General features: G+C 62.2%; 52 protein-coding genes (2 of these 52 cut by a window edge). 32 read left to right on the plus strand and 20 right to left on the minus strand.

The features are described 5' to 3' along the window. Positions 1-31: the 3' end of an SDR family oxidoreductase gene (locus B5526_RS24015; RefSeq protein ID WP_079542309.1), read on the plus strand. Its footprint begins 869 nt before the window's first position; only the last 31 of its 900 coding nucleotides appear in the window; its start codon lies off the left edge, out of view; its stop codon occupies positions 29-31. Between the two features lie 37 nt (positions 32-68). Here B5526_RS24015 and B5526_RS24020 read toward each other — a convergent pair whose 3' ends face one another. Both B5526_RS24020 and B5526_RS24025 read right to left on the minus strand, forming a co-directional pair. Beyond that, a complete protein-coding gene (locus B5526_RS24020) occupies positions 69-1,154 on the minus strand; it encodes a phospholipase (RefSeq protein WP_079542310.1) in 1,086 nt (361 codons plus the stop codon). A 214-nt stretch (positions 1,155-1,368) separates the two neighbouring features. Further along, positions 1,369-2,340: a S1C family serine protease gene (locus B5526_RS24025; protein ID WP_079542311.1), complete on the minus strand. Its 972-nt coding sequence runs from the start codon at positions 2,338-2,340 to the stop codon at positions 1,369-1,371. A gap of 241 nt (positions 2,341-2,581) precedes the next feature. Between B5526_RS24025 and B5526_RS24030 the strand changes: the two genes are divergently transcribed. Together B5526_RS24030 and B5526_RS24035 are read left to right on the plus strand one after the other, a co-directional pair. Beyond that, the gene (locus tag B5526_RS24030; protein WP_283807552.1) at positions 2,582-3,076 is read left to right on the plus strand and encodes an NUDIX domain-containing protein; all 495 of its coding nucleotides are present in this window, start codon (positions 2,582-2,584) and stop codon (positions 3,074-3,076) included. After that, positions 3,073-3,495 (plus strand): DUF1810 domain-containing protein, encoded by a 423-nt coding sequence (locus B5526_RS24035; protein ID WP_079542314.1) that lies wholly within the window; start codon positions 3,073-3,075, stop codon positions 3,493-3,495. The genes B5526_RS24030 and B5526_RS24035 overlap by 4 nt, the downstream gene beginning before the upstream one ends. Positions 3,496-3,521: 26 nt before the next feature. Here B5526_RS24035 and B5526_RS24040 read toward each other — a convergent pair whose 3' ends face one another. The 3 genes from B5526_RS24040 to B5526_RS24050 all read right to left on the minus strand — a co-directional run bounded on the left by B5526_RS24040 (position 3,522) and on the right by B5526_RS24050 (position 6,521). Next, a complete protein-coding gene (locus B5526_RS24040) occupies positions 3,522-5,033 on the minus strand; it encodes an AMP-binding protein (RefSeq protein ID WP_079542315.1) in 1,512 nt (503 codons plus the stop codon). A gap of 247 nt (positions 5,034-5,280) precedes the next feature. Continuing rightward, positions 5,281-5,781: a hypothetical protein gene (locus tag B5526_RS24045; RefSeq protein ID WP_079542316.1), complete on the minus strand. Its 501-nt coding sequence runs from the start codon at positions 5,779-5,781 to the stop codon at positions 5,281-5,283. A 182-nt stretch (positions 5,782-5,963) separates the two neighbouring features. Then, the gene (locus B5526_RS24050; protein WP_079542317.1) at positions 5,964-6,521 is read right to left on the minus strand and encodes an HNH endonuclease; all 558 of its coding nucleotides are present in this window, start codon (positions 6,519-6,521) and stop codon (positions 5,964-5,966) included. Between the two features lie 308 nt (positions 6,522-6,829). Between B5526_RS24050 and B5526_RS24055 the strand changes: the two genes are divergently transcribed. Further along, the gene (locus B5526_RS24055; RefSeq protein WP_079542319.1) at positions 6,830-8,590 is read left to right on the plus strand and encodes a chloride channel protein; all 1,761 of its coding nucleotides are present in this window, start codon (positions 6,830-6,832) and stop codon (positions 8,588-8,590) included. 868 nt (positions 8,591-9,458) lie between these two features. Continuing rightward, complete coding sequence (locus tag B5526_RS24060; RefSeq protein ID WP_079542321.1) at positions 9,459-10,436, plus strand: Bug family tripartite tricarboxylate transporter substrate binding protein; 978 nt, start codon at positions 9,459-9,461, stop codon at positions 10,434-10,436. Positions 10,437-10,441: 5 nt separating this feature from the next. Here B5526_RS24060 and B5526_RS24065 read toward each other — a convergent pair whose 3' ends face one another. From B5526_RS24065 to B5526_RS24075, 3 genes are all read right to left on the minus strand, one after another. Further along, positions 10,442-11,401: a peptidyl-alpha-hydroxyglycine alpha-amidating lyase family protein gene (locus B5526_RS24065; RefSeq protein ID WP_079542323.1), complete on the minus strand. Its 960-nt coding sequence runs from the start codon at positions 11,399-11,401 to the stop codon at positions 10,442-10,444. A 120-nt stretch (positions 11,402-11,521) separates the two neighbouring features. Continuing rightward, positions 11,522-13,318, minus strand: coding sequence for a flavin-containing monooxygenase (locus B5526_RS24070; protein WP_079542325.1), 1,797 nt, complete (start codon positions 13,316-13,318; stop codon positions 11,522-11,524). A gap of 159 nt (positions 13,319-13,477) precedes the next feature. Continuing rightward, positions 13,478-13,999, minus strand: coding sequence for an Lrp/AsnC family transcriptional regulator (locus tag B5526_RS24075; protein WP_079542327.1), 522 nt, complete (start codon positions 13,997-13,999; stop codon positions 13,478-13,480). A 136-nt stretch (positions 14,000-14,135) separates the two neighbouring features. Here B5526_RS24075 and B5526_RS24080 point away from each other — a divergent pair, with 136 nt between their 5' ends. After that, positions 14,136-14,531: a nuclear transport factor 2 family protein gene (locus B5526_RS24080; RefSeq protein WP_079542329.1), complete on the plus strand. Its 396-nt coding sequence runs from the start codon at positions 14,136-14,138 to the stop codon at positions 14,529-14,531. Positions 14,532-14,563: 32 nt separating this feature from the next. Here the strand turns inward: B5526_RS24080 and B5526_RS24085 are convergent, their stop codons facing one another. Next, positions 14,564-15,655 carry a DUF2855 family protein gene (locus B5526_RS24085; protein ID WP_079542332.1) on the minus strand — a complete coding sequence of 364 codons (1,092 nt, stop codon included), beginning with the start codon at positions 15,653-15,655 and terminating at the stop codon, positions 14,564-14,566. A 93-nt stretch (positions 15,656-15,748) separates the two neighbouring features. Beyond that, on the minus strand, positions 15,749-16,399 hold the full coding sequence (locus B5526_RS24090; protein ID WP_079542334.1) for a DNA-3-methyladenine glycosylase family protein: 651 nt from the start codon (positions 16,397-16,399) through the stop codon (positions 15,749-15,751). Between the two features lie 122 nt (positions 16,400-16,521). On the opposite strand from B5526_RS24090, the gene gluQRS reads away from it, so the two are divergent. Beyond that, positions 16,522-17,397: a tRNA glutamyl-Q(34) synthetase GluQRS gene (gene gluQRS / locus B5526_RS24095; RefSeq protein ID WP_079545271.1), complete on the plus strand. Its 876-nt coding sequence runs from the start codon at positions 16,522-16,524 to the stop codon at positions 17,395-17,397. 92 nt (positions 17,398-17,489) lie between these two features. Beyond that, a complete protein-coding gene (locus tag B5526_RS24100) occupies positions 17,490-18,788 on the plus strand; it encodes an ATP-binding protein (RefSeq protein WP_079542336.1) in 1,299 nt (432 codons plus the stop codon). Here the strand turns inward: B5526_RS24100 and B5526_RS24105 are convergent. Further along, a complete protein-coding gene (locus tag B5526_RS24105; protein ID WP_433994662.1) occupies positions 18,715-19,575 on the minus strand; it encodes a YihY/virulence factor BrkB family protein in 861 nt (286 codons plus the stop codon). The genes B5526_RS24100 and B5526_RS24105 overlap by 74 nt on opposite strands. Before the next feature lie 179 nt (positions 19,576-19,754). Between B5526_RS24105 and B5526_RS24110 the strand changes: the two genes are divergently transcribed. From B5526_RS24110 to B5526_RS24135, 6 genes are all read left to right on the plus strand, one after another. After that, positions 19,755-19,949 (plus strand): twin transmembrane helix small protein, encoded by a 195-nt coding sequence (locus B5526_RS24110; protein ID WP_079542340.1) that lies wholly within the window; start codon positions 19,755-19,757, stop codon positions 19,947-19,949. 13 nt (positions 19,950-19,962) lie between these two features. Then, positions 19,963-20,535, plus strand: coding sequence for a cob(I)yrinic acid a,c-diamide adenosyltransferase (locus B5526_RS24115; RefSeq protein ID WP_079542342.1), 573 nt, complete (start codon positions 19,963-19,965; stop codon positions 20,533-20,535). 114 nt (positions 20,536-20,649) lie between these two features. Further along, a complete protein-coding gene (locus B5526_RS24120; protein WP_079542344.1) occupies positions 20,650-21,399 on the plus strand; it encodes an electron transfer flavoprotein subunit beta/FixA family protein in 750 nt (249 codons plus the stop codon). Further along, positions 21,399-22,343, plus strand: coding sequence for an electron transfer flavoprotein subunit alpha/FixB family protein (locus tag B5526_RS24125; RefSeq protein WP_079542346.1), 945 nt, complete (start codon positions 21,399-21,401; stop codon positions 22,341-22,343). The genes B5526_RS24120 and B5526_RS24125 overlap by 1 nt, the downstream gene beginning before the upstream one ends. A gap of 170 nt (positions 22,344-22,513) precedes the next feature. Beyond that, positions 22,514-23,395, plus strand: a complete 882-nt coding sequence (locus tag B5526_RS24130; RefSeq protein ID WP_079542348.1) for a 3-hydroxybutyryl-CoA dehydrogenase — start codon at positions 22,514-22,516, stop codon at positions 23,393-23,395. Positions 23,396-23,552: 157 nt separating this feature from the next. Continuing rightward, complete coding sequence (locus B5526_RS24135) at positions 23,553-23,756, plus strand: hypothetical protein (protein WP_079542350.1); 204 nt, start codon at positions 23,553-23,555, stop codon at positions 23,754-23,756. A gap of 54 nt (positions 23,757-23,810) precedes the next feature. On the opposite strand, the gene tlpA is transcribed toward B5526_RS24135, so the two are convergent. After that, positions 23,811-24,500: a thiol:disulfide interchange protein TlpA gene (gene tlpA / locus B5526_RS24140; RefSeq protein WP_079542352.1), complete on the minus strand. Its 690-nt coding sequence runs from the start codon at positions 24,498-24,500 to the stop codon at positions 23,811-23,813. A gap of 110 nt (positions 24,501-24,610) precedes the next feature. Between tlpA and argH the strand changes: the two genes are divergently transcribed. The 3 genes from argH to lysA all read left to right on the plus strand — a co-directional run bounded on the left by argH (position 24,611) and on the right by lysA (position 27,649). Continuing rightward, entirely contained in the window at positions 24,611-26,008 is a 1,398-nt protein-coding gene (argH, locus tag B5526_RS24145; protein WP_079542354.1) for an argininosuccinate lyase, read from the plus strand. Between the two features lie 92 nt (positions 26,009-26,100). After that, positions 26,101-26,376, plus strand: coding sequence for an LPS translocon maturation chaperone LptM (lptM, locus tag B5526_RS24150; protein ID WP_244562047.1), 276 nt, complete (start codon positions 26,101-26,103; stop codon positions 26,374-26,376). A 7-nt stretch (positions 26,377-26,383) separates the two neighbouring features. Further along, a complete protein-coding gene (gene lysA / locus B5526_RS24155; protein ID WP_079542356.1) occupies positions 26,384-27,649 on the plus strand; it encodes a diaminopimelate decarboxylase in 1,266 nt (421 codons plus the stop codon). A gap of 152 nt (positions 27,650-27,801) precedes the next feature. Here lysA and B5526_RS24160 read toward each other — a convergent pair whose 3' ends face one another. Beyond that, complete coding sequence (locus B5526_RS24160) at positions 27,802-28,914, minus strand: autotransporter domain-containing protein (RefSeq protein WP_079542358.1); 1,113 nt, start codon at positions 28,912-28,914, stop codon at positions 27,802-27,804. 288 nt (positions 28,915-29,202) lie between these two features. On the opposite strand from B5526_RS24160, the gene B5526_RS24165 reads away from it, so the two are divergent. Beyond that, complete coding sequence (locus B5526_RS24165) at positions 29,203-30,312, plus strand: helix-turn-helix transcriptional regulator (RefSeq protein ID WP_079542360.1); 1,110 nt, start codon at positions 29,203-29,205, stop codon at positions 30,310-30,312. 201 nt (positions 30,313-30,513) lie between these two features. Here B5526_RS24165 and B5526_RS24175 read toward each other — a convergent pair whose 3' ends face one another. Next, positions 30,514-32,016 (minus strand): tetratricopeptide repeat protein, encoded by a 1,503-nt coding sequence (locus tag B5526_RS24175; RefSeq protein WP_079542364.1) that lies wholly within the window; start codon positions 32,014-32,016, stop codon positions 30,514-30,516. Between the two features lie 238 nt (positions 32,017-32,254). On the opposite strand from B5526_RS24175, the gene B5526_RS37865 reads away from it, so the two are divergent. From B5526_RS37865 to B5526_RS24200, 4 genes are all read left to right on the plus strand, one after another. Next, positions 32,255-34,390 (plus strand): tail fiber domain-containing protein, encoded by a 2,136-nt coding sequence (locus tag B5526_RS37865; protein WP_154071423.1) that lies wholly within the window; start codon positions 32,255-32,257, stop codon positions 34,388-34,390. A 157-nt stretch (positions 34,391-34,547) separates the two neighbouring features. Beyond that, positions 34,548-37,160: a hypothetical protein gene (locus tag B5526_RS37870; RefSeq protein ID WP_154071424.1), complete on the plus strand. Its 2,613-nt coding sequence runs from the start codon at positions 34,548-34,550 to the stop codon at positions 37,158-37,160. A 72-nt stretch (positions 37,161-37,232) separates the two neighbouring features. Further along, a complete protein-coding gene (locus tag B5526_RS24195; protein WP_079542372.1) occupies positions 37,233-38,123 on the plus strand; it encodes an invasion associated locus B family protein in 891 nt (296 codons plus the stop codon). A gap of 397 nt (positions 38,124-38,520) precedes the next feature. After that, positions 38,521-39,822, plus strand: a complete 1,302-nt coding sequence (locus tag B5526_RS24200; protein WP_154071425.1) for a hypothetical protein — start codon at positions 38,521-38,523, stop codon at positions 39,820-39,822. 203 nt (positions 39,823-40,025) lie between these two features. Here B5526_RS24200 and B5526_RS24205 read toward each other — a convergent pair whose 3' ends face one another. Next, positions 40,026-41,159, minus strand: a complete 1,134-nt coding sequence (locus B5526_RS24205; protein ID WP_079542376.1) for an autotransporter domain-containing protein — start codon at positions 41,157-41,159, stop codon at positions 40,026-40,028. Between the two features lie 1,124 nt (positions 41,160-42,283). Between B5526_RS24205 and B5526_RS24215 the strand changes: the two genes are divergently transcribed. Genes B5526_RS24215 through B5526_RS24230 form a run of 4 tightly spaced genes read left to right on the plus strand, consistent with a single transcriptional unit; the run spans position 42,284 to position 46,671 of the window. Continuing rightward, positions 42,284-42,877 (plus strand): invasion associated locus B family protein, encoded by a 594-nt coding sequence (locus B5526_RS24215; RefSeq protein WP_172842095.1) that lies wholly within the window; start codon positions 42,284-42,286, stop codon positions 42,875-42,877. 38 nt (positions 42,878-42,915) lie between these two features. Beyond that, on the plus strand, positions 42,916-44,871 hold the full coding sequence (locus B5526_RS24220) for a hypothetical protein (protein ID WP_154071426.1): 1,956 nt from the start codon (positions 42,916-42,918) through the stop codon (positions 44,869-44,871). A 3-nt stretch (positions 44,872-44,874) separates the two neighbouring features. Next, entirely contained in the window at positions 44,875-45,453 is a 579-nt protein-coding gene (locus B5526_RS24225; RefSeq protein WP_079542384.1) for a hypothetical protein, read from the plus strand. Positions 45,454-45,513: 60 nt separating this feature from the next. Further along, positions 45,514-46,671: a hypothetical protein gene (locus B5526_RS24230; protein ID WP_079542385.1), complete on the plus strand. Its 1,158-nt coding sequence runs from the start codon at positions 45,514-45,516 to the stop codon at positions 46,669-46,671. A 67-nt stretch (positions 46,672-46,738) separates the two neighbouring features. On the opposite strand, the gene B5526_RS24235 is transcribed toward B5526_RS24230, so the two are convergent. Both B5526_RS24235 and B5526_RS24240 read right to left on the minus strand, forming a co-directional pair. Further along, complete coding sequence (locus B5526_RS24235) at positions 46,739-47,638, minus strand: NAD(P)-dependent oxidoreductase (RefSeq protein WP_079542386.1); 900 nt, start codon at positions 47,636-47,638, stop codon at positions 46,739-46,741. A 5-nt stretch (positions 47,639-47,643) separates the two neighbouring features. Then, entirely contained in the window at positions 47,644-48,024 is a 381-nt protein-coding gene (locus tag B5526_RS24240) for a carboxymuconolactone decarboxylase family protein (RefSeq protein WP_079542387.1), read from the minus strand. A gap of 182 nt (positions 48,025-48,206) precedes the next feature. Here B5526_RS24240 and B5526_RS24245 point away from each other — a divergent pair, with 182 nt between their 5' ends. After that, positions 48,207-50,816 (plus strand): TIGR02302 family protein, encoded by a 2,610-nt coding sequence (locus B5526_RS24245; protein WP_079542388.1) that lies wholly within the window; start codon positions 48,207-48,209, stop codon positions 50,814-50,816. 148 nt (positions 50,817-50,964) lie between these two features. On the opposite strand, the gene B5526_RS24250 is transcribed toward B5526_RS24245, so the two are convergent. After that, positions 50,965-51,342, minus strand: coding sequence for a response regulator (locus B5526_RS24250; protein WP_079542389.1), 378 nt, complete (start codon positions 51,340-51,342; stop codon positions 50,965-50,967). A 42-nt stretch (positions 51,343-51,384) separates the two neighbouring features. After that, the gene (locus B5526_RS24255; RefSeq protein ID WP_079542390.1) at positions 51,385-52,260 is read right to left on the minus strand and encodes an MJ0042-type zinc finger domain-containing protein; all 876 of its coding nucleotides are present in this window, start codon (positions 52,258-52,260) and stop codon (positions 51,385-51,387) included. A gap of 171 nt (positions 52,261-52,431) precedes the next feature. On the opposite strand from B5526_RS24255, the gene ftsE reads away from it, so the two are divergent. The 4 genes from ftsE (at position 52,432) to B5526_RS24275 (ending at position 55,638) form a co-directional block, all read left to right on the plus strand. Next, positions 52,432-53,091, plus strand: coding sequence for a cell division ATP-binding protein FtsE (gene ftsE, locus B5526_RS24260; protein WP_079545276.1), 660 nt, complete (start codon positions 52,432-52,434; stop codon positions 53,089-53,091). Beyond that, positions 53,084-54,055: a cell division protein FtsX gene (locus B5526_RS24265; protein WP_079542391.1), complete on the plus strand. Its 972-nt coding sequence runs from the start codon at positions 53,084-53,086 to the stop codon at positions 54,053-54,055. The genes ftsE and B5526_RS24265 overlap by 8 nt, the downstream gene beginning before the upstream one ends. Before the next feature lie 89 nt (positions 54,056-54,144). Continuing rightward, entirely contained in the window at positions 54,145-54,864 is a 720-nt protein-coding gene (locus tag B5526_RS24270) for a YdcF family protein (RefSeq protein WP_079542392.1), read from the plus strand. A gap of 12 nt (positions 54,865-54,876) precedes the next feature. Then, a complete protein-coding gene (locus B5526_RS24275; RefSeq protein WP_079542393.1) occupies positions 54,877-55,638 on the plus strand; it encodes a lysophospholipid acyltransferase family protein in 762 nt (253 codons plus the stop codon). Positions 55,639-55,823: 185 nt separating this feature from the next. On the opposite strand, the gene B5526_RS24280 is transcribed toward B5526_RS24275, so the two are convergent. Further along, on the minus strand, positions 55,824-56,399 hold the full coding sequence (locus B5526_RS24280) for a gamma-glutamylcyclotransferase (protein ID WP_079545278.1): 576 nt from the start codon (positions 56,397-56,399) through the stop codon (positions 55,824-55,826). A gap of 153 nt (positions 56,400-56,552) precedes the next feature. Here B5526_RS24280 and B5526_RS24285 point away from each other — a divergent pair, with 153 nt between their 5' ends. Beyond that, on the plus strand, positions 56,553-57,671 hold the 5' portion of the coding sequence (locus B5526_RS24285) for a DUF2125 domain-containing protein (RefSeq protein ID WP_079542394.1). The gene runs 78 nt beyond the window's last position; the window shows 1,119 of its 1,197 coding nt (coding positions 1-1,119); the start codon lies at positions 56,553-56,555; its stop codon lies off the right edge, out of view.

Raw genomic sequence — 57,671 nt, forward strand, 5'->3', positions numbered from 1 at the left:
GGATCTGCTCTCGCCGAGAGTGAATGGGTGAGGAAATTACCGACACGGCGCTGGTCGGGCCGTGTCGCTCATCGTTCGCCGCTTAACCAGTTCAGAATCTCGGCATTCATCTCGCGTGGATAGCAATGGCTGAGATCGTCGACCTCGCGGTAGGTGACATCGGCGCCTGCCGCCGACAACAATTGGCTGGTCTGCCGCGCCACCTGCACCGGGAACATCCAGTCGAGCCGGCCATGCACGAGATGGACCGGCAAGCCCTTGAGCCGCTCCGCGTCCGCCATCTCCGCCATCAGCGGATGGAAGGTGGCGGATACCGGCGCGAGATGCGTGAAGGGCGAAGTGCTCTCGAGCCCCGAGACATAGCAGAACGTGCCGCCGTCGCTCATGCCGGTTAAAAGCATTTTTGCCGGGTCGATGTTGAAGCGTCCTCGCACCTGGTCGAGAATGCGGGTGAGGTTGGGGCTGTCGGTGTCTTCTCCCATTAATGCCCAAGTACTCTTGGAAGCGCCGCCGGTCGCCGTCGGTGCGACCAGGATGGCGCCATAGCTTCGGGCATCGCGCAGCCAGCTCCACAGAAAACCGCGGCCGTTGCCGCTGCCGCCATGCAGCGCCATCACCAGCGGCCAGGCGCGGTCGGGCGTGTAATATTCCGGCACATAGAGCGAGAAGCCGCCGCGGCTGCCGGGTTCGTTGTGGTCGTGAAGGATACCGGTGTTTTCGCGCGCCGGCTCTGCGAGCCGCGCCAATAGGGCCGCGTCCTCGCGCAACGGCGGATCGACAAAGAATTGACCGACCGGCGGCAATCGTGCGGCCAGCGGATACAGCGCTTCCTGCGCGCGCGGCGCGTGACGCAGCGCGCGAAACACGGCAACCAGATCGCCACTGCCGCCCTGGACCGCGCGCAACCCTTCGAATGCCGCCAACGCCGCCTCGCTCGCGCGCTCCAGCGCCGCGCGCACATCGGCGAATTCCTCCGGCCATTCGGTCAGCCGCGCGCGAACCGCTCGCAACGCCTGGTCCGGCGTGCCGGCCTCTTCCATCACCTGGCCGAAATCCGGCGGATTGAGATGGCGGGCGATAAAGGACAGCGCCTCGAGCGATTGCAAGAGTGGCGGCAGCACGGCCACGATGTCGTCCACCACGGCCTCGCTCATCGCTCAAGTCCTTCTTCGGTTTTAGTGTGGGATGAATTTAGGCTGAGGCGGCGGCGATCGACCACTTCTCCCTCTCCCCGCTCTTTGCGGGGAGAGGGTTGGGGTGAGGGGCCGCCGCCGCAAATTCAGAACAAAGATGAGCGCGGTTAGTCCCCCTCACCCGAATTGCTCCGCAATTCGACCTCTCCCCGCGAGCGGGGAGAGGTGATTCTCTCTAGTGCAGCCGCGGGCCCTTGAGCAGCCTCATGCGGTCGATCGAGGTCAGCACCACATCGAAGGTGACGCCGTCATGGTAGACCGTGAGCGGCACGTCGACGCCGGCGGGACCGAGCGCCCAGAGTTTCCGGTAGAAGCCGGTCTGGCTCGTGATCTTTTCGCCGTTGACGGCAAGGATGACGTCGCCCGCCTTGAGTTCGGCGCGCGCCGCGGGGCCCTTGCTGGAGATGCCGATCACCACGACCTTGCCGTCGATCTCGGTCGAGTACATCCCGAGCCAGGGCCGCCCCGGCTTGTTGACGCGACCGAATTTTTTGAGATCGTCGAGCACCGGTTTCAAAAGATCGATCGGCACCACCATGTTGACATGTTCGGCCTTGCCCTCGCGCTCGCGTTCGAGCTGCAGCGAACCGATGCCGATCAACTCGCCGCTGTTCGAGATCAACCCGGTGCCGCCCCAATTGGGATGCGCCGGATAGGTGAAGATCGCCTCGTCCAGCAGATATTCCCAATAGCCGGCGAATTCCTGCTTGGCGGCGATTTGGCAGGCGACCGATCGCGTGCGTCCGCCGGCGCCTCCCACCACGACGCGGTCGTCGATCCGCGCGGCGGCCGAAGAGCCGAGCGGCACCGGCTCGAGGTCGACATGGCCGAGCGCCTGCACCAGGCCGAAACCGCTGACCGAATCGAAGCCGAGCGCATGGCCTTGCACCACGCGGCCGTCACCGAGATGCAGCCAGACTGATTCCGCTTCCGTGATCAGATAGCCGATGGTCAACACCAGCCCGTCCTCGATCAACACGCCATTGCCGGCGCGCTCGGTGCCCAGCGTGTCCGCGCTGAAGGCGTCGGAGGGGATAATCGAATGCAATCCGACCACGGAACCAAGCACGCGATCGAGATCGAAATTGTAGTCGGTGGCGCGAGGCTGATAGGCCGGCGGCACTTTCCATTCAGTCAGAGAGGGCATGAAGGGTCTCCTGGCCAATCGGCCCTGCGCGGGTGTCCTGCGCGAATCTTGGCGGACAGGGGCAGCGCAAATCCAATGCTGATATTATGTCGCAAATCACCGTCTTGAAAGTGCTTCGTGGTGTGATTTGCCTGGTGATCAGGCGCGTTGTGCCGGCGAAACGACCGAGGTTCGTGCCGAGGACGCGAAGGGAACGATTGGTACCCGGTTCTGTTCCTTCCCAAGAGCCAGGGAGAGCCCCTTGAAACCAGCTCAACGATCGTCTTCGAGCGCCGGAATCCTGATGTACCGGCGCGCCCCAGCAAAGCTCGAAGTCTTGCTGGTGCATCCCGGCGGACCTTACTGGCGCCGCAAGGACGACGGCTCGTGGTCGATCCCGAAAGGCGAAATGAATGCCGGCGAGGAAGCCGCGATCGCTGCCATCCGGGAGTTTTCGGAGGAGACCGGCCTTGCGGTCGCCGCACCGCTGGAACCGCTCGGCGAGATTCGTCAGCGCGGCGGCAAGCGCGTGATTGCTTTCGCGGTCGAAGGGGACCTCGACGTTTCCGCCATCACGAGCAATAGTTTTGAGATCGAATGGCCGCCCAGAAGTGGGAAGATGCAGAAATTTCCAGAGATCGACCGCGCCGAATGGTTTTGTCTTCCTGTCGCTCACGCGAAGATCATTGAGGGCCAGCGGCTGCTGCTCGACCGGCTGGCCGAACTTGTGGGCCAGAGCGAGAGGAAGCCTGCATGACGGAAATGTTCGATCTTCAGCGCTTTGTCGACGCGCAGTCGCCGGTCTATCCGCGTGTGCTCGCCGAATTGCGTCAAGGCCAGAAACAAAGTCACTGGATGTGGTTCATCTTTCCCCAGCTTGCCGGTCTTGGCCACAGCCCGATGGCCCGGCGATTCGCCATCGCCTCCCGCGACGAAGCCGCCGCGTATCTTGCGCATGGCGTTTTGGGACCGCGGCTTCGCGAGTGCACGGCACTGATCAACGCCATCGAGGGTCGTACCATCAGGGAAATCCTCGGCAGTCCCGACGACCTCAAATTCCGCTCGTCGATGACCTTGTTCGGCGCGGTGTCTCCCGATCCGGAATTCCCAAAGGCCATTGTCAAATATTACGGCGGTACGCCCGACCGAACGACGCTGGACTTGCATGGGCGCTAGGCCGAAGTCGGTGTCCCGCAGCCGGATTACGCAACTCCCTTCGCCCGCTGTGGCATGATCCGGAACGCGCGGTCCTCTTTCAGCCACGCCGCGCGCTCGTCGCGCACCAGCGTGCGGCGGACTTTTCCGGCATCGTCGCGCAGGCCGGTTTTGACGATCTCAAAACTTTCCGGATGCTTGTAGCGGCTCAGCCTGTCGGCGAGGAAACCGCCCATGCCGTCGGCGACCGCTTGGGCATCGGCGTCCTCGTCAAGTTCGAGGATGGCGTGGACGCGTTGCCCGAATTCCGGATCGGGTAGCCCAACGACGACGCAGGAACGCACCTTTGGATGCGCCATTACCGCGGCCTCGACTTCGGCCGGATAGATATTCGCGCCACCTCGAAGAATCATGTCGGCGAGCCGGTCGCCGAGATAGAGATAGCCGTCAGCATCGAGCCGGCCGATATCGCCGAGCGATTCCCAGCCGTCGGCACGACGTTTTGGCTCGGCCCCGAGATAGTGATAGGTAGAGCCGGGGCCGTCGTTGGGCAGGAAATAGATTTCGCCGCTCTCACCCGGCGCGACATCGTTGCCGTCCTCGCCGATGATCCTTAAAGCCGAGGTTTCGCCGATCTTGCCGACCGAGCCCCGATGCGCGAGCCATTCGACGCCGGAAATGATGGTCGCGCCCTGGCGCTCGGTGCCGCCATACAGTTCGTAGATTTTCTCCGGCCCCAGCCATTCGATCCATTTCTCCTTCAGCCATGGCGGCATTGGAGCAGCCATGTGAAACACGATTTGCAGGCTCGACAGATCGTAGCCGTTGCGCACCTCCTCCGGCAGCGCCCAGATCCGGTGCATCATGGTCGGCACGAAATTGACCCATTGCACGCGCGCGGCTTCGATCAGGCGCAGCGCCTCCTCGGCGTCGAATTTTGTCATCCCGGTGACGCGTCCGCCCGAGCACAGCGCGGTATGCGTCACGATGAACGGCGCGTTGTGATAGAGCGGACCGGGATTGAGCAGCGACGCGTCATGCGGAATGCCGAGCATCGATGCCGCCGCGGTGTCGACGACCGCCGGGCCATGATCGAGGATCACCTTGGGCCGCCCGGTCGAGCCGCCGCTAGTCATCGCCTTCCAGTAGCGCGCCACCGGGTTGTTGACCGGTTCGTCGGAAAAACCTTCCGGCACGAAATTGGCGGGCAGCGAATTCGGCGCATTCCAGTCGGCCTCGCCGCCGACCACCAAAGCCGGCTTTAGAATCTCCAGCACCGCAGCCGCTTCGCCGCGCGGCAGCCGCCACGACAGCGAGGTCGGCGTCGCCCCGCATTTCCACACCGCAAAGGTCGTCTCGAAGAAGGCATTGCTGTTGGGCAGCCCGATCGCGACGAAATCCCCTGGCTTTACGCCCTTCGCCGCAAAGGCCCGCGCGCGCCGGTTGGCGCCGCGCTCGAGCTGCTCCCAGGTCAGCAGGTCTGCGCCATGACTGACCGCGATCGCTTTGGGCTTGCGCTCGGCATACCAGCGCGGCACGTCGGCGATTGGAATCAGCATACAGGCCTCCCGTCACTCGGCTTTGTTTGAGCCGTTTTTTTTGCTGCGAATGACGAGGCACGCCTCGACCCCCGCACATCAACCAATGCTGTTGTGACTCAAGGCGAGCGTGGCGTCCATACTGCCGCAGTTTTCCTGGGACCCGTAAGACCATCACGTTAACCGCAAAAGTCGGGAGGCCGCGACGGGGATTTGCGTCAGCCGCCCGAGCGGAGCCGGCCGTACGCGAGCTGATCGTGTATGGCTGCTAGATGAAGATGGTCCATGTCGCCACTCTTGCTTCGCTCAGCCGGCCGTCTGCATCGAATTCCAGGTACGTGATCCAGGTTGTGTATGCAACGAATGCAGGGGCCCCTGCTAGACACTCGAGCAGGTCTTTTGTCCGATTGTTGTTCGGGATGTTCGTCAAACCGCGAGCTTCCAGGAAGCGTTGACGCAGCCGTGTATCCGCGACGGGTTCGACGACAGTCTGGCAGACAAATCCCTCCTTCCCGAGGGCGGCGACAGCCGCCTCTCTGTTTGTTCCCAGCGGCACGATTTCCAATAGGGCTTGGCGCGCCGGCGGCGAATCGTTCGTGCCGCTCGGTTGGCGCGCCCGCATCTCGCTCAGCAGGGGATGCTCCCGATAAAAACTCTCAACCTGGGAATTCTTGGACCAAGTCCAGAACCATAGGGCTGCGAACAGTGCGCTCGGAACAGGCGCGACCACTAGGCAGGCAATCAGCGCGACCCTGACGAATTTCCGCACGGAGCTGCCCAAATTCCCCGCCGACTGCGACGGACGATGCTTACGAAAGATTATTCAACAGTTCCTAACAATCTTTGCCAATATTGTATTCAAACGGGCCGATAACGCCGCCAAAATCCGCAACGCCCTTGTGTGTCCTTTGATATCTAAAATGATCCCACGACGCTCCCGCGGGCCGCATCTTACGGATCGAGTTCCGTATCCCAGTAAAGATAATCCAGCCAGCTATCGTGCAGATAGTTCGGCGGAAATAGTCGCCCGTTGCGGTGCAGTTGATGCACCGTCGGCGCGAACGGGTGCTGTCTTGGAAACATCCGCGCCTGCTGCGGCGTCAGATTGCCCTTGCGCAAATTGCACGGCGAGCAGGCCGCGACGACGTTTTCCCAGGTGGTCTGGCCGCCTTTGCTGCGCGGAATGATGTGATCGAAGGTGAGGTCGTCGTGGGCCCAACAATATTGGCAAACGAAACGGTCGCGCAGGAAGACGTTGAACCGGGTGAACGCGGGATGCGTGGTCGGCTTTACAAACGATTTTAGCGAGACCACGCTCGGCAACTGGATCTCGAAGGAGGGGCTGCGGACCGCGCGGTCGTAATGTTCCACGATGTTGACGCGGTCGAGGAACACTGCCTTGATCGCGTCCTGCCACGACCAGAGAGACAGCGGATAGTAACTCAGCGGCCGGAAATCCGCGTTCAACACCAATACCGGCCAACCGCCTTGCGAGACATGTGCGTTCAAGTAACGCCTCCGGAGCATTTTCCGGCAAAGTGGGAACCGGTTTGCCGCAAGAAAATGCTCCCATTTATAACTTGCGCGTACTCTTTTCGCAAAACCGGTACCCACTTTTGCGGAGTACGCGCAAACCCCCATCTAAGCTGCGAAGCAGCGTGAGTTGACATACTACAGGCAGCGTGACGGGATTGTGAAGAGCGTTCCGGGTCTTATCCGCCAGCCCCGCCCGCCGGCATTGGGATTGCACCATCGGCCCCAAGCCCGCTAAACCGGGCCATCGGCACATTTCCGCCGCGATTGGTTGCAAGCAAATTATGGTTACCACGTCCCGATATCTCGAAGCGCCGCGCCGGCTGCGGGCCTTCGTCCGCGCGCACGAATCAAGCCTGGTGGTGCTGGCCGCGCTGGTCGGCGCCAGCGGAGGCCTGGTGGTGGCCGCGATGAGCAACGCGGTCGAGGCGTTGCACGTGGTGCTGTTCAACCTCGAATGGGGCGACCGGCTTTCCAGCCAGTACCGGATCGACCCGCTGCGGGCGCTGCTGGTTCCGAGCCTCGGGGGATTATTGCTCGGGATCGCGTTCCTGCTGCTGGCCCGGGTGCGGCCGGCGCGCGAGATCGACCCGATCGAGGCCAATGCGCTGCATGGCGGGCGGATGTCGTTTCGCGGCAGCGTCATCGTGGCGTTGCAGACCATCTGGTCCAGCGGCGTCGGCGCTTCCGTCGGGCTTGAAGCCGGCTACACCCAGCTCGCCTCCGGCCTTGCCGCCTCGCTCGGCCGCGCCTTTCATCTGCGCCGCGCCGATCAGCGCATCATGGTCGGCTGCGGCGCTGCCGCTGCGATCGCCGGCGCCTTCGGGGCGCCGCTGGCGGGGGCGTTCTATGCCTTCGAGCTCGTGATCGGCGGCTATACGCCGGCGAGCCTGACGCCGGTTGGCGTAGCCGCGGTTGCCGGCTATTTCGTCGCGTCAGGCTTCACGGTGCTGTCATTCGGCGTCAACGTCGGTCCGGTCGGCGACGTGCTCGGGCGCGATCTCGCCATCGCCTCGCTGCTCGGGATTTTGTCGGCGCTGGTTGGCATCGCCATCATGCGCGGCGTGACGCTGTGCGACGAGCTGTTGGCGAAGACCCGACTCTGGCCGCCGCTGCGCCCGGCGCTCGGCGGTCTCGTCGTCGGTCTGCTCGCGCTGGTGACGCCGCAGGTGATGTCGTCGGGACATGGCGCGCTGCATTTTGCCGGATTTGTCTCGATCCCGCTGACGGTCATCGCGACCATGTTCGTCCTGAAAGCGATCGCCTCGATCGTATCGCTGGGCAGCGGCTTTCGCGGCGGGTTGTTTTTCGCGACGCTGTTTCTGGGCGCGCTCGGCGGGCATCTGTTCGCCGCCGGTTTTGACATCATATGGCCGGGTCTCAACCTTAATCCGAATGTCTATGCGATCATCGGCATGAGCGCGTTGTCGGCATCCGTGATCGGCGGGCCGCTGACGATGTCGTTCATTGCGCTGGAATCCACCGGCAATCTCTGGCTCACTACCGCCGTGCTGGTCGCGGTCATCATCTCGACCCAGATCACCCGCGAACTGTTCGGCTATTCGTTCGCGACCTGGCGCTTGCACCTGCGCGGGGAAACCATCCGCAGCGCCGCGGATATCGGCTGGATCCGCGACCTGACGGTGCGGAGCCTGATGCGGCCGGACGTCACCACTGTCAATGCCGACATGGGAATCGCGCAATTCCGCGAAAAATTTCCGCTGGGCTCGAAGACCCAGGTGGTCGCGGTCGACGGCGCCGGCCGCTATGCCGGGCTGGCGCTGGTGGCCGACGCGCATGCGATGGATCTCGAGGCGACCAAGGGTCTTGCCGGCATCCTGCATCATTGCGACGTCGTGCTGCATCCGGTCATGAACATCCAGGAAGCCATCGCCGTGTTCGACGCCGCCGAAGCCGAAACGCTCGCGGTGGTCGAAACCGACGGTGAACGCCGGCCGATCGGAATTTTGACCGAAGCCCACGCCATGCGGCGCTACGCGGAAGAATCCGAACAGCGAAGACGCGAGGCGGTCGGCGATATTTAATTGATGCGCTCTAATCCTTCCACGTCATTGCGAGGAGCGAAGCGACGAAGCAATCCAGCTTTGACGCCGCGACACAGGAAGCTGGATTGCTTCGTCGCAAGTGCTCCTCGCAATGACGGGGCGAGAGCGAACGTCGCGGCACTGATTTTGCCCGACGGGCAAATCACTAAATTGCTGTCTAGCCCCGTTTGCAAAAATATTCCGCTTCGCGTCTGACCCAAATCACTCGTATATCCATCACCGTCTCACCCACAGGGGCGTATCGCGATCGTCACGGACGCGGAATGGGATGCGGTGGACGCTGATAGTGCCATTGACGAACGGCACGAAGGCGGACGGCGAAGTCGTGTGGTCCTGACACCCCGACGCTGGTGTCAAGTTGGCGGAAGCAATTCCACCGATGACGGTGGCAAAAGAGCCCGGTCACCGGGGAGAGCACGAAATAAGCCGTAAAACCATTGCGTGCGGGAATGCCGGGTTGTTTCCGGTGGACTCGTGGTGACTAACGCGCGTGTTTACTACACTACACGCGCGGCTGCGGGTGCATCGGCGCCCGGCATTCCCCACGCCCTCAGGGGCGGAAAGTTCTTGCACAACTCGGGCGCATCGCGCCGCGGGGCCGCGGACGTATGTTGAAAATGCCCCAACACCGTCGTCCCGGCGAACGCCGGGACCCATACGCCGCGGCGGTTGTTTTGAGAGACGCAGTTCGACGGCTTTCGCGCAACAACACGGGCCTGTGGTTGATGGGTCCCGGCTCAAGGCCGGGACGACAGCGTATTTGTGGTTGCGTCTTCGCTTCGCTCGCAATGACCGCTTAAAAATGCGCTAGCATAGGTCGGCAAAAAATAATCCCGGGAGGAGCCCCATGCGCAATTGGCCGGCCATCATGGCCGCGGTCCTGTTCGGCCTCGGATATGCCGGCAACGCGGCCGCGGAAAATTATCCGGCGCGTCCGATCACCATGATCGTGCCGTTCCCCGCGGGAGGGGCGACCGACACGCTGGCGCGTTTCCTCGCCGAGAAGATGCGGGGCATTCTGGGACAGCCGATTATCATCGAGAACGTTGCGGGCGCGGCGGGGAGCATCGGCGTCGGCCGCGCGGTGCGCTCGCCCGCGGACGGCTACACGCTGAGCATCGGCACCTCGACAACGCACATGCTGACCGGCGGTCTTTACACTCTTTCCTTCGACCTGTTGAAGGATCTGGCGCCGATCATCCTGATCGGCAGCGAGCCGCTTCTGATCGTCGGCAAGAAGGACCTGCCGGCGGACGATTTGAAGGGATTGATCGCGTACCTCAAGGCCAATCCCGACAAGGCCTCCGTCGGTATCGCCGGCGTCGGCGCCGCCGGCCATCTCGCCGGAATCTCGTTCCAGAAGGCGACCGGCACCAAATTCCAGTTCGTGCCGTATCGCGGCAACGCGCCGGCCATGCAGGACCTGCTGGCCGGTCAGATCGATTTCATGATCGAGCCGTCGTCGAATTTCAAATCGCTGGTCGCGGCCGGAAGCGTCAAGCCGTTTGCCGTCACCGGAAAGGCGCGATTGCCATCCTCGCCCAACATTCCAACCGCGGACGAGGCGGGCCTGCCCGGCTTCTTTGCCTCACTGTGGTACGGACTTTGGGTCCCCAAAAATACGCCGAAGGATATCGTCGCCACCCTCAACGCCACCATGGTGCGGGTGCTCGCCGATCCCTCGGTGAAAGAGCGTTTTGCCGACCTCGGCATCCAGACTTCCCCGCTCGATCAGCAATCGCCGGAAGCGCTGGGCGCGCTGCAGAAAGCGGAAGCCGAACACTGGTGGCCGATCATCAAAGCGGCCAACCTGAAAGCGGAATGACGACGCTAAACCCGCTCCAGCTTCTGCAGGCAGCGCACCACCTTGGGCATCGGCGTGTCCGGAAAGCTGGTGCTCCAGTTGGTGACGCCGACTTCGCCGACATAGATGTCGCCCTTCGAGTCCAGCGCGAGGCCGTGCGGCGCGAGGAATTTGCCCGTCTCGAGGCCCGGGCCGTCCTCGCCGCCGAGCCGCGCGATCCGCTTGCCTTTCGAATCGACGATGGTCAGGCGCGGGCCCAAATTCGGCACCTTGCGGTTGACCGGCATGCCGGGGCCGAGTTCGCCGATGACAAAATTCGGATGCTTGCCGCCGCAGCAATAGAGCGCGCAGGGACGGTGCAGATTATTCCACTGCGTCTCGTATTTGCCGTTGCCGTCGAACACCTGGACGCGGTGGTTCTCGCGGTCCGCGACATAGACAAAACCGTCGGAGTCGGTTGCGATGTTGTGGACGATGTTGAACTGGCCGGGATCGCTGCCGGGCTCGCCCCAGCTTTTCAGCAACTTCCCATCCGGCGTGTATTTGTGCACGCAGGCATTGCCATAGCCGTCCGAGACATAGATCTCGCCCTTCGGCGACAGCGCGGTGTGGGTGCAGCGATGGAACGGCTCGCCGCTCATGAACGGCGACGGCTTGTTCGGGATGCCGATGGTCAGCAGCACCTTGCCGTCGGGCGTGCACTTGCGCACGGTGTGGTCTCCGTCATCGGTGCAATAGAGATTGTCGTCGGCGTCGATGTGCAGCCCATGGGCGCGGCCAAACAGCCCTTCGCCCCAGCTCCTGATAAAATTGCCTTCGCGGTCGAGCACCACCATCGGATGGACGCCGCGGTTGAAAACGTAGACGCGGTCCTTGCTGTCGACGGCAACGGAGGCGACGTCGGTGAGATTCCACTCTGGAGGCAGCTTCGCCCAGTTCTCCACCACGCGGTAGCGATGCTCGCCCGAGCCGAGAATGGTAGGCATCTGTGCGTCCCCCTAGAATTGTTAAGCTGTCATTCCGGGATGGTCCGAAGGACCAGACCCGGAATCTCGAGATTCCGGGTTCGCATCTTCGATGCGCCCCGGAATGACGAGCTTTGTAATTCACGCAACGGCCGCATCCCGCGTTGCCGCCCGCCCGCCCCGCGGCAACAACCCTTCCTCGATCGCCTTGATCTGCAGCGCCAGATATTTCGAATTGATCCGGCATTGCGCGAGGCTGCCGGCGATGAACCAGAGGCCGGGCTGGCCGGTGCGCGCATACATGTTGCGCAATTCTTGGCTATCACCAAAACCCCAGATCGGGCCGACGCGGCCTGCCACCTCATCGCCGAACAGGTTGCGCACCAGATATTCCTGGGGCTTGTAGCCGGTCGCGAGCACGATCAGGTCGGCGGCAAGCCGCTCGCCGCTCTTCATCCGCGCGCCGTCGGCCGTGAAGGATTCGATATCCGAAAATTGTTGCAGCCCGATTTCCCTGCGCGCCACCAGATCGGAGCAACCGACATTGAAATAATAACCGCCGCCGCGGGTGAGATATTTGAACTGCCAACCGGTGCCGCCTTCGCCGTAATCGAGCTTGAAGCCGACCCGCTCCAATCCATCGAGCAATTCGCGATCGAGCTTCTTCGATTGCTCGGTGATCATGACATGGCTTTTCTTGGCGAGCGGCAGCGGCATCGAGGTCGCGATCAGGTCGTTGTCCTCGAGCGTGCCTTCGTTATACGCGGCATAAGCGAGCTGCGCCGATGGTTCGATATTGGTGATCAGCGTCGAACTGCGCTGAACCAGCGTGACTTTCGCGCCGCTCGAATAAAGGTCCTGCGCGATATCGTGACCGCTATTGCCGGTGCCGATCACCAGCGCCCGTTTGCCTTGCCAGCCCTCGCCGTCGCCATATTGGCTGGAATGCAGGATGGTGCCGGTAAAATTCTTCAGGCCTGGAATATCCGGCAGATTCGGAATGCCGCTGACGCCGGTCGCCATCACGACATGGCGCGGATGCATGATGCGCTTGGTACCGTCGGTCCGGCGCAACGTCACCGACCAGCGTTCATCCGCCTCATCGTAAGCGCCGCTTTCAAACTCGGTGCCGGTCCAGTAATTCAACTCCATGGCATCGACATAGGCCTCGAACCAGCTGGCGAGCTTGTCTTTCGGAATATAGACCGGCCAGTTCGGCGGGAACGGCATGTAGGGCAGGTGGTTGACCTGCACTTGGTTGTGCAGCGTCAGCGCATGGTAGCGGTTGCGCCAATTGTCGCCGACGCGTGCCTCGCGGTCCACGATCAGGGTGTCGATCTGCAATTGCTTCAGCCGTGCCGCGACGGAAAGGCCCGCCTGGCCGCCGCCGACCACCAGCACGGTGGGATCGCGGTCGGCATAGGCGGCCGCCTCTCTGCGAAGGTCGAGCCAGTTGGGCCCGCGAAAATCGCGCGAATAGGCCTGCCCGCGCGGCCGCGATCTGCCGAGCGCTTCCTCAAAACCTTTCAATTCGTCGAGCGCGGTGAGCAGCGTCCATGCCTTCAGCCGGTTGCCGTCGGCGGCATCGGGGATCAGCCGCAGAATTCCGCTGCCGCGGCCTTGCGCGGTTTCGAATCTGAAAATCGCTTCAATGTTGCTGGTTCCGGCGCGGGTCACCCGACGCGGCGCGGCACGGGCGGGATCGATCTGGAACGCGCGCGGGGCGGTGCTCGCAGCGCGGGTCTTCATCTCGCTCAGGATCGCGTCCGCGCCATTGATGGTCTGCAGATTCCAGCTCAGCGCCAGCACGTCGCGCCAATAGCTGTCCGGGTGAAACAGCGTTTTGAGCAGGACCTCGTCCGATGTCGCCAGCGCGCTCTCGAACTGGCTGAGCCAATTCTCCGCGGCAACCGAGATATCGTCCGTTCTATCCAGCATGCGCGTTCCCACTGCAGCCGTCTGCGCGGCGGTTTCCCTGCTGACAAAACCTATACCGTCCACCATCGCGCAGAAAGGGCGCCGAGGAGAACTCCGCTATGCCGTCAGCGACAGGATATGGACCTGATCCGGGGGAACGTGGCCGGCGAGCAAGTTATTTCACGTCTTCTTCGCTGTTTTCGGAAGGCGTTTGGATTGTCGTGTTTCGAAGTGTTCGAGCGGCAATGGCGCGCCTGCCTTGAGCGTCTGGATCGCGATGTTGCTGCGTACTTCGCGCACAATTGGCAAATCGAGGAGCTTGCCGACCAGAAAGCGCTGGTAGCCAGCGAGATCAGGCACGACGATTTCGAGGAAGTAATCGGCCTCGCCGGAGACGAGGTGGCAGGCAATAACCTCGGGCATCGCCACGACGGCTTTCTCGAACGCCAGCGCGCGCTCGTTGGTGTGTCCGTCGAGCTTGACGCCCAAAAAGACCGAGAAACCGAGGCCGATGCGATCGCGCCGCAAGGCTGCCCGATAACCTTCAATGTAGCCGTCCCGCTCCAGACGCTTGACGCGACGCAGGCACGGCGATGGCGACAAGCCGACCTTGTCGGCCAGTTCGACGTTGCTCAAACGGCCATCGGCCTGCAGCTCCGCAACAATGCGGCAGTCAATCGGATCGAGGTCAAGGTTTGGCATAAGGTAACGCTTTCGACAGTGAAATTAGCGGATCATTGCTATTGTTTCGCCAATATTGGCATCTTTTGCAAGGACATGCTTCGATATCTCGTGCCACGGTTCATTGCACCAATCCCCAAAGCCAAGGGAGCCTGCGATGAATGACCGTGCCACCTGCCATTCCCTGCTTGACGCTGTTGAGCGCTATTTCGACCTGATGTTTGACAGCGAGGTATCCCGCTTCGATCAAGTCTTCGCGCCGAGCGCCCAACTGCACGGGTTGCGAGATGGGAATCTGCGCCTGTTGTCCGCCCTTGAATACAAGAATGCGCTGGCCTCCGGGCCGTCGCCAAAATCCAAGAATGCCCCGCGCCAGCAGGAAATATTGCTCGTGGATTTTGCCTCGCCAACTCAGGCGGTGGTGAAGGTTCGCGTCAGGATCGATGCACTTCTATATCTCGACTACCTTGCCTACCATCGCATCAATGGCGCGTGGCTGATCACAGCGAAGTCGTTTCATGTCGAGCATAGGTACGAGGTATCAAAGAGCTGATGCATCCTGCCCGACGTGAAGCGACGCGCGGCCTATGCCGTCAGCGACAGGATATGCCCCTGGTCCGGGGGAACGCGGCCGGCGAGCGTATCCTGATAGACCTGCTTCACAGCCTCAGGCCCGCGGCCTTCGATCACCCTGAGCCACCCATCCAGCATCGGCGCAAAGCCCGACCACGCCGCGCTGAACCTGACGTCAATGCCGCCGGGCCCCCATTCCTTGGCGCGCTTGCGAATCTGGTCGGGCGCAAAAAACCAGATCGGTTTCGCGCCCGGCAATACCGGTTCATCCGGCGACGTGCTGCGATGGGTAAGCCCGATGAGCCCGGAATATTTCATCTGATCGCCAAAATGCCGGTGAAGTTTTGCGCGCAACTCGCTGTTGCCCGCCATGTCGACAAACGCGACAGGCTGGTCGGTCGGCAGCGAGGTGACACGGTCATAGGTCACGACGTCGTCGTAGCAGCCGAGCGATCTGACAAACTCGGTATTGCCCGCCGAAGTCAGCCCGATCACGCTGATATCCTTGCGCAGCGTGTGCAAGAGATGCGCGAGCCCGAACGCGGTCTTGCTGGAGGCGCTGGAGAGCATCACGCTCTTCGCGCCGAAAAATTCGTTCTCCACCAGAAAATCGTCGACCAGAAACGACAGCATGAACAAGGGACGCAGCAGCGCCTGATGATCGCCCCTCCGTCCCTCGAACGCCGGATCGCCACTGACGCGAGCATAGGCGTTGTAAACCGGCGCCACGCCCTGGCGATGCGCCGCCGCGTCGCGCAGGCCGCGCTTCGAAACGTCGGCCGCTTCGATCACGAGATGCGTCGCCATTGGAAAATAACCGAACAGACGCTCTCCGATCGCGACGCCCGGGTGCTTCGAGGCGATCACCTCGCCAAATCCCCATACCGGAATGTTGCCGAAATCTTTCGGCGCCGGAAACAGCTGCCAGTATTTCAATTCGTCGCCGAGCACGGCGTAAGTGATGTTGTTGGCGGTGAGCGCGAAGCGATCGATTTTGATCAGCAGCGCCTCGGCGGGCAACTCATCAGCGCCAGGCAGTTGCGTCTCGATGATCTTGCACTGCTGCAGATCGTTGCGCGCAACGACGAAGTCGGTGGAGGTCATGGTTTCGATCCCGGGATTTTTTCTCGCCCGATCTTTGCGTTCGACGATGACCGTTTTGCAACAGCTATCTTGTTTAAAACATCGTTCGGTTTTTCAGCTCTCGCCGATTACGCCCTCGCGCTTCTTCAGCGCCCGGTAATAGGCCCACCACAGATGCGCGGCGGCGCCGCGCAATGGACGCCATGGCTCCGCCAGCGGTGCCATCTGTTTTGCCGTCGGCCGCGTCTTCAGGCCGAGGCCGATCTTCACCGCCTCCTGCACCGCGAGATCGCCGGCGGGCCATGCGTCGCCATGGCCAAGACAGAACAAGAGATAGACGTCGGCCGTCCATGGGCCGATGCCGTGCAGCGCGGTGAGCGTGTTGTGCGCGGCGTCGGCGTCCTCGTTGGCGAGCACCTCGAGATTCAGGCGCTCGGCGGCAAGTTCGCGCGCGAGGTTTTTCAGGGTCTTGATCTTGGCCGCCGACAGGCCGAGCCGTCCCAGCCGGTCGGCGCGGGCTTTCCGCAAGCTATCGTGGTGAAACGGATCGAACGCGGCCGTGAGGCGCGCCCAGATCGCCGCCGCGCTGGCGGTCGACAGTTGCTGGCCGCAGACGATCGCCGCGAGGCCCGCAAAGCCGGGCTCGCGTTGGCGCAGCGCCGGCATGCCCGCGATCTCGAAGATCGGTTTCAGCCGCGGGTCCTGCTTGAGCAGTACATGAATGGCGTCTTCGAGGTCGGCCTGGGTTTCGAGGTGGATGAGCATTTTCTGGTCTGCACAAAGCGTCATGCGCGGGCTTGACCCGCGCATCCATCTGCTATCGTAACAGAGTCTTTGAGGGATGGATGGCCGGGTCAAGCCCGGCAATGATGAGTCTCGAGAACCCGATGCCGCCGCCCGTCTTCCGCTTTGCGCCGAGCCCGAACGGCTATCTGCATCTCGGCCACGCTTATTCGGCGCTCTTGAATTTTGATTCGGCGCGCGAGAGCGGTGGACGATTTTTGCTGCGCATCGAGGATATCGATGTGGCCCGCTGCCGGCCGGAGTTCGAGGCCGCGATCTATCAAGACCTCGCCTGGCTCGGCATCGCCTGGGAACAACCGGTGCGGCGGCAGTCCGAACATCTGTCCGAATATCGCGATGCGCTGGAAAGGCTCTCGGCGGAGGGCCTGATCTATCCGAGCTTCGAGAGCCGCGCCGAGATCGCAAAACTGGTGGCGCAGCGGGAGGCGGGCGCCCCCTGGCCGCGCGACCCCGACGGCGCGCCGCTCTATCCCGGGTCGGCGAAGCTGCTATCGGCGAGCGAGCGCGCGCGGCTCATCGAGCAAGGTGCGCCTTACGCGCTGCGGCTCGACATGGCGGCGGCCTGCGCCCGCGCCGGCGATCTGACTTGGACCGAGCACGGCGCGGGACCCGATGGCGAGACTGGCGTCGTGGCCGTCCGGCCGGAGGTATGGGGCGACGTCATCCTGGCGCGCAAGGAGACGCCGACCAGCTATCATCTCTCGGTGGTCGTCGACGACGCCCTGCAGGGCGTGACCGAGGTGGTGCGGGGGCGGGACCTGTTCTGGTCGACCAGCGTGCACCGGCTGCTCCAGGCGTTGCTCGGCTTGCCGGAACCGGTCTACCGCCACCACCGCCTCATCCTCGATGGCGCCGGACAAAAGCTCTCGAAGTCGACCGCGGCCACGGGCCTGCGCGAACTCCGCGCGTCCGGTGTTGCGCCGGCGGACATCCGCCGCCTGGTCGGCCTGCCGCCATGACGGGCGGCGATCGCAAGTGGAAAAAGGCCCGCCGGGGTGACTCAGACAGCCCTGCCATGGCATGGTGGGGCAGGGCCGGGCTTAGGGGAATCATGGCGCCCAGATCGCGCTCAAAGCGCTCTACGCGGCCCTCAAAGCAGCGGCCGCCGAGAAAGCGTGCTTCACGCGTTGCCGCCGGCCAGGCGCGCAAGCCTGCCGTCACGAAGCGTGCCGTCAGGAAGCGTGCCGTCAAGAAGCCTGCCGTCAAGTCTGCTGCGCCCGGCATGGTTGAGGCGGCGCTCGCCGCGTTCGCGCACGAGGTCCGAACGCCGCTAACGGGCATCCTCGCGATCAGTGATCTCCTGGCGACGTCCGATCTCGACGAGCGCGAGAAGCGCTGGGTCGATACCATCAAGGCCGGTGCGGAACATCTCGCGAGCCTCGCGACGCTGTTTGTCGATGCCGCCCGCGGCGGCGCCGCGGTCGCCGGGATCCGGCAGGACCTGTTCGATCTGCGGGCGCTGGCGCGCAATGCCGGCGATTCGCTGGCCGGCCGGGCGGCGGCCAAAGGTCTGCACTCCGAGGTCGAAATTTCGGAAAAACTGCCGGCGCTGGTGGTCGGCGATCCGGTCCGGCTGCGCGCCGCGCTGGAAAACCTGATCGACAATGCGGTGAAATTCACTGAAGCGGGCAGCGTCGCGCTTGCCGTCGAGCCAATCCGCAGCACCAGCGGCCAGCTCAGCGTCGCGTTTTCGATTTCCGACAGCGGCATAGGCCTCACGCTCAACGAGATCAAGCGGTTGTTTCGTCCGTTTTCGCAGGCCAATGTCTCGATCGCCTCGCGCTTCGGCGGCGCCGGGCTCGGATTATCGTCGGTGAAGGCGTTGGCGCGCGCGATGGGCGGCGACATCGTGGTGGCGCCGCGCCGCAGTGGCGGAACGACGTTCACGCTGAGCGTGACCTTGGCCCGCGCAAAGACGTCGAAAGCGCCGGGGTCGGGCGCAGGCGCCTATCTGCCGTCGAACCCGGCGCAGGCGCTGCGCGTGCTCAGCGTCGAGGACAATCCGTTCGGCCGCGTCGTGCTCAACACCATCCTTACCGAACTCGGTCATCAGGCGGAATTCATCGGGCGCGGCGAGGGCGCCCCCGAGCGGATCGCGCAAGGCAGTTTTGACGCTGTCCTGATGGACATGGTGCTGCCGGGCATCGATGGCATCGAGGCGATCAAGCGCATTCGCAGCTTAGACCCGCCGCTCGGCCGCATCGCGATCGTCGGGGTATCGGGCCGCGCCGACGACGAAGCGGCCTCGCGTGCGGCCGGCGCCGACGCCTTCCTGGTCAAGCCTGTGAGTCCACGGGCTTTAGCGACTGCGCTGCTTGAAGCGACACGCCGTGCGGCAGCCGCGACTTGATGATCGCGGCGTTCAGTTCGCCGCCATAGACGAAGATCGCGGCGATAAAATACAAAAACACCAGCGCGATGATGACCGATGCGAGGCCGGCATACATCGTGACGTAATTGTTGGCGAAGCGCGCCAGATACTGGCCGAACACGATGCCCGACACCAGCGAGGCCACCAGCGTGAAGATGATGCCCGGCAGGATCTGCAGAAACCCGCGGCGGCCCGCCGGAAGCCAGGCGTGCAGAATGAGCAGGGCGACGATCAGCGCCGCGATGGTGATGCTGTAGCGCGAGAGGCTGAGCAATTGTTCGTTGCTTTCGACGATCAGCGGAATATGGCGCCGCGCCGCCTCGATAAAGAGCGGCCCCAGCACGATCAGGAACGCCATCGCCAGCGCGGTGACGGCGGCGATCAGGGTATAGCCGATCGATTCCAGCCGCAGCCAGTACCAGCGCCGCGGCTCGATCACCGAATAGGCGCGGTTGAGCGCGACGCGCAGCGCCTCCACGCCGTTCGAGGCAAAATACACCGCGAGCACGGCGCCGATGGTCAGGATGTCTCCCCGGCTCGTCGTCAGCACATCGTGGATCTCGCCGGACAGCGAATCGGCGACCTGCTTCGGCCAGACCTGCAGCAGCAGGCCGACCGCCTGATCGGCGAGTTCCTTGGAGCCGAAAAAGCCGGCCAGCGACGTCAGCACGATCAGGAACGGAAACAGCGCCATCAGCGTCGACAGCGCGATGTGGCTCGCGATCGCCCAGCCGTCATCGGCGAGAAACGTGTAGAACGCATCCATTACGACCAGATAGACGTAGCGAAGCTGTCTCACATTTCACCTTGATGGAGCGGCGGACGCGTTCGGCGGACGACCGCGCTACCTTCTGATATTATTGGATAAAAAGCCAGATCGTTGGGGCAGGACAGCGGTGGATAGGGGGCATTGGCGGACCGACTTGCGCGGTGTTATGAACGGCGATGACTTCATTCCTGAGCACGATCATCCTTCCCGTGGCGGTCGGCGCGGTCGCGCTGGTGCTGCTGCTTGGCCTTCTTAACATGATGCGGGGCGGCTCGCCGAACCGCTCCCAGAAACTGATGCGGCTGCGAGTGTTGCTGCAATTCGTTGCGATCGTCATCACCATGGTGACAGTATGGGCTATGGGGCACTAAGGAGACGCAGACAATGGTCGTCCTCAATCGCATTTACACGCGAACCGGCGATGACGGCACCACCGCGCTCGGCAGCGGCGAGCGCCGCCCGAAATACGATCTGCGCATCGCCGCCTATGGAACGGTCGACGAAACCAATGCCGCGATCGGCATCGTGCGGCTGTATCTGAAGGATGCGCCCGGGCTCGACGCCATGCTGGGCCTGATCCAGAACGATCTGTTCGACCTCGGCGCCGACCTCGCGGTGCCTGAGCGCGAGGGCAAGGCGGAACGGTTGCGGATGCTGTCGAGCCAGGTGGAACGGCTCGAGCGCGACATCGATAGCCTGAACGCGCAGCTTGCGCCTTTGACCTCGTTCGTGCTGCCCGGCGGCACGCCGGCGGCGGCGTATCTGCATCTGGCGCGCACGATATGCCGCCGGGCGGAACGGATCATGGTGGAACTCGCCGCCCAGCCCAATGAGCCGGTTGGCGACGCCGCCATCCAGTATATCAACCGCCTGTCGGACTTCCTGTTTGTCGCCAGCCGCGCCATGAACGATAATGGCGCGGGCGACGTCTTGTGGGTGCCCGGCCAAAACCGCTAACCACGTATGTTTGGCGGCAATTTTTGGCCTTATCGCGTTGACCGGCGTTGGCCGGACCTTTAGGTTCCGCGCCCAAGCCGATCAAAGGCCAAATTTCCAAGCGAAAGAGGATCGATGAAGGTTCTGGTACCGGTAAAGCGGGTGGTCGATTTCAACGTCAAGGTCCGCGTCAAGAACGACGGATCTGGCGTCGAGCTGTCCAACGTCAAGATGTCGATGAATCCGTTCGACGAAATCGCCGTCGAGGAAGCCCTGCGCCTGAAAGAGGCCGGCAAGGCAACCGAAGTGGTGGTGGTGTCGATCGGCCCTGCGCAGGCCGCCGAAACCATCCGGACCGGGCTTGCGATGGGCGCCGACCGCGGCATCCTGGTCAAGGCGGACGGCAATGTCGAACCGCTGGCGGTCGCCAAGATTCTCAAGGCCGTCGCCGACGAAGAAAAGCCGGGGCTGATCATTCTGGGCAAGCAGGCGATCGACGACGACTCCAACCAGACCGGCCAGATGCTGGCGGCGCTGCTCGGGTGGTCGCAGGCTACCTTTGCCTCCAAGCTCGAAGTCGATGGAACCGATTTCAAGGTGACCCGCGAGGTTGATGGCGGCCTGCAGACGGTGAAACTCAAGGGACCGGCGATCGTAACTACCGATCTGCGGCTGAACGAGCCGCGTTACGCCTCGCTGCCCAACATTATGAAGGCCAAGAAAAAACCTATCGCGGACAAGAGCGCGGCCGACTACGGCGTCGATCTCACCGCCCATCTCGAAATCCTCAAGACATCCGAGCCGCCCGGCCGCAAGGGCGGCGTCAAGGTCAAGGACGTCGCTGAACTGGTGTCGAAGCTCAAGACCGAAGCCGGGGTTCTCTGATGACGACGTTACTGATTGCCGAACACGACAACGCCTCGATCAAGGACTCTACCAACAAGGCGCTGACCGCGGCGACAGCGCTCGGCGGCGAAGTCCATGTGCTGGTCGCCGGCCAGAACGCCAAGCCTGCCGCCGACGCAGCCGCCAAGCTCGCCGGCGTGAAGAAGGTCTTGCTGGCGGATGACGCCGCTTATGCCCATGACCTCGCCGAGCCGCTGGCTGCGCTGATCGTGGCGCTGGCGCCTTCCTATGACGCCTTCGTCGCGCCCGCGACCTCGCGCTTCAAGAATGTGATGCCGCGGGTTGCGGCGCTGCTCGACGTCATGCAGGTGTCGGAAATCATCAAGGTGGTTTCGCCCGATACCTTCGAGCGGCCGATCTATGCCGGCAACGCGATCCAGACCGTGAAATCGAAGGACGCCAAGAAGGTGATCACGGTGCGGACCTCGACCTTCCCTGCTACCGGTGAGGGCGGCAGCGCGCCGGTGGAAAATGCCGCGACAGCGGCCGATCCCGGCCTCTCCAGTTTTGTCGGCGAGGAAGTGGCAAAGAGCGATCGCCCCGAACTGACATCGGCCAAGATCATCGTCTCCGGCGGCCGGGCCATGCAGAGCCGCGAGAACTTTGCCAAATATATCGAGCCGCTGGCCGACAAGCTGGGCGCCGGCGTCGGCGCCTCGCGCGCCGCGGTCGATGCCGGCTATGCGCCTAACGACTGGCAGGTCGGGCAGACCGGCAAGGTGGTGGCGCCGGAACTTTATGTCGCGATCGGCATCTCCGGCGCGATCCAGCATCTCGCCGGCATGAAGGACTCCAAGGTGATCGTCGCGATCAACAAGGATGAGGACGCGCCGATCTTCCAGGTCGCCGATTACGGCCTGGTCGCGGATCTCTATCAAGCGGTTCCCGAATTGACCGAGGCGCTCGGCAAGCTCGGAAAGTAACGACGACGCGCGTACTGGGCAAAACGGGGTGCCGGTTTTGCGATTAGAATGCGCGCAATTGTGAACTGAAGAAAAAAGCGCCGCCGGATGAAGCGGACTCCGGCCGGTGTTTATGCAAAAGAGAAATGGGCGGGCGCGGGTAGCGCGTCTCGCACCGATGAGATGACAAGATGGCGGCAATGATCAAGAAGATCGGCGTGATCGGCTCGGGCCAGATGGGCAACGGGATTGCGCATGTGGCGGCGCTGGCCGGGCTCGACGTCGTACTCAACGATGTATCAAGCGACCGCGTGAAGTCTGCGATGGCGACCATCAACGGCAATCTGTCGCGCCAGGTCGCCAAGAAGATCATCACCGAGGACGCCCGCAAGCAGGCGCTGGGCCGCATCGTCTCCACCGAGACGATGGAGGGGCTTTCCGATTGCGATCTGGTGATCGAGAGCGCGGTCGAGAAGGAAGAGATCAAGCGCAAGATCTTTCACGATCTCTGCGCGGTGCTGAAGCCCGAGGCCATCGTCGCCTCCAACACCTCGTCGATCTCGATCACCCGGCTTGCCGCCTCCACCGACCGGCCCGAGCGCTTCATCGGCATTCACTTCATGAATCCGGTGCCGCTGATGGAACTGGTCGAACTGATCCGCGGCATCGCCACCGACGACGCGACGTTCGACGCGGCCAAGGAATTCGTCACCCGGCTTGGCAAGCAGGTCGCGGTGTCGGAGGATTTCCCGGCCTTCATCGTCAACCGCATCCTGCTGCCGATGATCAACGAGGCGATCTATACGCTCTATGAGGGCGTCGGAAACGTCGAGGCGATCGACGCCGCGATGAAGCTCGGTGCGCATCATCCGATGGGGCCGCTCGAATTGGCCGATTTCATCGGGCTCGATACCTGTCTGTCGATCATGCAGGTGCTGCACGAGGGCCTGGCGGACTCCAAATATCGTCCGTGCCCGCTGCTGGTAAAATACGTCGAGGCCGGCTGGCTCGGCCGCAAAACCCAGCGTGGCTTTTATGACTATCGCGGCGACAAGCCGGTCCCGACGCGGTGAGGCCCGTCGCGTCAGCGAAGTTTTCTCAGGGTTGATGGATAGGCGGGGTCAAGTCCGGCTTTGACGATCAAGCCCCTCGCCGCCTTTTAGCCCTCCAATCTCCAGCATTCCTTAACCCTCGCCGGGTAGCTTGGCCGGCGACGGAGGGTATTGCGTTATGGATATGATGAGCATGGTCACCAGCCTTCTGGCCGCTCAGGCGGGCAACACGCAGACGCAGATTGCCACTAGCCTCCTGAAATCCAACGCCGATTCGGAGAAATCCGCGGTCCTGACCCTGTTGGGCGCGGCGCAGCAAAACATCTCGTCTTTGGCCAATGTCGGCGCCGGCATCGGCGGCAATCTCAACGTGACGGCCTAAAGACCTATCAGCCTAAAGCCGTATCAGCCCAAAGCCGTATCAAGCCGTATCAGCCTAAAGTCCCGCCGCGACCGGGTTCACCGCGGCCTTGATCAGCTTGACGGCGTCGTCGCTGTCCCATTCCGCGGGCCCCGCGATGGTGGCGATTTCGCAGCCCTGGCCGTCGACCAGCACCGAAGTCGGCATCCCCAGTGCCCGGCCTATGGCTTTAAGATCCTGGAAAACCTTGGCTTTCTGGTCGCTGAAATAGCCGAGCCCGGTCAGATTGGCCTCTTTCAGGAAATTTTTCGGCTTCTCGGGGTCACGGGTATCAATATTGACGGCGACCACCTCGAAATTAGGGCCGCCGAGCTTGGTTTGCAGGCCCTCCAGCGCCGGCATCTCCTTGCGGCAGGGCACGCACCAGGTGGCCCACAAATTGACCAGGACCGTGCGTCCGCGCCAATCGGAGAGCTTTTTGGGCTTGCCGTCGGCGTCCTCGAAAGCGAGGTCCGGCAGCCGCAAGGGAGTCGTCGCCATGGTCAGCGCCGCGACTTCACCATGCGCCAGCGGCGCGAGCTTGCGGGCGAGGTCAACGGCCCCGCGGCAGGCCGGGTCGCCTGATACGTTGCCCTTCAGCCCGCCGATCCCGTATATCCCGGCATATCCAATCACTCCTCCGATCAGCACGGCGCCAATCACGATGGCAATCCGGCGCGCGGCAACGGGGCGAGGCGAGGGCAGTTCAGGCATATCGTTTGTCATCCTGTATCAGATACGGCTATGCAGGGCGGCCGGTTTTAGCCGGTAACGGCATCGGATGTCCGCGGCGTTACGATGGATGGCAGATCGTGAGTAATCATGAGTAACAAGTCATGAGCAACAAGATGTGGGGCGGCCGGTTCACGGAGCGCCCCGATGCGATCATGGAGGAAATCAACGTCTCGATCGACGTCGACCGTCACCTTTATGCCCAGGACATCGCCGCGTCCAAGGCCCACGCGGCGATGCTCGCCGCGCAAGGCATTATCACCGCAAACGATGCGAAAAATATCGACAAGGGTCTAGACACGATTTTGTCAGAAATCGGCAAGGGATCGTTCGATTTCAAGCGCGCGCTCGAGGACATTCACATGAATGTCGAGAGCAGGCTGGGCGAGCTGATCGGGCCCGCCGCCGGGCGGCTGCACACCGCGCGTTCGCGCAACGACCAGGTGGCGACCGATTTCAAGCTCTATGTCCGCGACACGATCGACGAACTGGATGCCGCGCTCGCTGCGTTCCAGCATGCGCTGGTGGAACGGGCGCTGCAACATGCCGCGACCGTGATGCCGGGCTTTACCCATCTGCAGACCGCGCAGCCGGTCACGTTCGGGCACCATCTATTGGCCTATGTCGAGATGGCGGCGCGCGACCGCGGCCGCTTTGCCGACGCACGCAAGCGTCTCAACGAATCGCCGCTCGGCGCCGCGGCGCTGGCTGGCACTTCGTTCCCGATCGACCGCGACGCAACCGCAAAGGCCCTTGGCTTCGACCGGCCGACGGCCAATTCGCTCGACGCGGTGTCGGACCGCGACTTCGTGCTGGAAACCTTGTCGGCGGCGGCGATCGCATCCGTGCATCTGTCGCGCTTCGCCGAGGAAATCGTGATCTGGACCTCGCCGCTGGTCGGGCTGGTGCGGCTAAGCGACAAATACACCACCGGCTCCTCGATCATGCCGCAGAAGCGCAACCCGGATGCGGCCGAACTGGTGCGCGCCAAGACCGGCAGGGTGATCGGCGCGCTGACCGCATTGCTGATCGTGATGAAGGGCCTGCCGCTCGCCTATCAAAAGGACATGCAGGAGGACAAGGAGGGCGCGATGGAAGCGTTTTCCGCGCTGTCGCTGGCGGTCCGGGCGATGACCGGCATGGTCAAAGACCTCGTGCCGGATGAGGCGCGGATGAAGGCGGCTGCCGGCGAGGGCTACGCCACCGCCACGGATTTGGCCGACTGGCTGGTGCGGACGCTGAAAATGCCGTTCCGCGACGCCCATCACGTCACCGGGCGCATCGTCGCCAAGGCGTCGCAAGCGGGCGTGCCGCTGCATCAACTGCCTCTGAAGGAGATGCAGGCGATCGAGCCGAAAATCACGACTGACGCGCTCGGTACGCTTTCGGTCGAAGCATCGGTGAAAAGCCGCGACAGCTATGGCGGGACCGCGCCGAAGAACGTGCTGGCGCAGGCGAAAGCCTGGGCAAGGCGCTTGGAAAAACAGCGAAAATTAGGCTGATCAAAAGAATTTCGCTGCAATTTCATGATTATCCGGCTCTCGCCAGAACAGGGCAATCTTTGTATGGTGCGCCGCGCATTGGGGATTTGTTCGTGACACGTAACTTGAGCCCGAGGCCTTCGGGATGGGCCATTGTCCTGTTGAGCGCGGCCGTGCTCGCGCTTGGGGGTTGCGGGCGCAAGGGCCCGCTCGACCTGCCGCCGAACGCATCGTCGCAGGCGGACACCGCGGCCGCCACCGATACCGAGGCCGAGCAGGCGAGCAAGCCCAGCGTGTTCAATCCGTATTACGGCACCGATGCGCCGCCGGCGGCGCCCAAAGGCCAAAAGAGATCCTTCGTTCTCGACCCGCTCCTGAATAGCAACTGAGCCCGCCATGAATCACTTCGACTATCGCAACGGCGTGCTGCACGCCGAGGCGGTGAATCTGATCGAACTGGCGGAGGCGGTCGGCACGCCGTTTTATTGCTACTCGACCGCGACGCTGGAGCGCCATTACCGGGTGTTCACCGACGCCTTCGCCGGTGAGAAGGCGCTCGTGTGCTACGCCATGAAGGCCAATTCCAACCAGTCGGTGCTGCGCACGCTGGCCAAGCTCGGCGCCGGTGCCGATGTGGTGTCGGGCGGCGAGTTGAAGCGCGCGCTGGCCGCCGGCATTCCGCCCGAAAAAATCCTGTTCTCGGGTGTCGGCAAAACCGAGGCCGAGCTGCGCGCGGCACTTAGCGCCGACATCCTCTGCATCAACGTCGAATCCGAGCCCGAGCTGGAATTACTCTCCCGGCTCGCCGTCGAGACCGGCAGCGCTGCGCGGATCTCGGTCCGGGTCAACCCGGACGTCGATTCCGGCTCGCACGCGAAAATCTCGACCGGCAAGTCCGAGAACAAGTTCGGCGTGCCGCTCGCCCGTGCGCGCGCGGTCTATGCCCGCGCCGCGAAACTGCCGGGCATCAAGGTCACAGGTGTCGACGTGCATATCGGCAGCCAGATCACCGATCTCGGGCCGATGGAGACCGCCTTCCGGCTATTGGCCGATTTCGTGCAAACGCTGCGCGCCGACGGCCATACCATCTCGCATGTCGATTTCGGCGGCGGGCTCGGCATCCCCTATTACATGGACCGCGAAGCACCGCCGGAGCCGTCGGTCTATGCCGCGATGGTCAAGCGGGTGACGCATAACCTCGGCTGCACGCTGATGTTCGAGCCGGGCCGGATGATCGTCGGCAATGCCGGGATTCTGGTGACGCGCGTGATCTATGTGAAGCACGGCGACGCCAGGAATTTTGTCATCATTGATGCTGCGATGAACGATCTGATCCGTCCGACGCTGTATGAGGCGCATCACGACATCCTGCCGGTCGTCGCGGCTGCGGCCGGCGCGCCGACCATCACAGCCGACGTGGTCGGGCCGGTTTGCGAAACCGGCGATTATCTCGCGCTCGGACGTACCATGCCCGAGCCAAAGGCCGGTGATCTCGTCGCGGTCATGACGGCGGGCGCCTATGGCGCGGTGCAGTCCGGCACTTACAATACCCGCGCGCTGATTCCGGAAGTCCTGGTCAAGGACGATCAATATGCGGTGGTGCGGCCCCGGGTCGAGGTCGATGATTTGATCGCCATGGACCGGCAGGCGCCGTGGCTGTGAGCGCGGGCGCTCAAAGTCCTGCTTTCTTGAAGGGGTAAGCGCTAGGGATTGGCGCGTTTTCGGAACAACTTTTAGGGAATCCGAATCAAAAAGCCCGCCGGCATTGGCCGGCGGGTTTTTGCTTGCTGCAAAGTCAGGCGGCGTGGATCAGCTCACCACGTATAGCGCAGGCCGACCGAGCCACCGATGGTTTGCGTCGCGACAAAGCCCTGCGTCTTGGTGCCGGCGACGCCGCTGCCATGGCCCTCGAAGTAGGACGAGAAATGGTCGGTCCAGATCACGTTGACCTTGGCCGAGCCCCGGCCGCCGAGCCCGGTCTCGGTGACGCCTGCGACTGCGACGGGAACGCCGCCAAAGCCCGGCGGAAGCCCGGGCGCCGCAACGATCCCGCTCTGATCCACGACCTTGAACACCGCACCCGAGATCTGGGGTTCAACGACGAAGCCCATCCACTTCATCTGGGTCCCGATCCGCGCGCCGCCATGCACCTCGGTGCTGTCGCCGGTCTTCATCCCGAAATTGGCGGTGTACAGCTCCGTGTAGGTCACCCCGACCGTCGGTTCGATGAAGACCGAATACGGCAGGTCGTATTTATATTGGACGTTGTCGGTATAGCTGAGCGAGCTGGTGTCCGGCACGGTCCCGACGATGCCAAGCCCGATCAGCGTGGTCCTGGTCCAGCTTGCCGTCACCGTGAAATCGGTCGAGAAGCCGCCATTGGTGTAGGCGAGGGTGCCTGAACCGGACGGCGTGTTCGAATCCGAGAACGTGAAGCCGGAGGTGTGCGACCAGGAGTCGCTGCCGGTGGCGACGAAGGTCAAGGCGTCCGACGCGGTGAAGATCCCGATCTTGGTGACGTCGAAGGCGCCGGTGCCGGTGGAGGTCGACGATACCGTGCCAAACGAGCGGCTCAGGTCTTCGCTGCCGACGGCGTTGACGCCGTAAATCCACAGCGGGGCCGGGGCGACCGCCATCGGCGGCGCCTTCAGGACAGGCGACTTGGCGTAGGCCAGCGCCGCGAACGGATTGTCGCTACCCTGGGCGGCGAAGGGATTGCGATTGTCGAATTCGGATTCCTCGGCAGAGAAGCGCAGCATTCCCGGAGCGGGCAAAACCTTGCGGCTCTGAATCTGATCGCGAACGTTCTGCAAAATGTTCTGGATGACGTTGCGGATTATCTGGTCCTCAATGGGACCCGCACTTGCCGGTGCTACACAACCGCACAGCGCCACAAACCCGGCTGTGGCGGCAACGCCCGTCTTCATTGTTCTTCCAAAAATCATCCTCGAAGCCCCCGAAAAGAATTAAGCAAAATCGCGCGATTTTTTGCGAATGGTCGGATGTGATCGATTCGCACATGTGCCCCCGCGCAACCACGCTGCAACCTAAGGGGGCGATTTCGAGCGGTCTTCACCCGATTGGGTTAATGCGACCTGTGGCTACCAATTTAGGCAGGGTGATGCACAAATGTCGCACCGCCCCCCTAGATTCCCATCCAACTTCCATGAAACGATACGCGGCAGGTTTGGACGCCCACGGGACATGGGAGTTTTATGCCGAATTGGAATTTAGAGGCCGTCGAACAGGGGTTCGCCGAGGCCGCGCTCGATCCCACATTATGGGTGAAGGCCCTCGACACCGCGACCGCCATAACCGGAAGTCAGGGCGCTGTTCTCATTCCGACCGCGGGTGGGTCGCTTCCTACGCTGCCGTTCACCGAGCGCATCGCGGGATCGTTTGAAGCCTATATGCGGGACGGCTGGCATCTTCGCGATGAGCGTTTCCGGGGCATCGGCATGATGATGCAGCGCGGCGTGGTTGACGACCTCGACCTGTTCGATTTCGACGCCATCGCGAAGCACCCTTATTACCAGGAATTTCTGGCGCCGCACGGCCTGCGCTGGTTCGGCGGTGTGAGAGTGTCCTGCGGCGATGAGCTGTGGTGTCTTTCAATCCAGCGAACGATCGATCAAGGCCCGTTCTCGGCAGCCGAGAAGGAGCAGTTGGCGCAATTATCGAAGCGACTTTCGGCAAGTGCGGCGATCGCCCGGGCGCTGGGCGCATCTGCCGCCGCCGGTGCGCTCGATGCATTCGAGATCAGCGGCACGGCCGTGGTCCTGATCAACCGTTTCGGCAAAGTCTTCCAGGCCAATCAATCCGCAGAGCGACTTCTGGTCGGCGAGATCGAGATCAAAAGAGGCCGGCTGGTCGTTCAAGATGCGCAAGCCCAGGTGGCATTGAACGCCGCTATCGTCGACCTGCTTGGGCGGCGAACCGGCGGACTTTCCGCTCCCGTGGCGCTGTCGCGTCGGGGCCGCCGTCCGCTGTTGGCCTATCCGGCGAAGCTGACCGGCGCGACGGCCAATGCCCTCGCCGATTGCCAGGCCATGATCGTCCTGATTGATCCCGACGCGGGCCCAAAACCACCGGAGGCGACGCTGCGGTCGGTGTTCCGGCTGAGCGAAGCGGAAGCCCGGCTCGGCGCACAACTGGCTCTGGGTGAATCGCTTGAAACGGCCTCTGAGGGATTAGGAATCGCGAAGGAAACGTCACGGAGCCAGCTCAAGAGCATTTTCGTCAAGACGGGCGTACGCCGGCAAGCCGAACTGGTTGCGATGCTGGCGAGGCTTTTGAACGGAGGCCGCGAGGAGCGAATGCCGTAGCCGAACGCGCAAGAGGCGCAATTTGGCTCATGACCCAATTGGGTGAAATGTTTCGGCACGACTTAATCTGCTTAATGAATCTGCTCAATGACGCGGCTACTAAAAACCAGACCCGCCGGAAGACTAGCCGGCAAAAGTGCTTCTGCATGACAATTCGTCAAACGGATGCGATCGCGTCCGCCCGGCTACGAGGCCTGCAGCTCATTTCAGCCGCTTGAGCTCCTCCAACGCGCCGCGATATTCGACAAAATTTTTCGGGCAGGTGTCCGCGGCTGCTTGTAATGCCTTGGCGGCTTCCGAACGATCTTTGCGCAACAAGTGCCATTCACCGATGTAGAACTGGGTCTCGCACCTTTGCTCGGGAGTTTTGGCAACGCCCTCGGTCACCCGCAGCGACTGTTTGCCGAGATAGAATTCAACAATCGGATACGGCCAATCCCCGGCCTTGAGCTTGGCCGAGATCTTGGTCAGGTCGCTCTTTGCGTCACGGGCGTCGCCATCGCGGGACTTGGTCACGTAGAGCAACAGCGCGGGATAGGCGTTCGGCGCCGCATCCACGACGCGCTTGAGGTCGTCGGCCGCTTTCACGAATTCTCCTTGATAGAACCGCACCAGAGCCCGGTTGCCAAAGGCGGTCAGGTCGTTTGGTTGCTTTTCCACCGCCTGATCGTAGTCCGCAATCGCGTGCTGATAGTCGCCCTGGTTGCGGTAGAGGTCGCCACGGCTGTTGAAGGCGAGGGCGTTGGTCGGATCGACCTTGATCGCCTCGCTGTAATCGGTCAGCGCGCGATCGGTATCTCCCTTGAGATTCCAGAGCCGGGCGCGATCGAGATAAAGCGAAATCCGCTTGGGATCTAACTTGATCGCTTGTTCATATTCGCCAACGGCAGCGTCGAAGTTGCCGCGGCTTGCTTCCAGACGACCCTTCAGGATACGCGCGGCGACAGCGAAGCCGCCAACGTTGCTCTCGTCGAGTTTGGTGGCCCGATCGTAATCCATCAGCGCCATATCCTGGTCCCCTTTTGCGCTCAAGACCGCCCCTCGGTCGAGGTAAAGCGCGGGCAGCTTTGGATCCAACGCGATCGCTGCATCGTAGCTCTTTAGGGCGTCGTCAACTTCATTCCTTGCGATATCGAGCCGTGCCTTGATCCCCAAGGCTGTCATCGCGTAGCCGCCTGCATTGTTAGCATCGAGCTTGATCGCTCGATCAAGGTCTTCGCCTGCCCCCTGGAGCTGGTCTTTGGTGCTCAAACAGAGTGCGCGACTGATGTAGGCCGACGGGCGGTCCCGGGCGAGCTTGATCACACGATCATATTCGGGGAGCGCAAGATCACACTGATCGTTGTCGCGAAGTAAATCGGCGCGCGTTTCGTAAGCCGGAACAAATCCCTCGTCGAGCCCGATCGCTTCTGTCAGGTCCGCGACTGCTTTCTTGAGGTCGCCCTTTGCCTTCCAAGCCATTCCCCGAAATGTCAGAGCAATCGCTCGCCGTTGAGCTGAATCCCGTACTTCCTGGTCGAGCAACCGCGAGCAGGCCTCAATACCGACGTCGGGATCGAGCGCCCCACCGCCGCAGGCCTTGGCGTCCTCATTCGGCGCCTTGGCCTCTGTTGGGTTCTGAACCTGGCCAAAGGTCCGCGCGAGCGGCAGAGCCGAGATGATAACTGTAAGGACACTAGCTGAAACTAATAAAAAATAGCGCATGAATGGCCTCCGAATAAGGCGCCCGGGTTTTTGCGATCAAACCAAATCTAGGGTCAGAAATCTTAGGCGATGTGTGTGCTCTATGCCAGACGCCGCGCGTCTCACTGCATGTTGTCGCAATGGGCTACGGTCATCAACGGTCTGTACGGCGATCGGCCAACCTTGCTTTTTTCTAAGGTTATGCGATGGTTGCTTTTTTTGAAGCCAGCCTGCCATTTGACGAAAGCAATAGTGAAAAATGAACGCAGCGATCCGCGGGACAATTGTCGTGATATCGTTAACCTCGTTGGGTCTGTTGCCTGCGAACTTATTTTGGACCAACGCGTTTGCTGCACCTGCGCTGTCGTGGTCCCCTTCTGACTATGGAGCAGAGAGCGCTGGAAGCGCGGATAAAAGCACTCAGTTGGCGTTGGATCCCGCCCTGCAACCAATTGAAGGTGCGATGGATACATATTATGGCGTCAAGGGCTTGGGTAAGGCTGCAGTAAACATTCTGAGCGGCGACCTGGACAAGGCGGCCGAGGGTGTAGGGAAAGACGTCGCGCTCGGTTACCTCAAGGGAAAGGCGCAGCCTGCGGCCGAACAAGGTTACGCGTGGTTGGTTCGCAATCTGTTGGCCGGAGCGTTCCCAAACTTGACGCAACAGCAGCGTAGCCTGCTTCTTCGCGACATTGCGCAAAACTCCGGTCGTCTCTTTGGCGCCGTTTCAAAGGTCACTAATATTGCCAATAAGGCTGCGTTTGCCTTTAAGCCGAACACCATTGCATCGGCTCGATTAGAAGAAATGCAGATCGAGGAATACTACTCATCTCACTGGCGACAGTATTTGAAGCCTCACGTCTCATCGCTGGGCCCTGCACCCGCGCCGGCACAGATTTGTATTGGTACCTGCCCCGGGGGCGGGAGCTCGCCGGATAACTCGACAATTACCGGCGGGAGCAAGGACACTGCATCCGGGCTTAGCGGCACCCCCGAAACTCAGAAAATCAGCAGACCTAACTTTATGGGAGGCGCCAGCAGTCTTCCGCCGAACATGACCGGCGCGAGTTCACCTCCGCCTGGAAAAGGCCCTGGTTCGAACAGCGGACCCACCACGGCGCACGTGAGTCTCCCGGGCGGATACTTCGGCAAAGCGACCGCCAACGCCGACCGTACCGTCACAGTATTCAACAATTTCGGCAGCGTGACGTTGACACAAGACCAGTTCAAGCAGGTTGCGGCGGGAAATCTGGCGCCGGTTGCGGCGTTGATGGGCGGCTCGGGCGGCAATGGCGGTAAGCTTACAGGTCAGACTGCATATTCGGCGCCGCGCAACAGCGGCTCCAGCGACGTTAGCGGCCTGGGGCCGAGCAGCGGCAAGCTCGCATCGGCGTCCGGCGGAACTAACATCAAGATTGATCCCGCTCTGCTTCGGACCAAATCGCAAGCACCCGTCGGTCCTGCGGTCGTCAGCCTCGGGGCACCCGCGCGCGGCAGCACCTATAAAATCGACATCGGCTCCGTCAGCACGGAGAAAGCCGCTACGCCAAAGCAAAGTACGATTAGCGGAACTTCTGCGAGTCAGATGCCGCCAATGTCGTCATCCAGCTTGCGCGCAACTCCAACCGTTCAGACGCCAACCTCGCGTTCTCCCCCAATCGCCAGCACGGTGTCGTCGACTGTGCAAACCTCCGGCGCTTCGACCTCGCAGTCTCCGACGATCACCGTCCACACCCCGAGCCTGGTAGGCGGCGCGGTATCCAATGCGGCGTCGAGCGCGGCGGGTAGAGCCGCCGCCGGCGCGGCGAGCCGAACGGCGTCGACGGCGGCGAGCGGGGCGGCGTCAAATGCTGCCTCGGGTGCGGCGGGCCGGGCGGCGTCAAGCGCTGCCTCGGGTGCGGCGGGCCGGGCGGCGTCAAGCGCTGCCTCGGGTGCGGCGAGCCGGGCGGCGTCGAGCGCCGCCTCGGGTGCGGCGGGCCGGGCGGCGTCGAGCGCCGCCTCGAGTGCAGCCAGCCGGGTGGCCTCGACTGCGGCAGCAGGCGCCGCCAGTCGCGCGGCATCCAATGCCGCCGGCCGGGCGGCGGCAAATGCGGCTTCCAATGCCGCCAGTCGCGTCAAAATTCCCTCCGACGTTCGTCTCAAGCGCGACATCGTCGCGCTCGGGCGCATCCGTGAGGGTCTGCAGCTCTACCGCTATCGCTATCGCGGGAGCGGCACGCTCTATGTTGGCGTGATGGCCCAGGAAGTCGCTCTGGTCGATCCGGATGCCGTGACGAGGGACGCCGACGGATATCTCCGCGTCGATTATGGTCGGCTGGGCTTGCAATTCATGACCTGGGAGCAATGGACCCGGCAGTCGTCTCAACAGGCCGAGCAGCGGTTCGTGGTCCAATAACCGGGCGGAGGCGATCTGCGCTAATGTTGGGCAACGCTCGCCCTTGACCCAATTGGGTGAAGACGCAACGCCGGCATCGTGGCATAATTTCAAAGTTATTTCGTTGATTTACGTGGGTTGTTGATCTGTCTGATTTCATTTGCTGAGGGAGGTTGCCTTGCGCAGTTTATCCCACCTTGCCATCGGCTTTGTTTGCTCGCCGCTGTTGATTTTGCCGGGACTGGCTCCCATCGGGGCGGTTGAAATCCACAAGCCTACCATCACGGTCAACGTTCCGAAGCCGACGATCAATGTGCCTCGGCCCACGATCCCCACGGTCAACGTTCCAAAGCCGAACGTGACGGTCAGCGTCCCCAAGCCAACGATCAACGTGACCCGGCCGGCGGTCACCGTATCGCGTCCAACGGTTGTTACCCCGAAAATTGAAGTGTCCAAACCCAACATCGCTGTGAGTGTGCCAAAGGCGGAGGTACCGCATCACACGGTTGATTTACCTAAGGGTGAAGCGCCTAAATTGGTCGGCGTCGGGCAGCACCCGACCGCCGATTTGCCGCATGTGCCGGTAGATGGATCTAAGGGTGGAGCGCCGAAATCCGTAAGCGCGCCTGCCGGACCCACATTCCAGCTGAACACGGATCCGCCCCGCGTGACGGCGATTGGGCCAAAAGGGGGAACGCCAAAACTGGTTGGTGTGCCTGTTGCACCGGCGTTGAATCCGACGGCGGATTCGTCGCGCGGAACGGTAATTGCGCCGAAGGATGAAATACCAACATTCGTTGGCGGGCCCGTTGCACCGGGGTCGAACCCGACGGCGGATTGGTCGCGCGGAACAGTGACTGCACCGAAGGATGAAATACCAAAATTCGTTGGCGGGCCTGTTGCACCTTCATTCAACCCGAACGTTGATCCACCGCGCGTGCCCGTGAATGGCCTCTTAGGCGGAACGCCGAAATCGGTAGGCTTCCTTACTCCGCCGCCCGCGACCGGTGGCCCAAACCCGGGAAAAGGCAGACCGGTTTTCTTCGCGGTGACGGATCCCGCTCCGGCACCGGGGTTTCTGTCAGGAAATCCAAAAGCAGGCACCACCATGCTTGCCAGGCCGAACGATGCTGGGACGGCCTTTGTAGCGGGCGAGAGCACATACCAGGTTCAAAATGGGGGCACGACAGTTCGATTGGCCGATCCGAGCCCCGGAAGAGCGGGCTTTGTGACCGGCAAGACAGCGTATGACGTCATCAGCGCCGGACCGGGCAAATCGGCCGTGTTCGTCGCCAACTCCAATGCGATCAAGACGCAGTCGATGAGCGGTCCGAACACCGCGACCGGACCGCTCGCGCCCGGCTCCTCGACCCCATTCCCCACAGTCGCGCCGGCGGCGGGCTCCTCGAAGGCGTCCCGAGCGGCGGGGCCGCAGCCCGTCATGATGTCCGCGGCGGACGCAAACGCTGCTCCGGCCGGGACCGTCACCTTCAACCCGCAAACGAATGCGCCGACGTGCACGCCGCCGCCCTGCGTTTCGGGCCAGATGTACAGCGCAGCCAACGGCGCCTATGCGGGTGCCAATCTCGTCATCTCCGGCTCTGGCGCACCGACGCCGATCGCAACAACGATCACATCTGGCGGCATTACCAGCACGATCACAGCCGCCGGTTCAGCGCAGCAGACGACAACCGTCACCGTCAACGGGCAGCCCTACACCGTCAATGGCGGCGGGCCGACGACGCTGAGCGGCAATATCAACGGTCAGCAAGTGAACGAGACTAGGGTGAACGGAATCAGCACCACGACGGTGGGTGGTACTCCGATCGTCACCTGCGGCTATTCAACGTGCAGCGTTTCTTCCCCGGCTGGATCGACGATAACGGGCGCATCCGGGACACCGTCAGGAGACTTTGCCATTGGACATGGCAAGTCCAACTATGACGGCGGTATCTATGTTGCAAGGGTGGGTAACACGTCCGCTTCGGTTTTCGGACCACCGAACCTTGGTTCCCAATTCAATCCCCCGGGTTCGCCCTTGAGCGTTGAGCCAGGCGGCCTTCCGCCCCTTACCGGACCAGGCTCCCATAAAATTTATCCACCAATGGACAATTCCGGTCGCCTGGACAGTTCTCCGGTTGGAGACATAATTCTTGCGGGCCCGTTCGCCCTTGCCGGCAAGGCGGCTGGCATCGGCGCGGCCATTGGAAACGCGTTTCTCAGCAACGAACAAAATTCAGTTCCATCGACGACGGCGGAAGAGGCAGCCAAATTGGCAACTGAAGGAGCTAAAAAGACTTTCCAAACGAACGCTGGAATCAATGCTGCGATCTTCACGTCGGAAGTAGTACCCGTTGTGGGACCCCTCGTGGCTCCGGTCGTGGCTCCGGTCGTCTCTTACGTGGCTGGAAAAGGATTTGAACAGGTCGTTGGAAGTGCTGCTGGTACGCTGACGAACGCTGTCATGTCCCCGCCGGCTGAAGGTACGCCGCCAGCGAACGCTGCACCTGCAACGGGTAATCCGGGCCCACCCCCGCCCGCGACCAACAATGCGCCGCCCCAGACCAACAATGCATCGCCTCCGACGGTGAACGTTCCATATTACCTCGCCACCAATCCAAATCCCGTGTCGCCGATGGTCTCGGCGAATCCGCCGCCAGTTGCTCAACCGCCCTCGGCATTGAATGCGATGCTCAATCCAAATGCTCCGGCCGCATCGGTTAATGCGCTCATATCGCCTCCATCGACGCCTCCGGCACCTACAGGCCCACCCATGTTGTCAAGACCATAACGCATCGTTGTTTGATTCCAATCGCGCGTCCGCGGAGGGCGCTTAGTTAGGTAGAAAGCAGGCGAGCATTTTATGCATCGGCTTTTCAAGAATGCGTCTGCCTTGACAGGCATGGCCATGATTGCGGTTGTGCCGGCCCTTGCCCAAACGCCGCAGCAGACGACGGCCAGATACGATGACTGGATGGTGTCTTGCGCAATTGCCGCCGGCGTGAAGTCGTGCGAAATGTCGCAATCCCAGTCGATCCAGGGACAGGCAACGCCCGTTAGCCAGATCACCATCGGACGCGTCGCTAAGAATGAGCCGCTTAAGATCGCGTTCCAGGTGGCCCCTGATCTCTGGCTTCAGGCGGGTCTCAAACTCATCATCGATGAAAAGGAAGCGCCCCTCGCGGCTATGTTCAGATGGTGCGTGCCGACGCGCTGTCTCGCGGACGCCGATTTGACGGACGCCATCACCAAGAAGCTGGCGGGACGAACCGAGCCAGTACGCCTTTTGTGGAAAGACGCGTCACAACGCGACATCACAATTCCCGTATCCCTTAACGGATTTTTGCCGGCACTAAATGCAATGAACGAAACTTCAACGCCCGGCCCGGCGGCGGACGACGTCAGACGCTTCGATGGACAATGGCTATTGGAGTCGGAGTGTCAGGCTATATCGCCCAGTGTTTTGAAGAGCGCATGGAAAACAACCGGAAAAATTTCAAACGGTCAGCTGTCTGCCAAGTTCGGTGACGAAGGCAAGCCGGGATCCGGAAAATTCGAAGGCGTGGTCAAGCCCAACGGAAGTCTTGAACTGTCCGTCACTGGGCTTTCCGGGGACAGCAAGTACAACACCAATAATGTTCCCGAAAAAACCCCCTACAACTGGAAAGCTTCGGGAAATTTGTCCGGTTCGGATGGCACGGCGACAAAGATCGAGGGCCGTTTCTGCCATGTGAGTTTTTCAAAGAGCAGCTGAAGATTCGATCGTTCAGGGAAACCTGTGAGCAAGGACGTCGGTGGCGATCCCCGCGCTAGAGCGGCGGCCGGCTGGTCTCACGCTTCATTTTGGCTAACCATTGCCGCTCACCCAATTGGGTGAAGACGCACGTCCTGGCGGCGTGGCATGTTCCGAAGTCACTTTCGTCGATTTTGCATGGATACTTGACCTGTTCTGATTTTGCCCGATGAGGGAGGTTGCTGTGCGCAGTTCGTCCCGCCGGACCATTGGGCTTCTTTGCTCCCCGCCTTTGATCTTGCCAGCACTCGCTCCGGGCAGTTGAAGATTTCTGTCTATCAGGCAGCAATCCGCATTCTGATTTCGAGCAACATGTGATTGACGGAGTGGACGACACACCAGGGATGAGGGTTTGATCATGCGAACCGAATTGCGCTTTGGCGGATTGCTGACGTGTGTTGCTTTTGGCGTTGCATCCCCGGTCGCTGTCGAAGCGGTCGAGCTTCCGAAACCTGTGGTCACCGTCAACGTTCCGAAGCCGACGATCAACGTGCCGAAGCCGTCCATCAACGTTCCGAAACCCACAATCAGCGTCTCGAAACCTACAATCCCGGTTCATCATCCCGATATCGCCGGTCGTAATCCGGCCGATGGCGCGCGGAAAACAGTTACGGTTCCCGAGGGGACAAAATCCGGACAAGACAACGGAACAGAGAAGGGTCACAAGATTTCCGGTTCTGAAAAGAAGCCCGGCGACCTGTCTCCAAAAGCCGCCGGTGGAGAGAGGAAGAAGGATGAAGCTGTAAACGCGGACGGCAACAGCAAGGGCGGAAAAGAAGGGCTAGGTTCGGGGAAAATCAAAGCGAGCCATGAAGCGGTTGCCGCGCCCGGAGGCACAAAAGATTTGAAAGAAGCCGACAGACAGCTGAAATCGTCAGCCATCGACACGAAGGCTGCCGGCGCCACCGCAAATGAGCCAACTCCAAAGCAAATGGATGCGAAAGCAACAAGCGGATCGCAACCCCCACTCACGGGTACCTCGTGTCACAACAGCCCCGGCTGTTCGATCGACCCGGCAACGGGCGCACTCGACTACTCCGGCGGAAAGTACGGACCACCGTTTACGTCGGTACCAGCCGATCAGAAAAACGGCAGCGTCGTCATTCATTATGAGCAGATCAACGGAAAGATTGTCGGGATCGCCACCAATACTGCCGACAATACGAAAGGCGAGCCCTTTGTATTAGGGCTGTATAAGGCACCATCCGCCGCGGGCAGCGCGTCCCCACCCGGCGCTCCACCCGATCTGTGCGCAACAAGCCTTTGCTACGGCTCGGTTGAGGGCGTCACCTATGGGGCGCCGCAATTAGGTCAACAACAGGGGCCGGTTCGACCGCTACCGTCGCCAACCACATACACCGATGACTATTTTTCCAATGAGGAATCGTCGCGTCTCTTCGCGCAGGCGGCAAAATTCGGGCTCAGGGAATTCGCAAGATTCGGCAACGCTATCGGACGATCAGAAAAAGAGGCCGACGGGCGCAACAGCAAAATTGCCGATGGTTCGACCGCCTTCGAAATAGGGCAAGCAATAGAAAACAATATAATCTTGCCATGGATCAACGGGACACAAATTCAGTGGCCGTTAATGCGGCCTTCACCTCCACCAAGCTCACAGCGCCCTGCGGCCCCCCCTACGGAGTCGAAACCCCTGCCCTGATAAGAATCGTATCTCGGCTCGTCCGGACTCGCCCTACACTTCGCAAAAGCGCAAATCCTCGCAGTTAAACTCTTTCGCTCGCCCAGCGGGGCTGCCGGAACATTGAAAGGGTGCCCAAGCAAAAACCCGCCGGGGGTTAGCCGGCGGGTTTTGATTGCTGCAGCTTTTTTGATTGCTGGCCGTGGCTTTCGGCGTGGATCAACTCACCACGTGTAGCGCAGCCCGACCGAGCCACCGATGGTTTGCGTCGCGACAAAGCCCTGCGTCTTGGTGCCGGCGACGCCGCTGCCATGGCCCTCGAAGTAGGACGAGAAATGGTCGGTCCAGATCACGTTGACCTTGGCCGAGCCCCGGCCGCCGAGCCCGGTCTCGGTGACGCCTGCGACTGCGACGGGAACGCCGCCAAAGCCCGGCGGAAGCCCGGGCGCCGCAACGATCCCGCTCTGATCCACGACCTTGAACACCGCACCCGAGATCTGGGGTTCAACGACGAAGCCCATCCACTTCATCTGGGTCCCGATCCGCGCGCCGCCATGCACCTCGGTGCTGTCACCGGTCTTCATCCCGAAATTGGCGGTGTACAGCTCCGTGTAGGTCACCCCGACCGTCGGTTCGATGAAGACCGAGTACGGCAGGTCGTATTTATATTGGACGTTGTCGGTATAGCTGAGCGAGCTGGTGTCCGGCACGGTCCCGACGATGCCAAGCCCGATCAGCGTGGTCCTGGTCCAGCTTGCCGTCACCGTGAAATCGGTCGAGAAGCCGCCATTGGTGTAGGCGAGGGTGCCTGAACCGGACGGCGTGTTCGAATCCGAGAACGTGAAGCCGGAGGTGTGCGACCAGGAGTCGCTGCCGGTGGCGACGAAGGTCAAGGCGTCCGACGCGGTGAAGATCCCGATCTTGGTGACGTCGAAGGCGCCGGTGCCGGTGGAGGTCGACGATACCGTGCCAAACGAGCGGCTCAGGTCTTCGCTGCCGACGGCGTTGACGCCGTAAATCCATAGCGGGGCCGGGGCGACCGCCATCGGCGGCGCCTTCAGGACAGGCGACTTGGCGTAGGCCAGCGCCGCGAACGGATTGTCGCTACCCTGGGCGGCGAAGGGATTGCGATTGTCGAATTCGGATTCCTCGGCAGAGAAGCGCAGCATTCCCGGAGCGGGCAAAACCTTGCGGCTCTGAATCTGATCGCGAACGTTCTGCAAAATGTTCTGGATGACGTTGCGGATTATCTGGTCCTCAATGGGACCCGCACTGGCCGGTGCTACACAACCGCACAGCGCCACAAACCCGGCTGTGGCGGCAAGGCTCGCCTTCGCCGATCTTCCCGAAATCACCACGTTTAGCCCCCCAAAAGATCGTTAATAAAAAGTAGCCAAAAGATGGCTGAATTGTATCCAGCAAACTAGTGCAAAGAAGACACACCACGGAACTGTTTGAAAATACTGGTATTCGGGTGAACCCGAAGAGGTCTGTTGATACCGCCCGCTGCTCATTTGTTGCTGCTCGGCACCACTTGGTAATGCACAACCCGCCTTAGCGACAAAACAGTCGCAGTCAGTTTTTCCAGGATGGGTGGCGATCTCGCCAAGGAAGGACTGAGTCTTGTGGGCAAAAGGCGATGGACAAGGGCGGATTTACTGGTGCGCGCTGCGGCGAAAAAGCTCGACACCCCTTCGAAAGCCGTCGCCCGACAAACCTTGCGTCTGAGACCTATGCGGGAAGCGCGCCTGCGCCTGAAGCAGGGCAGTTCGTCATCGACCGGGCTTGCCTCAGATGTTGCCGCTCCTTCGCGTTAGCGCGGTTTATTTCGGAAGCGTCTTTTTCACACGGTGGGGCGGGACAGGTTGCGAGACAACTTCCGTCCTGCCTGCGGAATCGATCCTGCTCTGTTGCTTCACCCTGCGTTGAATGTCATCCCGGACGCCCTGGATGATCGACTGCCGGGTTGCGTCAATCTCTTCCCGGACTGGATCACATCTGCCGTCTCCTGCCGCGGCGAGGGCCAGTCCAAGGCCGATCAATAACGCGGCAACGGCAGGGCGAAGGCGAACCGAAGTGGTCATGGCATCTCCAATCTCTAGGCCGCGGCTTCCCCTGATCTGCATTGTAGCCGATCGATTGATCGGCAAGCAGCGAATTAACGCCTTCGCCGGCATATTGTCCCAGGATTGTCGTCGAAATCCGGGCGTACAAACGGAGTACGGAAATAAAGATCAGCCGCCCGTCGATAGGCGAATGGGGGGGTAGCCAACATTCAGTCGGTCCCTTGGCGCGCGCAGCACTTGCCGGTCCGGCGGCATGCGCAGATCGGCAAATTCCATCCTTTCCCGGCGAGCGTGATTGCCGCCTGGAAATCAACTGTGTAAGCTTATCAATACAGCCAATTGAAGTTTAGGCTGAAAATCAGCATTGAAGACGAAGCGGGTTTTGGGAAATGAGGGATTTTTCAGGAAGCTATTTCATGGTGCCGCCGGTTCGCTTTTTTTGCACTGCGGCCTTGGTGCTTGGTGTTGTGGCGATGACCAGGGTTTGCGTCGCCCAAACGTCGGAGTCGCCCGGAAAGCAGACGACGCCGCCTGCCGCGCAAAGCACCCAGGCAACAACGGATCAAAAGCCTCAGCTGACAACGGCAACATATGATGATTGGACGGTTTCTTGCCGGACGGCGCAGGCCAGCAACGAAACCAATTGCGATATGACGCAGGTCCAAACGATCAAGGGCCAGAAGAACCCGGTCGGCCAGGTGACCTTTGCACGCACGGCAAAGGATGGTCCCATCCTCCTCGTCGTGCAAATCCCTCCGACGCTTTGGATCGAATCAGGCGTCAAGTTCGCGTTCGACGAAAAGGATCCGGGGTTTCCCGTGACGGTGAAGTGGTGCGCGCCGTCGCGCTGCTTTGCCCAGAGTGAATTATCCAAGGACCAGATCGCGAAGCTCAAGGCCCGCGCTGATCCGGCGACGATTGAATACAAGGAGGCCTCGCAGCACGAGGTTTCGCTGCCGGTTTCATTCAAGGGATTTGGTCCCGCTTTCGAGGCTATTCAGAAAAAATAGCACTTCGCGGGTAGTGCCTTTTTTTGGGGGAGGTGCGATTGCCAGAAGTATCAAAGCATTTCATTCCCGCCCTGTTGCTCTGTGCCGGGCTGATGTCCGCCGCGTATGCGGTCGAGGTGCCGAAACCGGTCATTCCAAAGCCGACCATTCCCCGGCCGACCATCAACGTGCCCAAGCCGACGATCAATGTGCCGAAGCCGACCGTCAACGTGCCGAAGCCGACGATCAATGTGGCAAAGCCGCCGATCGAAGTGGCAAAGCCGCCGATCACCGTGGCCAAGCCCGTGGTGCCAAAGCCGGTGATCTCGACCAGTCCAAGTTTGGCGTCGACGAAATCGGAGATCGTGATCAAGCCAAGCGGCCCCGAATCGAAGCTGCCTAACAAGGGCTCGGTTCCGGACCACAAAGTCGGAATACCCGAGCACGGCCAGACGGGCCGAAAACCCGACGATTTGAAAACCGTGAACCTGCCAAAGGGCAATGCTGGCTCGACGGTCACCTTGCCGGCATCCGACAGGCCGAAAAACGGCAGCTTGCCAAAAGTCGGGTCGGGTGAGGGCAAGTCTTCCGGTGTGCCGACCAAACTTGGTGAGAAGGGTGGTCCCAAGCAGGACAAGCCGCCGATCCGCGCGATGTCGCCCGCAAAACTCATGCTCACCGGTGCTGGTGACGACGATGATGATGACGATAGCGGTAGCGTCAGCGGCGCCTCACGGATGCCGAACGCCAAGGGGCCGGGCAGCAAGGGCTCGGGCAGCAAGAACCCGCCAAAGATCAAGGCGATGTCGCTCGCAAAACTTGCAAGCGGCGGCGGCGACGACGATGACGACGACGACAGTAGCGGTTCGCTGACGTCCACGGGCAAGTCGTCGGCCGGCAAGATCAAGTCGGCTGGTGCAGAGAAAAAGCCGGTCATCAAGGCCAGAGCCATGATGCGCGTGGCGTCCGTTTCGGCGGACGACAATAGCGGTGACGACAATAGTGGGGATGATTCCGGCGATGATTCAAGCAGCAATCCGCCGCCGCCACCCCAACAGGCTTCCATGGGCGATTCGAGCGGTGACGACAGCGGCGATGACTCAGGTGACGACTCATCCGGACAGGGTGGTGGCTCCGGGTCGAACGGCAATTTGCCCGGCAACGTCACGGTGTCGCAGGACGGCAAGAGCGCAACCGCGACCGGCCCCAACGGGACATACGCGAACGCAACCAACAACGGCGACGGCACTTTCACGCTGAAGACTAACAACGGCACCGTCACGCTCAGCCAGCAGCAGCTTGCGGCAATCGCCAACGGCGACATGTCTGCCTTGGGGCCTCTGCTTGGAAACGCACCATCCGTTCCCATGGGCACTGCGGGTAGGCCGGCGCCGTCCACTTCAGGATCAGGCTACGCCCCGAGTATGGTTGATCAAGTACTGATGAATCTGCCCTCGATTCCTCAGCCCATCGTTAACGCCGTAGCGGGCTTCGGGGATGGGGTGAGTTTTGGTTTGACGAAGTATATTCGTTCCCTCGACGGCACATCCGGATATGTCGACACAAATTCCAGCACCTACCAGTATGCACAAACGACTGGCCAAATATACGGTGCGGCGACCCTTACGTTAGCAACAGCCGGTGGAGCTGCCGCCGCCGAAGGCGGCGCTGCTGCCGCTGAAGGTGGTGCCGCCGCCGCCGAGGGGGCTGCCGCGGAGGGGGGAGCGGCGTCCCGGACCGTAATCGGGAGGACGAATGATCTCAAGAACCTCGAAACTCTGCAACCGGGCGAACAATCGCTGCTTGAGCGCCTCCCTAATCAAGGAAGCCCACAAGCGAACTGGGCACAGAATTCCGGCGTGCTTCGGAACGAAATGAACCGTGGTCTTCCCATCCGCGATGTATCGCCAGGCGACACCGGTGGGACGTTCCTGAACGCTGAGCGAGGGTTGCTCCGAGATCGGGGGTGGACTTTCGATCCGCAGACGAATTACTGGCTCCCACCGAAGCCATAAAGAATGAGCACTAACGAACACATCGATCCAGAGCGAATGCGACTAAACTTCGCTGATATCGTCGAAAAGAGATTTGGTTTTCTACTGGAGCTTGGGTTTGTGAAAACCGAAGCGTTGCCGACGATGGTGCGGTACCGGAAGGGAGATCTTGAACTCAGTATCTACCTCGGACGCCAGTCGTACGAGGTCGGCTTTGAGATCGGACACGCCAACGAAACCTATTCGATGTCGGAGATCATCCGAGCCACCGATCCGGGAACCGCCGACCAGTATCGTAATGCTGCCGCAACGACGGCAACCGAGTTGGCAACCGCAGTGGATCGACTGGCAGGTCTTGTAACTAAATATGGTGAACGAGCGCTTCGCGATGATCCAGCGTTCTTTGCCGGTCTAAGCCAGCAACGGAAGGACTGGTCGGAAACCTATGCACTTGATGTGCTTGCGCAGCAAGTCAGGCCAAAGGCAGAGGCAGCTTTTCGCGAGGGCAGATTCCGCGAGGCTGCCGAACTTTATGAAAAGATACACGCACGTCTGACGCCGGCAGAGCTAAAGAAGTTAGACATTGCCCGCCAGCGAGGCTGATCGGTGCCGTGTTGTATTGCGGGAACACCGAAGCAGTCGGCCGCCCAGTGGCTGCGGCTCGTGCTGCTGGGGCTGATTTTTTGGTTCACAGGAAGTCTGGCAGGCCAGCCTGAAAAAACAGCGCCCCGTGACCTTCTCGACGCCTCGATCTCGCGCGCAGCCGAGGCATTGACGGCGCTTCTCAAAGCCGACGGCTCCTTCGTATATGAGGCGCGGCTGGACGGCAGGCCCGTCAAGCCGCAATACAATCTCGTGCGCCATGCCGGTGCGATTTACGCGCTGAACATGTTCGAAGCCAGATGGCTCTCGCCCGCGGCAAAGTGGGACATTGAGAGCGCGCTGGATTTTCTCAAGCTGAACGTCCGGCCTTTATCCGAAAGCGGACCTCCGATGAGCGCGGTGCTTGCGTCGTGGCGCGGCGACGGGGATACGGTGTTGGGGGCAACCGCGCTTGGGGTGGTTGCTTTTCTCACCGCCGAAACGCGCAAGCAGAGCGGGGACGAGAAAGCACTCATCAGAAATATGGGAGCCTTTCTGCTTTCGATGCAGCAACCTGATGGCGCATTCTATAGCCGCTATAATTTTCAGCATGCGCTGCGCGACGATAGCTTCAACTCGTTGTATTATCCTGGCGAGGCCGCGCTTGCGCTGGTTCATCTTTTCTCATGGGACACTTCGTCCGAACAAGCGAGATGGGGGGATGCCGCGCGGCGAGCGTTGCTGTACCTTGCCGAAACCCGCGCGCTGGACCAGGAATATCCGCCCGACAATTGGGCTTTGACTGCGACGCGCGCGTTTTTCGAGGCTGGCGTTCCGATCAGCGAGGACGAGCGCGCAAAGCTGATCCTGCACGCCGAACGAGTCGTTGAAGCTGACCTGCTTCTGAAGGTCGAGCAGGGGTCCGACCCAGTGCTTTCCGGCGCCTTGACCGATACCGGGAGCACTACACAGACGTCCACGCGTCTTGAGGGCCTCCTGGCGGCTCTGACCTTCATCAAAAGCCAAAGCGTCATCGCGCGCACGAAACAGGCGATCAGGCCGGCAATGGCTTTTCTGCTCCAAAGCCAAATTCAGGAGGGACCGCTCGAAGGCGCTTTCCCTGAAACCGTGATTGTCGACCCGCAGAAACATCGGCATTTGTTCGTCAGGATCGATTACATCCAGCATGCCCTGTCTGCGATGATCCTGTATCGGGACAGCAACCTTCTCGCCGAGTGACGTAGGCTGAAGCCGAGCAGTCCTAGTTGCGAGAAAAGAATGCGATCGATGCGCGCGAATCCAAGACTTAGGTTTTCGCGCCCTTTCCGCCGACCACCACGCCCGCCGCCTGCTCGATCGGCTTGATCGCGGAGGTAAAATCAGACTCCGGGCCCATCTCGCGAATGACCACTTCCCAGAGACGCCCGACCGCTTCGGCGACCTCCATCGATAGCCCGAGCGATTTTGCCTCTTCGAGGCAGAGCCGCACGTCCTTCACCATCAGCCCCGTGGCAAAGCCGAAATCGAAAGTGCGGGGCAGGATCGCGCGGGGAAACTTGTAGCGGCTCGCGGTGTTCATGCCCGATCCAGCATTGATCACGTCGATCATGACATTGGGATCGAGTCCGGACTTGACGCCCATCACCACTGCCTCGGAGGTCGCGACCACGGCGGTCGCCGACAACAGATTGTTGGCAAGCTTCATGGTCTGCGCCGAGCCGGGCTTTTCGCCAATGAAGAACACCTTGCCGATCACAGAAAGCGCCGGCTTTATCAGTTCGAACTCCGCTCTCGGACCCGACACCATGACCGCGAGCGTTCCTTTTTCGGCGCCGCCGACGCCGCCGCTCACCGGGCTATCGAGCTGCACGATGTTGCGTTTTGCGAGCAGATCGAAAATCCGCACCGCCATGTGCGATCCGACGGTGGAGAGATCGACAAAGCGTTTTACCCGCTTGCCCTCGATGACGCCGTTTTCGCCGGTCGCGACCTCGAGCGAAGCCTGCAGCGACGGCAGGCTCGCCAGCACGGTCTCGGCGCGGTCGGCGACCTCTTTCGGCGAGGACGCAGCCACTGCACCGAGTGCAACCAGTTGGTCGACCGCTTCCTTGCGCTGGTCGAACACGAACAAATGATGCCCCGCCTCGACCAGGCGGCGCGCCATCGGAAAACCCATTTTGCCAAGGCCGATGAATCCGATGTCCATGCGGCTCAGCCCTTGTCCAGTTCGGCGAACACTTCGCGCGCGATTCTAAAACTGTCGACGCCGGCGGGCACGCCGGCATAGATCGCGACCTGCATGAAGATCTCGCGAATCTCGTCCTTGGTGACGCCGTTGGTCAGCGCGCCCTTGATGTGCGCCCGCAATTCATGCGGCCGGTTCAGGATCGAGATCATCGCGAGGTTGAGCATGCTGCGGGTCTTGCGCGGCAGTTCCTCGCGGCCCCAGACCGCGCCCCAGCAATATTCCGTGACCAGTTCCTGGAACGGCTTGTTGAAATCGTCGGCGTTTTTCAGGGCGTTATTGACATAGGCTTCGCCGAGCACCGCTTTGCGGATTTCGAGCCCCTTATCGTGCGTTTTCTTGTCCATTGACGTTTCCTTGATGGTTGCCGACGACAGCCTTACTTGTTCACCCGTAAGGTTACGGGGTTGGCGGTCTGCCGTCACGCCTTCGTGTTATGCGCGATTTCAGGTGTGGGTTGTGCATTGCGGGACGTGCCTCACTGCCGCCCTTGTGTTAGGCTAACTGCGTCGGCAACCCGGAGAGCTTATTGAGCGGTACCACTCCTGACCCGTCTGAACCGGCGCGAAGCCCTGACACCGTTTCGCAGCACCAGCTGACGCAGGCCCTGCAGCGGGCCAAATATGCGATCGCGTGGGAGCGCAGCTGGCCGCCTTTGGCGCGGCTTTTGACCGTCATCGGACTGTTTCTGGTGGTGTCCTGGGCCGGGTTGTGGCTGGCACTGCCATTCCTGGCGCGCGCTATCGGGCTCGGTCTGTTCGTGCTGGCGGCGCTCGGCGCGCTGCTTCCCTTTGTCCGGTTTCGCTGGCCAATCCGCGAGGAGGCCTTGAGCCGGCTCGACCGCGGGTCCGGCATCCGCCACCGCCCGGCAACCACACTCACCGATACGCTGGCGACCCAGGACCCGGTGGCGCAGGCGCTGTGGCAGGCGCAGCGCGAGCGCACGCTGGCATCGATCAAGCGAATTCGTGCAGGTCTTCCGTCGCCGCGGCTTGCGATCCACGATCCCTGGGCGCTGCGCGCGCTGGTCGTGGTGATGCTGGTTGCGGCCTATGTCGCCGCCGGCGACGAGCGCATGCTGCGCACGGTGGCGGCGTTCGACTGGAACGGCGTGCTGGCGCCGGCCAATATCAGGGTCGATGCCTGGGTGACGCCGCCGATCTACACCGGCAAGCCGCCGATCATTCTCTCGGCGGCCAACAAGGAAGCCGCGATCCCGGCCGCCGGACCGTTGCCGGTTCCGGCGGGCTCGACGCTGATCGTGCGCTCGAGCGGCGGCACGCTCGATGTGCTGGCGGGCGGCGGCGTGACCGAAGCTGCACCGGCCGAGCAGGCGCCGAAGGGCACCAATGAACGCCACTTCACGATTCTCGGCGATGGTACGCTGCATGTCCGCGCGCCTTCGGGCCAGCCGCAATGGAACTTTACGGCGATCCCCGACCGCGCCCCGACGATTGCACTGGCAAAGGATCCGGAGCGTCAGGCCCGCGGCTCGCTGCAGATGTCCTACAAGATCGAGGATGATTACGGCGTCACCGAAGCGCGGGCACATATTGCCGCTCGCCCCGGCGAGGCGTCGAAAGATGCGCCGGCCGCGCGGCCGCTGTTCGATCCGCCGCAATTTCCGCTGGTGCTCCCGAACGCGCGGACCCGCAACGGCGTCGGCCAGACGGTCAAGGACCTTAGCGAGGATCCTTACGCCGGCGCCGACGTCACCTTGACGCTGACCGCCAAGGACGAGGCCGGCAATGAGGGCCACAGCGAGCCGTTCAACCTGCGGCTCCCCGAGCGTCTCTTTACCAAACCTTTGGCGCGCGCGCTGATCGAACAGCGCCGAATTCTGGCGCTCGACGCCAATCAGAACGGACAGGTCTATGCCGCGCTCGATGCGCTGATGATCGCGCCGGAAGTGTTCATGCCGGAGGCCGGGCAATATCTCGGCCTCTACAGCGTCAGCCGCCAGCTCGAGGCCGCCCGCACCGACGACGCGCTGCGCGAGGTCGTCGCCAGCCTGTGGTCGCTCGCCGTCACCATCGAGGATGGCGACATCACCGATGTCGACAAGGCCCTGCGCGCCGCCCAGGACGCGCTGAAGCAGGCGCTGGAGCGCGGCGCCAGCGACGAGGAGATCAAGAAGCTCACCGAGAATTTGCGCGCGGCGCTGGATAATTTCATGCGCCAGCTCGCCGAACAGCAGCGCAATAATCCGCAGCAACTGGCCCGCCCGCTCGATCCCAATACCAAGGTGATGCGGCAGCAGGACCTCAACAACATGATCGAGCGCATGGAGCGGCTGTCGCGTTCCGGCGACAAGGAAGCCGCCAAGCAATTGCTCGAGCAGCTGCAGGAAATGCTGGAAAATCTGCAGATGGCGCAGCCCGGCCAGTCCGGCGACAATGACATGGAGCAGGCGCTGAACGAACTCGGCGACATGATCCGCAAGCAGCAGCAGTTGCGCGACAAGACCTTCAAGCAGGGCCAGGATTCGCGGCGCGACCACATGCGCGGCAAGCAGGGCGATCAGAGCATGGGCGACCTGCAGCAGGACCAGCAGAGCCTGCGCGACCGGCTCAAGAAACTGCAGCAGGAGCTTGCCAAGCGCGGCATGGGCCAGCAGGGCCAGAAAGGCCAGAAAGGCCAAAAGGGCCAGCAAGGGCAGAAAGGCGAGCAGGGCCAGAAGGGCGAACAGGGTCAGCAGGGCCAACAGGGCGAACAAGGCGACCAGGAGGGCGATGAGGACGGCCTCGGCCAGGCGGACTCCGCGATGGGCGATGCCAGCGGCAAGCTCGGAGAGGGCAACGCCGACGGTGCCGTGGACTCGCAGGGCAAGGCGTTGGACGCGCTGCGCAAGGGCGCCCAGTCGCTTGCCGAATCGATGCAGCAAGGCGAGGGCGATGGCCAGGGCGACGGCCCCGGCAATCGGATGGGCCGGCAGCAGGGCAGCGCCAATTCGAGCGATCCGCTCGGACGGCCGCTGCACGGGCACGAATACACCGATGATTATTCAGTCAAGATTCCCGGCGAGATCGACGTGCAGCGGGTGCGCCGGATCCTGGAAGAACTGCGCCGCCGCCTCGCCGACCCGAACCGCCCGCAGATCGAACTCGATTACATCGAGCGATTGCTGAAGGATTATTAGAGCTTCGTCCAAACCCAAAACCGTCATCACCGGGCTTGTCCCGGTGATCCACGTCTTGCTTTCTTTCTCGGGAGACAAAGACGTGGATGGCCGGGTCAAGCCCGGCCATGACGAGTGGAGAGATCGCGCACTTTTTTGCGCGTGTTCTCTACCCCGCCTTCCGCGCCGCCAGCGCCGCGGCCACCGCAGTGCGGATATCGGCCACCGAAAACGGTTTTGTAACCACGTCGTAGACGATCGCGTTGAGGCCTGACGCGCGCTCGCGCTGATCGGCAAAGCCGGTCATCAACAGGATCGTCAGCTCCGGGAAATCGCGCGCCGCCGCCAGCGCCAGCGCGATGCCGTCCATCACCGGCATCTGGATATCGGTGAGCAGGAGATCGAACGCGCCCGGTTCGCGGCTGAGGATTTCCAGCGCCTCGGCACCGTCTTCCGCGGTGACGGTTTCATGGCCGTCCATCGCAATGGCGCGCGCCACGAGCGTGCGCATGGAAACTTCATCGTCGGCGATCAGCACGCGCGGCATCGAGCATTTTACCCTTTCGCGCCGGGATCCTTGAGGCCGCCGTCAGACGTTGCCGGTGGCGAGATCCCGCTTGTTGAAGAAGCGTACATCGATTTGACGCCCTTCGGGGGGCGGAGAGGCCAGACGCGACTTGAACGAGGCCCGCTCGCCCGGCTTTAACACGGGCTGCTCCAGCACCGCGTTCCAGGCGTAGATCTCCGCGCCCTGCGCGTCGCGAACGCTGAAGCGCAGGCGCGGCAATTCGACCGTCTTGCGGCCTTCGCCGACGATCACGCCTTCGATCACCAGCACCGGTTTGCCTTCCACGGTCTCGGATGTGACCTTGACGTCCTTGAACATCAGCCCGCGCAGGTTCACCTCGAGGCCAGCCATCTTGTAAAAAGTGGCGGTCTGCGGCAAGAGCCGCACCATATCGACGCGCCAGATGGTCAGCGCCAGCACCAGCGCACCCATGGCAGCGCAGGCGGTCGGCAGGCTGACGAGGGGCTTGCCCGACCCGCCAATCCGTGGCCGTGGCAAGAGCTTGCCGAGCCACGACCGGCCTCGCCGGGCGGTCCCGGCGTCGTCCATCTCGCCGCGGGCCATCGAGGCCCAGTCGGTCTCGCGGGACTGATCCGAGCTCTCGCCGTCGACCGGCCAGTCGCCCGAGATCGAGGGGCTGTCGACGACGGGGGTATCCGACCCCTCGTTTTCTTCGCGGGCGAGAGCCTCCCATTCCGCGGCGGCATCATCCGTCCCCCCGGCCCCCTGGCCGGAAGCCGCCATTGCAGCCGCCGGGGCTGCGATCTCGATCGCATCCTCCCGGCGCGCCATCCAGACCTCCTTGCAACGGGAGCAGCGCACGGTACGGCCAGCCCCGCCCAAGGTAGCCGGATCAATGGCGTAGGACGTTGTACAATGGGGGCAAATGATGTGCATGGAGCCAATCTCCACAATGACTTTGCCGGGATGCTACAAGGCGACCGTTAACGAATCGGAAACCATAACCGAAGCACAACCAATTTGTCTGGTTCGCAACCGCCGCGAACCCGGCGAGTTCCGGGCTTGCGGATGGCCTCCGGTCCCGCCCCACATCGAACGGAGCTGAGCTTGGTTCGATTCGAAAACGTCGGATTGCGTTACGGACTGGGTCCGGAGATTCTGCGCGACCTTAGTTTCCTGATTCCCGCCCATTCCTTCCAGTTCCTCACCGGCCCATCCGGCGCCGGCAAGACCTCGCTGCTCCGGCTGTTGTTCCTGTCGCTGCGGCCGACGCGCGGCCTGGTCAATCTGTTCGGCCATGACGTCTCGCTGCTCGGCAAGGATGAGATCGCAGCCTTACGCAAGCGGATCGGCATCGTGCTGCAGGACTTTCGCCTGCTCGATCACATGACCACTTACGAGAATGTGGCGCTGCCGTTCCGCGTGATGGGGCGCGCGGAATCCAGCTACCGCAAGGAGGTCATCGACCTCCTGAAATGGGTCGGTCTCGGCGAGCGCATGGATGCGTTGCCGCCGATCCTGTCCGGCGGCGAGAAGCAGCGCGCGGCGATCGCGCGCGCGGTGATTTCGCGGCCGCAGCTATTATTGGCGGACGAGCCGACCGGCAATGTTGATCCGACGCTGGGGCGGCGATTGTTGCGGCTCTTCATCGAGCTGAACAAGTCGGGCACCGCGGTCGTGATCGCGACCCATGACATCACGCTGATGGATCAGTATGACGCGCGGCGGCTGGTGCTGCATCAGGGACGGCTGCATATCTATGAGTAGAAACGGCAACGAGCATGGTCCGCTGGTGGATCTCGGGCATGAACGCCCGCAGGTGCCGGCGCGGGCGCGCAATTTGTCGCCGATCGTGCCGCGCGCCTCGATCGCCGGCCGCGCGCTCGTCGCCGTCGTCGCCATCATGACCTTCCTGGCCTCGATCACCACCGGCGCGGTGCTGTTGGTGAGCGCGTCGGCGGCGGAGTGGCAGTCGGAAGTCGCAAGCGAAATCACTATCCAGGTGCGGCCCGCGGCCGGGCGCGATCTCGACCGCGACGCGGCGGCGGTGATGGAGGCGATGCGGACGCAACCCGGCATCGTCGAGACCAGGCCTTTCAGCAAGGAGGAATCCGCCAAACTGCTGGAGCCGTGGCTCGGCAGCGGATTGTCGCTCGACGATCTGCCGGTGCCGCGCGTCATCGTGGCGCGGGTCCAACCCGGAACCACGCTCGATCTCGTGGCGCTGCGCGGCCGGATCATGCAGGTGGCGCCGACCGCCAGCGTCGACGATCACCGCGCCTGGATCGAGCGGATGCGCTCGATGACCGGCGCCACGGTGCTTGCCGGCATCGGCATTCTGGCGCTCGTGATCATTGCGACCATCATCTCGGTCTCGTTCGCGACCCGCGGTGCGATGGCGGCGAACCGCCCGATCGTCGAAGTCCTGCACTTCGTCGGCGCCGGCGACCGCTATATCGCCAACCGGTTCTTCCGGCATTTCCTGCGGCTCGGGCTCGAGGGCGGCGTGATCGGCGGCGGCATCGCGATGCTCGCTTTCGGGTTTTCCGAATCGATCGCCGGCTGGTTCTCGGGCACCCCGGTCGGCGACCAGTTCGCGGCGCTGTTGGGGACGTTTTCGCTGCGCCCGTCCGGCTATCTGGCGCTCGCGGTGCAGGCCGTGCTGATCGCGGCGATCACCGCCTGGGCGTCGCGACGCACGCTGTTCTCGACGCTTGATGACATCGATTGACGCGGCCGGTCACCAAAACCGCGCCAAACCGGACTCCACTTCGTCGCAAAACGTTCTAGACTTGTGTTGGGGGAGGACCACTGGCATCGATGAGCCTGCAAGGTGACGATAGCACGCCGAAAGCGCCGATCGCCGCGCCACGCGGCTTTTTGCGCGCGGCTATCGTCGCAGCGCTGGCGGCCGTGTTCGTTGCTGCTGCGATCGGCTTTGTCGCGTTCCTGTCGCAGTTGCGCGGTGCCGAAATCAAGCCCGACCGCAAGGCCGACGGCATCGTGGTCTTGACCGGCGGCTCCTCGCGCGTCTCCGATGCGATGGAATTGCTGGCCGCGGGCTACGGCAAGCGGCTTTTGATCTCCGGCGTCCATCCGACCAGCGGGGCAAGCGATATTTCCCGGTCGCTGTCGGACAACCAGTCGCTCTTGAGCTGCTGCGTCGATCTCGACCGCTCCGCCGTCAACACCCGCAGCAATGCGGCGCAGACCCGGCGCTGGGCGCACGAGCGCGGCTTCAAGTCGCTGATCGTGGTGACATCGAATTACCACATGCCGCGGGCCATCGTCGAATTGTCGCACGCGATGCCCGATATCGCGCTGATCCCGTACGCGGTGGTCGGCGAAAAATGGCGCGACGAGCCGTGGTGGATGAGTGGCGCGACGATGCGGCTGTTGCTATCGGAGTACGTCAAATACGTCGCAGCGGAGGTGCGGGTACGGCTGGCCGATGTCGGCCTCGATCTCGCGCCCGAGGTCGCAGAGCTGCCGACCGGATCGCTGCCGCCGCCGCGGCCGGCAACGGCTCAAGCCAACTGAACAAGGTCTTCGATGGTTTCGATTTTCCTGCGCTCGCTGGTCTACAACGTGCTGTTCTACGTGCTGCTGGTGCTCTGGATGCTGATGGCCATCCCGACCTTCCTGCTGCCGCGGCGGGTTTTCATGCGGGTCGCCAAGGCCTGGGCGCGCTCCAGCATCTGGCTGATGAGTGCGATCTGCAACATCAAGGTGGAATACCGCGGCGTCGAGAAAATTCCGAACGGGCCGCTGATCGTCGCGTCGAAACATCAGTCGATGTGGGAAACCTTCGCGCTGCTGCAGTTCTTCGATGCGCCGCTGTTCATCTACAAGCGCGAGCTCGGCTGGATTCCCTTCTTTGGCTGGTACCTGATGAAGTCGCGGATGATCGGCGTCGATCGCGATGGCGGCATGCGATCGCTGATGGAAATGGCGCGGCGCGCGCCCAAGGAAATTCGCGGTGGTCGCCAGTTGATCATCTTCCCCGAGGGCACCCGCACCCCGGTCGACGCGACACCCAACTACATGACCGGCGTGGGCCAGATCTACGCGAGCGCCGGCGTGCCCTGTATTCCGGTCGCACTGAATTCCGGACTGTTCTGGCCGCGCCGGACCTTCATGCGTTACCCCGGCACGCTGGTCGTCGAGTTCCTCGATCCGCTGCCGCCGGGCCTAGCGCGCAAGGATTTTATTGTGCGGATCAAGGCCTCGATCGAGGACGCCACCAAGCGGCTGGTGGATGCGGCGCGAGCCGAGCAGGCGCAGTTGTTCGGCCGCGTGCCGGCAAAGACGTAGAGGTTCTTTTCCCCTCTCCCCTTGTGGGAGAGGGTGCCTTCGCCAACGGGTCGGCGCGAAGCGCCGCCCGATGATAAACTCCGCGAAGGCGGGTGAGGGGTTCTATCCGCGGATGCAGACCCCTCAACCGTCGCGGACTACGTCCGCGCCACCTTCTCCCACAAGGGGAGAAGGAAAGAAAAGAGTCACCGATGCAGCGACGTTTCGTCGTGCAGCATCGAGGCAAGCTGATGCAATTGCCCGTCGCGAAAACCCTGCGCCTCGATCGACTTCACAGTGGACAGAACGTAGTCGCGGTTGTTTCCCGAGCGTCCGTGACCCTGCTGCACGTAGCGCACCTGTTCGGCCAGGGACAGCCGTCCGGCATATTGCACATGGCCGCGATCGACGACGTAAGCGAGCGCGCTGACGCGCTGCCGGGCTTCGTTCTCGAGCCACACGGAGCGCATGACTTCGCGATAGACGTTGGTGGTTTGCTCGCGGCCGCGCAGATAGGCGATCGTGTCGTGGCGCAGGCTGGCTGCGACGCGGAATGCGATCCCGCGGCAGGCGCCGCCGTGGTCGAGCCCGAGCACCAGGCCGGGCTTTTCCGGCGTGCCGCGATGATCGAACGAATAGACGCACAGCGCGCGGTGCTCGCCGATCAGCCGCGCCGGGAACTGTTCGATGAAATCGAAGCCGGGCCGCCACATCAGCGAGCCGTAGCCGAACACCCAGAGGTCGCCTTTGGATTCGGTTTCGGAAGGGATTTTCGCGGGCATCGTCTGCACGCCTATCAGAACAGGGTTTGAAGGCGAAGTGGAATTCCGCGCTGCCCCCAGATCCGTTAACTTGCCCGTCAACCTGCCTCCGTTAACGCTATTGTGTCGGTTTGCACCGCTTAATTGACAAAATCGCCCCTCAAAGGTCGCCACATGACCGATATCACCTTCGCGCCGCGCCGGCGCCCGCTTTGGCGTCTTTTCATCGCACCCGCCCTGCTTCTGATCGCCGCCGTGGCGTGGACCGCGTTCTGGCTCTATGCCGCTTCCCAGGTCGACGTAAAAGCCGATGCCTGGCGCGCGCACGAGGCACAATCCGGCCGGGTCTATGACTGTGCCAAGCGCTCGGTCGCCGGCTATCCGTTCCGCCTTGAAGTGCGCTGCGACGGCGCCACCGTGTCGCTGATGTCGCAGACCGCGGGCCAGGCCGCTGCGCAAACGTCGGTTACGGCTCAGCTCGGCGAAATCCTTGTCGTGGCGCAGGTCTACGATCCGAAATTGCTGATCGCGGAATTCACCGCGCCCGCCACGATCTCCGATCGCGGGGGGCAGCCTTTGATGGCGGTGAACTGGAGCAAGGCGCGCGCGAGTGTGGTCGGTCTCCCTGACGTCCCGCAGCGGGCCTCCGTCGTGTTCGACGACCCGGAGGTCGATCGCTTCAATTCGTCGGTGCAGGCGCCGCTGGCGCGCGCCAAGCATATAGAGCTGCACGGCCGCTTTGCCGAAGCGTCGACCGCCGATCATCCCGTGATCGAAACCGTGCTGCGGATCGAACGCGGCAGTCTGCAAGAGGTGCATCCGCTGCTCACCGAGCCGTTTGATGCCGAGGTGAGAATCACGCTCAGCGGTTTGAAGGATTTTTCGCCAAAACCCTGGCCCGAGCGGTTTCGCGAAATCCAGGCCGCCGGCGGCCATGCCGAGATCGTGCAGTCGCGCATCCAGCAGGGCGACCTGATCGCGGTCGCCGCAGGCACGCTCGGGCTCTCCGCGCAGGGTCGTCTCGACGGCGAATTACAGATGACGGTCACAGGTCTCGAAAAGGTGATCCCGGCGCTTGGCATCGACAAGATGCTCGATGAGGGCGTGCCGCAGGCAACGCTCGATCGCGTCGCGCCCGGCGTCAGGACCCAGGACGTCAACAACCTGCTCGGCGCGCTCGATCGCGCGATCCCCGGTCTCGGCAAGGTGGTCAAGCAGAACGCCAATGTCGGGGTTGCCGCCGGCATCAATGCGCTCGGCAAGGAAGCGGTGCTGGAAGGCAAGAAGGCGCGA

The organism is Bradyrhizobium lablabi (assembly GCF_900141755.1).
Taxonomy (GTDB): Bacteria; Pseudomonadota; Alphaproteobacteria; order Rhizobiales; family Xanthobacteraceae; genus Bradyrhizobium; species Bradyrhizobium lablabi_A.

Coding starts and splice junctions, on each gene's coding strand:
- B5526_RS24020 (WP_079542310.1), bottom strand. CDS start 1,154: ATGAGCGAGGCCGTGGTGGACGACATCGTGGCCGTGCTGCCGCCACTC.
- B5526_RS24025 (WP_079542311.1), bottom strand. CDS start 2,340: ATGCCCTCTCTGACTGAATGGAAAGTGCCGCCGGCCTATCAGCCTCGC.
- B5526_RS24035 (WP_079542314.1), top strand. CDS start 3,073: ATGACGGAAATGTTCGATCTTCAGCGCTTTGTCGACGCGCAGTCGCCG.
- B5526_RS24040 (WP_079542315.1), bottom strand. CDS start 5,033: ATGCTGATTCCAATCGCCGACGTGCCGCGCTGGTATGCCGAGCGCAAG.
- B5526_RS24055 (WP_079542319.1), top strand. CDS start 6,830: ATGGTTACCACGTCCCGATATCTCGAAGCGCCGCGCCGGCTGCGGGCC.
- B5526_RS24060 (WP_079542321.1), top strand. CDS start 9,459: ATGCGCAATTGGCCGGCCATCATGGCCGCGGTCCTGTTCGGCCTCGGA.
- B5526_RS24065 (WP_079542323.1), bottom strand. CDS start 11,401: ATGCCTACCATTCTCGGCTCGGGCGAGCATCGCTACCGCGTGGTGGAG.
- B5526_RS24070 (WP_079542325.1), bottom strand. CDS start 13,318: ATGCTGGATAGAACGGACGATATCTCGGTTGCCGCGGAGAATTGGCTC.
- B5526_RS24075 (WP_079542327.1), bottom strand. CDS start 13,999: ATGCCAAACCTTGACCTCGATCCGATTGACTGCCGCATTGTTGCGGAG.
- B5526_RS24080 (WP_079542329.1), top strand. CDS start 14,136: ATGAATGACCGTGCCACCTGCCATTCCCTGCTTGACGCTGTTGAGCGC.
- B5526_RS24085 (WP_079542332.1), bottom strand. CDS start 15,655: ATGACCTCCACCGACTTCGTCGTTGCGCGCAACGATCTGCAGCAGTGC.
- B5526_RS24090 (WP_079542334.1), bottom strand. CDS start 16,399: ATGCTCATCCACCTCGAAACCCAGGCCGACCTCGAAGACGCCATTCAT.
- gluQRS (WP_079545271.1), top strand. CDS start 16,522: ATGCCGCCGCCCGTCTTCCGCTTTGCGCCGAGCCCGAACGGCTATCTG.
- B5526_RS24100 (WP_079542336.1), top strand. CDS start 17,490: ATGGCGCCCAGATCGCGCTCAAAGCGCTCTACGCGGCCCTCAAAGCAG.
- B5526_RS24105 (WP_433994662.1), bottom strand. CDS start 19,575: ATGGATGCGTTCTACACGTTTCTCGCCGATGACGGCTGGGCGATCGCG.
- B5526_RS24110 (WP_079542340.1), top strand. CDS start 19,755: ATGACTTCATTCCTGAGCACGATCATCCTTCCCGTGGCGGTCGGCGCG.
- B5526_RS24115 (WP_079542342.1), top strand. CDS start 19,963: ATGGTCGTCCTCAATCGCATTTACACGCGAACCGGCGATGACGGCACC.
- B5526_RS24120 (WP_079542344.1), top strand. CDS start 20,650: ATGAAGGTTCTGGTACCGGTAAAGCGGGTGGTCGATTTCAACGTCAAG.
- B5526_RS24125 (WP_079542346.1), top strand. CDS start 21,399: ATGACGACGTTACTGATTGCCGAACACGACAACGCCTCGATCAAGGAC.
- B5526_RS24130 (WP_079542348.1), top strand. CDS start 22,514: ATGGCGGCAATGATCAAGAAGATCGGCGTGATCGGCTCGGGCCAGATG.
- B5526_RS24135 (WP_079542350.1), top strand. CDS start 23,553: ATGGATATGATGAGCATGGTCACCAGCCTTCTGGCCGCTCAGGCGGGC.
- tlpA (WP_079542352.1), bottom strand. CDS start 24,500: ATGACAAACGATATGCCTGAACTGCCCTCGCCTCGCCCCGTTGCCGCG.
- argH (WP_079542354.1), top strand. CDS start 24,611: ATGAGCAACAAGATGTGGGGCGGCCGGTTCACGGAGCGCCCCGATGCG.
- lysA (WP_079542356.1), top strand. CDS start 26,384: ATGAATCACTTCGACTATCGCAACGGCGTGCTGCACGCCGAGGCGGTG.
- B5526_RS24160 (WP_079542358.1), bottom strand. CDS start 28,914: ATGAAGACGGGCGTTGCCGCCACAGCCGGGTTTGTGGCGCTGTGCGGT.
- B5526_RS24165 (WP_079542360.1), top strand. CDS start 29,203: ATGCCGAATTGGAATTTAGAGGCCGTCGAACAGGGGTTCGCCGAGGCC.
- B5526_RS24175 (WP_079542364.1), bottom strand. CDS start 32,016: ATGCGCTATTTTTTATTAGTTTCAGCTAGTGTCCTTACAGTTATCATC.
- B5526_RS37865 (WP_154071423.1), top strand. CDS start 32,255: ATGAACGCAGCGATCCGCGGGACAATTGTCGTGATATCGTTAACCTCG.
- B5526_RS24195 (WP_079542372.1), top strand. CDS start 37,233: ATGCATCGGCTTTTCAAGAATGCGTCTGCCTTGACAGGCATGGCCATG.
- B5526_RS24200 (WP_154071425.1), top strand. CDS start 38,521: ATGCGAACCGAATTGCGCTTTGGCGGATTGCTGACGTGTGTTGCTTTT.
- B5526_RS24215 (WP_172842095.1), top strand. CDS start 42,284: ATGGTGCCGCCGGTTCGCTTTTTTTGCACTGCGGCCTTGGTGCTTGGT.
- B5526_RS24225 (WP_079542384.1), top strand. CDS start 44,875: ATGAGCACTAACGAACACATCGATCCAGAGCGAATGCGACTAAACTTC.
- B5526_RS24235 (WP_079542386.1), bottom strand. CDS start 47,638: ATGGACATCGGATTCATCGGCCTTGGCAAAATGGGTTTTCCGATGGCG.
- B5526_RS24240 (WP_079542387.1), bottom strand. CDS start 48,024: ATGGACAAGAAAACGCACGATAAGGGGCTCGAAATCCGCAAAGCGGTG.
- B5526_RS24250 (WP_079542389.1), bottom strand. CDS start 51,342: ATGCCGCGCGTGCTGATCGCCGACGATGAAGTTTCCATGCGCACGCTC.
- B5526_RS24255 (WP_079542390.1), bottom strand. CDS start 52,260: ATGCACATCATTTGCCCCCATTGTACAACGTCCTACGCCATTGATCCG.
- B5526_RS24265 (WP_079542391.1), top strand. CDS start 53,084: ATGAGTAGAAACGGCAACGAGCATGGTCCGCTGGTGGATCTCGGGCAT.
- B5526_RS24270 (WP_079542392.1), top strand. CDS start 54,145: ATGAGCCTGCAAGGTGACGATAGCACGCCGAAAGCGCCGATCGCCGCG.
- B5526_RS24275 (WP_079542393.1), top strand. CDS start 54,877: ATGGTTTCGATTTTCCTGCGCTCGCTGGTCTACAACGTGCTGTTCTAC.
- B5526_RS24280 (WP_079545278.1), bottom strand. CDS start 56,399: ATGCCCGCGAAAATCCCTTCCGAAACCGAATCCAAAGGCGACCTCTGG.